General features: G+C 63.8%; 51 protein-coding genes and 3 pseudogenes. 30 read left to right on the forward strand and 24 right to left on the reverse strand.

Features of this window, described 5'->3' with window-relative positions; all coding sequences use genetic code 11:
• The first annotated feature begins 33 nt into the window (after positions 1-33).
• Positions 34-735, forward strand: coding sequence for a ribosome biogenesis GTP-binding protein YihA/YsxC (yihA, locus tag ACYCUK_RS04115; RefSeq protein WP_461593565.1), 702 nt, complete (start codon positions 34-36; stop codon positions 733-735).
• A 35-nt stretch (positions 736-770) separates the two neighbouring features.
• Here yihA and ACYCUK_RS04120 read toward each other — a convergent pair whose 3' ends face one another.
• From ACYCUK_RS04120 to groES, 4 genes are all read right to left on the reverse strand, one after another.
• The gene (locus ACYCUK_RS04120) at positions 771-3,275 is read right to left on the reverse strand and encodes a patatin-like phospholipase family protein (protein ID WP_461593566.1); all 2,505 of its coding nucleotides are present in this window, start codon (positions 3,273-3,275) and stop codon (positions 771-773) included.
• Positions 3,276-3,414: 139 nt separating this feature from the next.
• The gene (locus ACYCUK_RS04125; protein WP_461593567.1) at positions 3,415-4,605 is read right to left on the reverse strand and encodes a zinc ribbon domain-containing protein; all 1,191 of its coding nucleotides are present in this window, start codon (positions 4,603-4,605) and stop codon (positions 3,415-3,417) included.
• A gap of 363 nt (positions 4,606-4,968) precedes the next feature.
• On the reverse strand, positions 4,969-6,606 hold the full coding sequence (gene groL / locus ACYCUK_RS04130; protein WP_461593568.1) for a chaperonin GroEL: 1,638 nt from the start codon (positions 6,604-6,606) through the stop codon (positions 4,969-4,971).
• Positions 6,607-6,643: 37 nt separating this feature from the next.
• Positions 6,644-6,934 (reverse strand): co-chaperone GroES, encoded by a 291-nt coding sequence (gene groES / locus ACYCUK_RS04135; protein ID WP_112484670.1) that lies wholly within the window; start codon positions 6,932-6,934, stop codon positions 6,644-6,646.
• Between the two features lie 194 nt (positions 6,935-7,128).
• On the opposite strand from groES, the pseudogene ACYCUK_RS04140 reads away from it, so the two are divergent.
• A pseudogene (locus ACYCUK_RS04140) lies at positions 7,129-7,315 on the forward strand (IS5/IS1182 family transposase); the annotation flags it as partial.
• 145 nt (positions 7,316-7,460) lie between these two features.
• On the opposite strand, the gene ACYCUK_RS04145 reads toward ACYCUK_RS04140, so the two are convergent.
• The 3 genes from ACYCUK_RS04145 to ACYCUK_RS04155 all read right to left on the reverse strand — a co-directional run bounded on the left by ACYCUK_RS04145 (position 7,461) and on the right by ACYCUK_RS04155 (position 10,588).
• Positions 7,461-8,639 (reverse strand): MFS transporter, encoded by a 1,179-nt coding sequence (locus ACYCUK_RS04145; RefSeq protein WP_461593569.1) that lies wholly within the window; start codon positions 8,637-8,639, stop codon positions 7,461-7,463.
• A gap of 271 nt (positions 8,640-8,910) precedes the next feature.
• Positions 8,911-9,336, reverse strand: a complete 426-nt coding sequence (locus tag ACYCUK_RS04150; protein ID WP_461593570.1) for an aconitase X swivel domain-containing protein — start codon at positions 9,334-9,336, stop codon at positions 8,911-8,913.
• A 10-nt stretch (positions 9,337-9,346) separates the two neighbouring features.
• A complete protein-coding gene (locus ACYCUK_RS04155; RefSeq protein WP_461593571.1) occupies positions 9,347-10,588 on the reverse strand; it encodes an aconitase X in 1,242 nt (413 codons plus the stop codon).
• A gap of 844 nt (positions 10,589-11,432) precedes the next feature.
• Here ACYCUK_RS04155 and ACYCUK_RS04160 point away from each other — a divergent pair.
• Positions 11,433-12,248, forward strand: coding sequence for a GntR family transcriptional regulator (locus ACYCUK_RS04160; protein WP_461593572.1), 816 nt, complete (start codon positions 11,433-11,435; stop codon positions 12,246-12,248).
• A 35-nt stretch (positions 12,249-12,283) separates the two neighbouring features.
• On the opposite strand, the gene ACYCUK_RS04165 is transcribed toward ACYCUK_RS04160, so the two are convergent.
• The 3 genes from ACYCUK_RS04165 to ACYCUK_RS04175 form a co-directional block, all read right to left on the reverse strand.
• On the reverse strand, positions 12,284-12,439 hold the full coding sequence (locus ACYCUK_RS04165; RefSeq protein ID WP_461593573.1) for a hypothetical protein: 156 nt from the start codon (positions 12,437-12,439) through the stop codon (positions 12,284-12,286).
• A 52-nt stretch (positions 12,440-12,491) separates the two neighbouring features.
• Complete coding sequence (locus tag ACYCUK_RS04170; protein WP_461593574.1) at positions 12,492-12,683, reverse strand: gamma-glutamyltransferase; 192 nt, start codon at positions 12,681-12,683, stop codon at positions 12,492-12,494.
• 491 nt (positions 12,684-13,174) lie between these two features.
• A complete protein-coding gene (locus tag ACYCUK_RS04175; protein ID WP_461593575.1) occupies positions 13,175-13,927 on the reverse strand; it encodes a GntR family transcriptional regulator in 753 nt (250 codons plus the stop codon).
• A 181-nt stretch (positions 13,928-14,108) separates the two neighbouring features.
• On the opposite strand from ACYCUK_RS04175, the gene ACYCUK_RS04180 reads away from it, so the two are divergent.
• From ACYCUK_RS04180 to ACYCUK_RS04215, 8 genes are all read left to right on the forward strand, one after another.
• Complete coding sequence (locus tag ACYCUK_RS04180; protein WP_461593576.1) at positions 14,109-14,390, forward strand: flagellar biosynthesis protein FlgA; 282 nt, start codon at positions 14,109-14,111, stop codon at positions 14,388-14,390.
• A gap of 133 nt (positions 14,391-14,523) precedes the next feature.
• Complete coding sequence (locus tag ACYCUK_RS04185; RefSeq protein ID WP_461593577.1) at positions 14,524-15,699, forward strand: UxaA family hydrolase; 1,176 nt, start codon at positions 14,524-14,526, stop codon at positions 15,697-15,699.
• 168 nt (positions 15,700-15,867) lie between these two features.
• Complete coding sequence (locus tag ACYCUK_RS04190; RefSeq protein ID WP_461593578.1) at positions 15,868-16,872, forward strand: ABC transporter substrate-binding protein; 1,005 nt, start codon at positions 15,868-15,870, stop codon at positions 16,870-16,872.
• Positions 16,873-16,959: 87 nt separating this feature from the next.
• Complete coding sequence (locus ACYCUK_RS04195) at positions 16,960-17,751, forward strand: ABC transporter ATP-binding protein (RefSeq protein WP_461593613.1); 792 nt, start codon at positions 16,960-16,962, stop codon at positions 17,749-17,751.
• Positions 17,744-18,622, forward strand: a complete 879-nt coding sequence (locus ACYCUK_RS04200) for an ABC transporter permease (protein ID WP_461593579.1) — start codon at positions 17,744-17,746, stop codon at positions 18,620-18,622. The genes ACYCUK_RS04195 and ACYCUK_RS04200 overlap by 8 nt, the downstream gene beginning before the upstream one ends.
• 45 nt (positions 18,623-18,667) lie before the next feature.
• On the forward strand, positions 18,668-19,603 hold the full coding sequence (locus ACYCUK_RS04205) for a hydroxyacid dehydrogenase (protein ID WP_461593580.1): 936 nt from the start codon (positions 18,668-18,670) through the stop codon (positions 19,601-19,603).
• Positions 19,604-19,630: 27 nt separating this feature from the next.
• Positions 19,631-20,635 carry an Ldh family oxidoreductase gene (locus ACYCUK_RS04210; protein ID WP_461593581.1) on the forward strand — a complete coding sequence of 335 codons (1,005 nt, stop codon included), beginning with the start codon at positions 19,631-19,633 and terminating at the stop codon, positions 20,633-20,635.
• Positions 20,636-20,735: 100 nt separating this feature from the next.
• On the forward strand, positions 20,736-21,485 hold the full coding sequence (locus ACYCUK_RS04215; protein WP_461593582.1) for a sulfite exporter TauE/SafE family protein: 750 nt from the start codon (positions 20,736-20,738) through the stop codon (positions 21,483-21,485).
• A 271-nt stretch (positions 21,486-21,756) separates the two neighbouring features.
• Here ACYCUK_RS04215 and ACYCUK_RS04220 read toward each other — a convergent pair whose 3' ends face one another.
• Genes ACYCUK_RS04220 through ACYCUK_RS04245 form a run of 6 tightly spaced genes read right to left on the reverse strand, consistent with a single transcriptional unit; the run spans position 21,757 to position 26,463 of the window.
• Positions 21,757-23,508 carry an L-aspartate oxidase gene (locus tag ACYCUK_RS04220; RefSeq protein WP_461593583.1) on the reverse strand — a complete coding sequence of 584 codons (1,752 nt, stop codon included), beginning with the start codon at positions 23,506-23,508 and terminating at the stop codon, positions 21,757-21,759.
• A gap of 13 nt (positions 23,509-23,521) precedes the next feature.
• Positions 23,522-24,136 carry a fumarate hydratase C-terminal domain-containing protein gene (locus tag ACYCUK_RS04225; RefSeq protein ID WP_461593584.1) on the reverse strand — a complete coding sequence of 205 codons (615 nt, stop codon included), beginning with the start codon at positions 24,134-24,136 and terminating at the stop codon, positions 23,522-23,524.
• Positions 24,137-24,138: 2 nt separating this feature from the next.
• Complete coding sequence (locus ACYCUK_RS04230; RefSeq protein ID WP_461593585.1) at positions 24,139-25,014, reverse strand: fumarate hydratase; 876 nt, start codon at positions 25,012-25,014, stop codon at positions 24,139-24,141.
• Between the two features lie 32 nt (positions 25,015-25,046).
• Complete coding sequence (sdhC, locus tag ACYCUK_RS04235) at positions 25,047-25,403, reverse strand: succinate dehydrogenase, cytochrome b556 subunit (protein ID WP_461593586.1); 357 nt, start codon at positions 25,401-25,403, stop codon at positions 25,047-25,049.
• Entirely contained in the window at positions 25,403-25,741 is a 339-nt protein-coding gene (locus ACYCUK_RS04240; RefSeq protein WP_461593587.1) for a succinate dehydrogenase, read from the reverse strand. The genes sdhC and ACYCUK_RS04240 overlap by 1 nt, the downstream gene beginning before the upstream one ends.
• A complete protein-coding gene (locus ACYCUK_RS04245) occupies positions 25,738-26,463 on the reverse strand; it encodes a succinate dehydrogenase/fumarate reductase iron-sulfur subunit (protein WP_461593588.1) in 726 nt (241 codons plus the stop codon). The genes ACYCUK_RS04240 and ACYCUK_RS04245 overlap by 4 nt, the downstream gene beginning before the upstream one ends.
• A gap of 196 nt (positions 26,464-26,659) precedes the next feature.
• On the opposite strand from ACYCUK_RS04245, the gene ACYCUK_RS04250 reads away from it, so the two are divergent.
• Complete coding sequence (locus tag ACYCUK_RS04250; RefSeq protein ID WP_461593589.1) at positions 26,660-27,556, forward strand: LysR family transcriptional regulator; 897 nt, start codon at positions 26,660-26,662, stop codon at positions 27,554-27,556.
• Between the two features lie 256 nt (positions 27,557-27,812).
• Here the strand turns inward: ACYCUK_RS04250 and ACYCUK_RS04255 are convergent.
• A pseudogene (locus tag ACYCUK_RS04255) lies at positions 27,813-28,716 on the reverse strand (GlxA family transcriptional regulator).
• A 163-nt stretch (positions 28,717-28,879) separates the two neighbouring features.
• Between ACYCUK_RS04255 and ACYCUK_RS04260 the strand changes: the two are divergent.
• From ACYCUK_RS04260 to ACYCUK_RS04280, 5 genes and pseudogenes are all read left to right on the forward strand, one after another.
• Positions 28,880-29,406, forward strand: a pseudogene (locus tag ACYCUK_RS04260) (IS630 family transposase); the annotation flags it as partial.
• Positions 29,407-29,521: 115 nt separating this feature from the next.
• Positions 29,522-30,100: a ferritin-like domain-containing protein gene (locus ACYCUK_RS04265; RefSeq protein WP_461593590.1), complete on the forward strand. Its 579-nt coding sequence runs from the start codon at positions 29,522-29,524 to the stop codon at positions 30,098-30,100.
• Positions 30,101-30,156: 56 nt separating this feature from the next.
• Complete coding sequence (locus ACYCUK_RS04270; protein ID WP_461593591.1) at positions 30,157-30,897, forward strand: RNA polymerase sigma factor; 741 nt, start codon at positions 30,157-30,159, stop codon at positions 30,895-30,897.
• A complete protein-coding gene (locus tag ACYCUK_RS04275) occupies positions 30,894-31,661 on the forward strand; it encodes an anti-sigma factor (protein WP_461593592.1) in 768 nt (255 codons plus the stop codon). The genes ACYCUK_RS04270 and ACYCUK_RS04275 overlap by 4 nt, the downstream gene beginning before the upstream one ends.
• A gap of 97 nt (positions 31,662-31,758) precedes the next feature.
• A complete protein-coding gene (locus ACYCUK_RS04280; protein ID WP_461593614.1) occupies positions 31,759-32,148 on the forward strand; it encodes an HIT family protein in 390 nt (129 codons plus the stop codon).
• Positions 32,149-32,165: 17 nt separating this feature from the next.
• On the opposite strand, the gene hemN is transcribed toward ACYCUK_RS04280, so the two are convergent.
• Positions 32,166-33,563: an oxygen-independent coproporphyrinogen III oxidase gene (gene hemN, locus ACYCUK_RS04285; protein ID WP_461593593.1), complete on the reverse strand. Its 1,398-nt coding sequence runs from the start codon at positions 33,561-33,563 to the stop codon at positions 32,166-32,168.
• Between the two features lie 176 nt (positions 33,564-33,739).
• On the opposite strand from hemN, the gene ACYCUK_RS04290 reads away from it, so the two are divergent.
• The 4 genes from ACYCUK_RS04290 (at position 33,740) to ACYCUK_RS04305 (ending at position 38,622) form a co-directional block, all read left to right on the forward strand.
• Positions 33,740-35,626 carry a potassium transporter Kup gene (locus ACYCUK_RS04290; protein ID WP_461593594.1) on the forward strand — a complete coding sequence of 629 codons (1,887 nt, stop codon included), beginning with the start codon at positions 33,740-33,742 and terminating at the stop codon, positions 35,624-35,626.
• Between the two features lie 151 nt (positions 35,627-35,777).
• Positions 35,778-36,737, forward strand: coding sequence for an AAA family ATPase (locus ACYCUK_RS04295; RefSeq protein WP_461593595.1), 960 nt, complete (start codon positions 35,778-35,780; stop codon positions 36,735-36,737).
• A 187-nt stretch (positions 36,738-36,924) separates the two neighbouring features.
• Complete coding sequence (locus tag ACYCUK_RS04300) at positions 36,925-37,548, forward strand: MarC family protein (RefSeq protein WP_461593596.1); 624 nt, start codon at positions 36,925-36,927, stop codon at positions 37,546-37,548.
• Positions 37,549-37,845: 297 nt separating this feature from the next.
• Positions 37,846-38,622 (forward strand): sulfite exporter TauE/SafE family protein, encoded by a 777-nt coding sequence (locus ACYCUK_RS04305; protein WP_461593597.1) that lies wholly within the window; start codon positions 37,846-37,848, stop codon positions 38,620-38,622.
• Between the two features lie 34 nt (positions 38,623-38,656).
• Here ACYCUK_RS04305 and ACYCUK_RS04310 read toward each other — a convergent pair whose 3' ends face one another.
• Positions 38,657-39,631: an MBL fold metallo-hydrolase gene (locus ACYCUK_RS04310; protein ID WP_461593598.1), complete on the reverse strand. Its 975-nt coding sequence runs from the start codon at positions 39,629-39,631 to the stop codon at positions 38,657-38,659.
• 168 nt (positions 39,632-39,799) lie between these two features.
• Positions 39,800-40,930 carry a cytochrome-c peroxidase gene (locus ACYCUK_RS04315; protein WP_461593599.1) on the reverse strand — a complete coding sequence of 377 codons (1,131 nt, stop codon included), beginning with the start codon at positions 40,928-40,930 and terminating at the stop codon, positions 39,800-39,802.
• A 243-nt stretch (positions 40,931-41,173) separates the two neighbouring features.
• Between ACYCUK_RS04315 and mnmG the strand changes: the two genes are divergently transcribed.
• Genes mnmG through ACYCUK_RS04340 form a run of 5 tightly spaced genes read left to right on the forward strand, consistent with a single transcriptional unit; the run spans position 41,174 to position 46,244 of the window.
• Positions 41,174-43,102: a tRNA uridine-5-carboxymethylaminomethyl(34) synthesis enzyme MnmG gene (mnmG, locus tag ACYCUK_RS04320; protein WP_461593600.1), complete on the forward strand. Its 1,929-nt coding sequence runs from the start codon at positions 41,174-41,176 to the stop codon at positions 43,100-43,102.
• Positions 43,103-43,115: 13 nt separating this feature from the next.
• On the forward strand, positions 43,116-43,883 hold the full coding sequence (gene rsmG, locus ACYCUK_RS04325) for a 16S rRNA (guanine(527)-N(7))-methyltransferase RsmG (protein WP_461593601.1): 768 nt from the start codon (positions 43,116-43,118) through the stop codon (positions 43,881-43,883).
• Between the two features lie 9 nt (positions 43,884-43,892).
• Positions 43,893-44,687 carry a ParA family protein gene (locus ACYCUK_RS04330; RefSeq protein ID WP_461593602.1) on the forward strand — a complete coding sequence of 265 codons (795 nt, stop codon included), beginning with the start codon at positions 43,893-43,895 and terminating at the stop codon, positions 44,685-44,687.
• Between the two features lie 4 nt (positions 44,688-44,691).
• Positions 44,692-45,333 (forward strand): RBBP9/YdeN family alpha/beta hydrolase, encoded by a 642-nt coding sequence (locus ACYCUK_RS04335; protein WP_461593603.1) that lies wholly within the window; start codon positions 44,692-44,694, stop codon positions 45,331-45,333.
• A complete protein-coding gene (locus tag ACYCUK_RS04340; RefSeq protein WP_461593604.1) occupies positions 45,330-46,244 on the forward strand; it encodes a ParB/RepB/Spo0J family partition protein in 915 nt (304 codons plus the stop codon). The genes ACYCUK_RS04335 and ACYCUK_RS04340 overlap by 4 nt, the downstream gene beginning before the upstream one ends.
• Positions 46,245-46,614: 370 nt before the next feature.
• On the opposite strand, the gene ACYCUK_RS04345 is transcribed toward ACYCUK_RS04340, so the two are convergent.
• Complete coding sequence (locus ACYCUK_RS04345; RefSeq protein ID WP_461593605.1) at positions 46,615-47,844, reverse strand: FIST signal transduction protein; 1,230 nt, start codon at positions 47,842-47,844, stop codon at positions 46,615-46,617.
• Positions 47,845-48,103: 259 nt separating this feature from the next.
• Positions 48,104-48,955 carry a PhaM family polyhydroxyalkanoate granule multifunctional regulatory protein gene (locus tag ACYCUK_RS04350; RefSeq protein ID WP_461593606.1) on the reverse strand — a complete coding sequence of 284 codons (852 nt, stop codon included), beginning with the start codon at positions 48,953-48,955 and terminating at the stop codon, positions 48,104-48,106.
• Between the two features lie 253 nt (positions 48,956-49,208).
• Here ACYCUK_RS04350 and ACYCUK_RS04355 point away from each other — a divergent pair, with 253 nt between their 5' ends.
• A complete protein-coding gene (locus ACYCUK_RS04355; protein WP_461593607.1) occupies positions 49,209-49,448 on the forward strand; it encodes a hypothetical protein in 240 nt (79 codons plus the stop codon).
• A 40-nt stretch (positions 49,449-49,488) separates the two neighbouring features.
• Here the strand turns inward: ACYCUK_RS04355 and ACYCUK_RS04360 are convergent, their stop codons facing one another.
• A complete protein-coding gene (locus tag ACYCUK_RS04360) occupies positions 49,489-50,475 on the reverse strand; it encodes a fumarylacetoacetate hydrolase family protein (protein ID WP_461593608.1) in 987 nt (328 codons plus the stop codon).
• 203 nt (positions 50,476-50,678) lie between these two features.
• On the opposite strand from ACYCUK_RS04360, the gene ACYCUK_RS04365 reads away from it, so the two are divergent.
• A complete protein-coding gene (locus tag ACYCUK_RS04365) occupies positions 50,679-51,989 on the forward strand; it encodes a DUF3108 domain-containing protein (protein ID WP_461593609.1) in 1,311 nt (436 codons plus the stop codon).
• A 76-nt stretch (positions 51,990-52,065) separates the two neighbouring features.
• Here the strand turns inward: ACYCUK_RS04365 and ACYCUK_RS04370 are convergent, their stop codons facing one another.
• Positions 52,066-52,854 carry an EamA family transporter gene (locus tag ACYCUK_RS04370; protein ID WP_461593610.1) on the reverse strand — a complete coding sequence of 263 codons (789 nt, stop codon included), beginning with the start codon at positions 52,852-52,854 and terminating at the stop codon, positions 52,066-52,068.
• A gap of 187 nt (positions 52,855-53,041) precedes the next feature.
• Here ACYCUK_RS04370 and ACYCUK_RS04375 point away from each other — a divergent pair, with 187 nt between their 5' ends.
• Together ACYCUK_RS04375 and ACYCUK_RS04380 are read left to right on the forward strand one after the other, a co-directional pair.
• The gene (locus ACYCUK_RS04375) at positions 53,042-53,857 is read left to right on the forward strand and encodes a methyltransferase, TIGR04325 family (protein WP_461593611.1); all 816 of its coding nucleotides are present in this window, start codon (positions 53,042-53,044) and stop codon (positions 53,855-53,857) included.
• A gap of 244 nt (positions 53,858-54,101) precedes the next feature.
• Positions 54,102-55,073, forward strand: coding sequence for a cupin domain-containing protein (locus ACYCUK_RS04380; protein WP_461593612.1), 972 nt, complete (start codon positions 54,102-54,104; stop codon positions 55,071-55,073).
• Positions 55,074-55,328: the final 255 nt, after the last annotated feature.

The following is a 55,328-nucleotide window of genomic DNA, read 5'->3' on the forward strand; positions in this document are numbered from 1 at the left end:
AATAAGATGCCGCATGCTAACGACGTATAAGTCATGACGAATATAGGGAATTCCAGCACACCCGCAACCAAGGCGGCCGCCGATACCAGTCCGCTGCTGCAATCGGCCCGGTTTTTCACCACGGCCGCGCAGTTCAACCAGCTTCCCGCCGGCAACTTGCCGGAAGTGGCTTTCGTCGGCCGCTCCAACGCCGGGAAATCCACCGCCATCAACGTGCTGTGCGGTCAGCGCCGTCTGGCGTTCTCGTCGAAGACGCCCGGGCGCACCCAGCACATCAATCTGTTCACGGTCGGCCTGGGCGGCGCCTCGGCCGGGCTGCTGGCCGACCTGCCGGGCTATGGCTACGCCTCGGTGCCACTGGCCACCAAACAACGCTGGGAGCGCTTCATCGCCCAGTATCTGGCGCAACGCGCGCAGCTCGTGGGGCTGGTGTTGATTGCCGACAGCCGCCACGGTCTCACGCCGCTGGACTGGACGCTGCTGAGCTATTCCTCACCCGCCGCCCTGCCCGTGCATGTGCTGCTGACCAAGGCCGACAAGCTCACCCGCAGCGAACAGCACGCCCAGGCCCAGGCCGTGCGCGACGACCTGCAGCGCCATGCCGCGGGGGCGGGCCTGATGGCGCCCACTTCGGTGCAGATGTTCTCGGCCACCAAGCGCCAAGGCCTGCTCGAGGCCAGCCAGGTGCTGGAAGACTGGCTGCAGGCCCCTGCGGACGGGGAACCAGCGGTTTAGGGCCTGTTAACCCGCTTGCGAAGTTGCCGCCGCCGTCAGGGGCGCCCGAGCATCAGGTAGTAGTTCACCGTCTGCCCCGGCGCCTTGCCGATGCCGAAGTAAACCGGCCCGAGCGGCGTGTCGGCGCCGAGGTAGAGCGCCAGGCTGGATTGCAAATCGCTCAGGGACACTTGATTCCGGTTCGCCCAGGCATTGCCGCGCTCCAGATTCACGCCAGCGTAAGTGGCGCCGCCGAACAGCCCGGCGGTGGTGATTTCGGTGCGCAGACCCAAGCGGAAATACGCCAGGTAGTTGCCGATGATCTGGCCCTCCTGGAAGCCCGAGAGTTGGTCGAAGCCGCCGAGCGCGAAGTAGTTGTAGCCGGTGCCCGAGATGTCGCGGAAGCTGGCCAGCCGCGTCGCCGCCTCCACCGTCTGCCGACCGAAGCTCTGGTCGATCTGGCCCGACAGGTCGAGGCGCACATAGTTGGCGGCGCTGCCCAGCTTGCGGTCGGCGCTGAAGGTCTCCAGACGCGCGCGCCAGCCCTCGCGCGGGAAATAGGCATGGTCCAGCCGGTCGAACGTGGCCAGGGCGCGGATGCCGGCCTCGCGCACGCTGCCGCTCAGGTTGCTGCTGCCCAGGATGGTGTTGGCCGAAATCTGCGCCACGCTGTAGCCCAGGCGCAGCTCGCCGTAGTCGGCCACCGGCGTGCCGATGTCCAGCCCCACGCGCGAGGTGCTCAGGCGGTAGCGATCGATGGCCTGGCTGCCGGCGTAGACGTCGATCGGGCGCGCATCCAGATCGAAATACGGCGCCAGGAAAACGCGGTCGGTGTTGTCCAGCGGCTGGTACAGCTCGGACAGCCAGCGATTCTCCCAGCCCAGCTGCACGAAGTTGCGCCACTCCCCGCCCAGGTTGTTGAGCCAGGGCCGGCGCTGGGCGAGCTGCAACTCGAAGCGGGTCTGGTTGCGCAGATTGGTGTAGAGCCCCAGGCCGAAGCGCAGAAAGTTGGGCCCCCAGGGCTTGTCGGCGACGCGGTAGACCAGCGCGTCGCTGCCGTCGGGCTCGTCGTAGAGCCGGTAGTCGACGCGTGAAAAATCGCCCAGTCCGGAAAGCTGGTCGACATCGTCGTGCACGTCGCTGAAATTCAGCGGCTTTCCCGGCTTTTGGCGCAAATTGGCTTCGAGTGCGGGCGCCGGCGCCCACTTCGAGCCTTCCACCCGCACCGAATCGATGGGCAATTCGCCGAGGCTGGCCACGAGGCCTTGCGCCTGGGTGTCGACCTTGATGCGCCAGGCCCGATAGGCCTCGGGCGACAAGGCATAGCGCGACAGCTGCGGCGCCGCCGCCATGGTGGCGGCATAGCCGTCGCGCAAGGCCTGCTCGCCCCTGTTGAAATCGAGCGAGGAGATGTCGCCCAGCGCCGGCGTGACCAGCACGTCGGCCGGGGTCAGGGACTTGAGCTGGACTTCGACGTTCTGCTCCATCAGGATGTTGATCATCTGCCCCGTGAGCCCGACGATGCTGCCCAGGGCCTCGCGCGAGGACAGCGGGGTGGAGATGTTCACCGCGATCACCACTTGCGCCCCCATGGCGCGCGCGACGTCGACGGGCATGTTGTCCACCAGTCCGCCATCGCCCAACAGCTCGCCGTGGGTTTCGATCGGCGGAAAGACGCCGGGCACCGACATGCTGGCCCGCAGGGCCGTGGCCAGCGCACCGCGTTGAAGAATGACTCTGCGCCCATTCACCATATTGGTGGCCACGGCGCGAAAGGGAATCGGCAAGTCGGCGAAGTTGCGCACGGCGCGCGTCTGCAACGTGAGGTTGGTCAGCACCGTTTCGAGCGCGGTGCTGTTGATGGCCGCATCGGGCAGGCTGAGCTGGCCGCGGCCGTTGATGCCCAGCTCGATGCCGCCAGGCATGCGCGTGTCATCGGACTTGCGCTGGAAATCCAGCCCCGCGCGCGGCGGCCGACCGCGGAAGATCGCGTTCCAGTCCAGCCCCGCCACTTGCTGCCGCAGCACCGCCAGCGGCACCCCAGCGGCATACAGCCCGCCCACGATGGCCCCCATGCTGGTGCCGGCGATGCAGTCCACCGGGATGCGCAGCTCGCGCAACGCCATCAGCACGCCGATATGCGCCAGCCCCCGCGCCCCGCCGCCGGACAGGGCCAGGCAAATGCGCGGCTCGCGCGCCTGGGCCGCATCGGCATGAGCGCTTGGCATGGTTGCCGCTGGCGTCGCTGTGGCAGGCTGCGCTGCGGCAGGTGGTGTCGCAGTGGTTGGCGTTGCCTGGCCCGCTTCGGGCGGCAGTCCTCCCGCACCCTCCTGCGTGGTGGCGGCACCCTTGCGCGGCAAGCCTGCCGCGCCCGGCGTGATGTGCGCCGCAGCTTTGGGCACACCCAGCGCTGCCGGTGCCACGTCGCGCAACGGCACGGTCGGCTTGGGGGTGGAATGTCCGTCCGGGGCCGCCTCCGCCGGCGCGGGACTCGCCACGGCCACCCCCAGGGAGAGGGCGGATAAGCAGAAATAGTGGTGAAGTCTTCGGGTCGCGCGCATGGTTGTGAAGCCTAACGAACACCGCTCAAGGCGTGGCAAACCCATCGAAGGTTTTTGCAGCGATGCTGCGCAAGCACGCAAAAATCGGGCCTCGGCGGCGCTGGCGCCCTCCGAGGCCCGGGCTGCGCGCCTTACCGCCTTACCTGGAATGCAAGGGTTGCCCGCAACGGCGGCAGAAGGCATCGTCCGCCGCGACGACGGCACCGCATGCCGGACACAGCCTGGTGTCGGCGCTGGCTGGACTTGCGAGCCCCGGTTGCGCTGGAGTTTCGGCCAAGGGCCCGGAGGGTTGGATCGGGCCCGGCGTTGGCGCGCTTGCCTCGGGGGTGGCGCCCGGCGTTGCATCCTGAGTCGCTTCCGAGGGCGCAGGCGGCGCGGAGCCCGTGCCCGGCTTGTAGCCGTCCAGCTTTTGCTTGAACTGCGACAAGCGCTGGCCGACCAATTCAGCCGCTTCCGAGCCCACCCCCTCGTTGACCGCGCGATAGACGAAGATCAGGCCCAGGACGTAGATCAGGCTGACGACGGACCAGGCGAGGAAGGTCACCAGCCCGATGGAAATTCCGGCGCCGCCGAAACCGTAGCTGGTCATCTGCGCCAACAACAACTGCATCAGGCTCGAGCCATCGCCGGCCTCGAAGCCGCCCAGCCCGACCGCCGCATACATCCTGGCGATCTCGGTGCTGGCGCCGAACACCAGGCCGAAGATGAAGACTGCTGCCGGAAACACGACCAACCCCAGCACCAGAAAATGCATGAGCACTTCCAGCGGCTTCTTGATGACGATGTCAGCCGCACGCGACAGGCTGGAGATCAATCCCTCGCCATGCCAAATGGCCGCCACCATCAAGGGCGTGGCCAGCACCAGCACGGCATACGCCAGCGCGACGATCACCACCGAGGGCCCGGCGAGGAGGAAGCCAAAGACCCCGCCGACGCCGGGAATGCGCCCGAGCAGCGACAGCAGGTAGGCCGCCACCAGCACCATGGCAAAGCCCACACCGAGCAGGATGAGCGCGCCAATCACGTGGAGCGCCGCCTGCAGGCCGCCGAGAAATGCGGCGCCGAAGCCGCGCACCGGCTGGTCGTAGGCCTGATCGACCAGCATCAGGCCGCTGGCGTTGATGCCAATAATGGCAATGATGGCCCCGACCAAGCCCATCAGCATGCTCACGGCGTAGCTGCCGGAACTGGCCGTGGCAGCGGCCCCGCCCATCATGGCCAGCCCGGCCAGAATGAAGCTGCCCGCCAGCATCGCGAGCGCCTGCCAGTTGTGCAGCGCCTCGTAGCTGCGCAACAGCACGCCGAGGTTGTTGGTGGTTTTCACGGTCATCGCAATCTCCCTGTGTGGTTCATCGCGCCGCATGGCGAAAGCGGCCTGGCATCCATCCAGCCGCAAGCTCTCTGGCAAGGTGCGGCTTTGAAAACCGCCAGCGATCGATCGTACGACCACCGGACGTTTCGGCAAGACTTGGGGCGGCAGCAGCGCCCTCGACGGCAAATGGCGCGGGGCTGGCCCATGGTGTGACCTCGCAAGGCTTGCGGCAAGAGCTGGCCAAAAAAAATGGGCCCGCAAACCGCAAGGTCCGCAGGCCCATCATCGTTCCCGGCGGCCGCAAGCGGCCGCCGTCCCTTTCGGGCCGGAGCTTCATGGAGCGGCATGACGCCGCACCTGAAACCCCGCGAACTGGACGCTTTACATGTCCATGCCGCCCATGCCGCCCATGCCACCACCCATCGGCGGGGCTGCGGTGTCGTCCTTCGGTGCGTCCGCCACCATGCACTCGGTGGTCAGCAGCAGTCCGGCGACGGAAGAGGCGTTTTGCAGCGCGGTACGGGTGACCTTGGTGGGGTCCAGAATGCCCATCTCGATCATGTCGCCATACTGGCCGTTGGCGGCGTTGTAGCCGTAGTTGCCTTGGCCTTCCAGCACCTTGTTGAGCACGACGCTGGGTTCGTCGCCAGCGTTGGCGACGATCTGGCGCAGCGGCTCTTCCACGGCGCGCATCACCAGCTTGATGCCGGCTTCCTGGTCGGGGTTGGCACCCGTGACCTTGAGGTTGACGCGAGCGCGCAGCAGCGCCACGCCACCACCGGCGACGATGCCTTCTTCCACCGCAGCGCGCGTGGCGTGCAGGGCGTCTTCGACACGGGCCTTCTTCTCCTTCATTTCCACTTCGGTGGCAGCGCCAACCTTGACCACGGCCACGCCGCCGGCCAGTTTGGCCACGCGCTCTTGCAGCTTCTCGCGGTCGTAGTCGGAGGTGGCTTCCTCGATCTGGATGCGGATCTGCTTGACGCGGGCTTCGATGTCGGCAGCAACACCGGCGCCGTCGATCACGGTGGTGTTTTCCTTCGCCGCTTCCACGCGCTTGGCCTGGCCCAGGTCGGCCAGCGTCACCTTCTCCAGGTTCATGCCGGTTTCTTCCGAAACCACCTTGCCGCCGGTGAGGATGGCCAGGTCTTCCAGCATGGCCTTGCGACGATCGCCGAAGCCGGGAGCCTTGACGGCCACGGTCTTCAGGATGCCGCGAATGCTATTGACCACCAGCGTGGCCAGAGCTTCGCCGTCCACGTCTTCAGCGATGATCAGCAGCGGGCGGCCCGACTTGGCCACTTGCTCCAGAACCGGCAGCAGATCGCGAATGTTGGAGATCTTCTTGTCGTTCAGCAGCACGTACGGGTTGTCCAGCACGGCAACCTGACGATCCTGGTTGTTGATGAAGTAGGGCGACAGGTAGCCGCGGTCGAACTGCATGCCTTCGACGATGTCCAGCTCGTTGTTCAGGCTCTTGCCGTCTTCGACGGTGATCACGCCTTCCTTGCCCACCTTGTCCATCGCCTCGGCGATGATCTGGCCGACGTCCTCGTCGGAGTTGGCCGAGATGGTGCCGACCTGCGCGATTTCCTTGCTGGTGGTGCAGGGCTTGGAAATTTTCTTCAGTTCTTCGACCAGGGCGATCACAGCCTTGTCGATGCCGCGCTTGAGGTCCATCGGGTTCATCCCGGCGGCCACATACTTCATGCCTTCGCGGGCCATCGCATGCGCCAGCACGGTGGCGGTGGTGGTGCCGTCGCCGGCGTTGTCGCTGGTCTTGGACGCCACTTCCTTCACCATCTGCGCGCCCATGTTCTGCAGCTTGTCCTTCAGTTCGATTTCCTTGGCCACGGACACACCGTCCTTGGTCACGGTGGGGGCGCCGAACGAGCGCTCCAGCACCACGTTGCGGCCCTTGGGGCCCAGCGTGGCCTTCACGGCGTTGGCCAGAATGGTCACGCCGTCCATCATGCGTACGCGGGCATCCGCGCCGAACACTACTTCTTTAGCTGTCATGTGTATTTCTCCGATTGTGTAGGGGGGAGTGCTGCGCTTACTTCTCGATGACGGCCATCAGATCGTCTTCGCGCATCACCATCAGTTCGTCGCCGTCCACCTTCACGGTCTGGCCGGCGTACTTGCCGAACAGGACGCGGTCGCCGGCCTTCACGGCCATGGGCTGCAGGGTGCCCTTGTCGTCACGCTTACCCGGGCCCACGGCCAACACTTCGCCCTGGTCGGGCTTCTCGGCCGCGTTGTCGGGGATGAAAATGCCCGAAGCGGTCTTGGTTTCCTGTTCCACGCGCTTGACGATCACGCGGTCATGCAAGGGACGCAAATTCATTCGTGTTGCTCCTGTTGATGGAATTCGAGAGGTTGAAACGCACGCCACACCGCGAAGCGGCTGGCTAGGGGTGCTTGGAAGCTTGACTCGGTTGCGAGTTGGCGTTTCGCTAGCACTCACTGGATGCGAGTGCTAATTGTAGGGGCGAAGCTGCTGATTTCAAGTCTTGTCTTGCGAGAGATCGAGTTGCGCACATCCTGCACTCCGGACAGAAGCGCGGCCTGACGCGAACATTGCACGCCATGGTCAAGCGGCGCAGTACGATCGAACCCGCCATCGGCCACATGCAATCGGACGGGCGCCCTGGGCGACGCCCTGCATGCGGTGATGTGCGGCGCCGGCCACAACATCTGCCTGATCCTGAAGAAGCTGCGGCTTCTTTGCCCCCGAATCGCCCGCGCAATGCATGCGGTTGGCAGCGTATGGGGCGCCAGCTTTTATCGAAATGCCTCCGGTTGGCTGAAAACATTATTTTTCAGGATGGACTCAGTATTGACGTTACCAATTCATGGCGATTACACAAGAATCAATGCGCTACTTCAATAAGATCTGATAAGCGCATCTCAGTGTCTATCAGCCATACAAAGCCAGCGCCGATAACCATGAGGCCGCTCGCCACGATAAATGGCAAGGTCCAACTTCCGCTCCACTGCACAAGAGCGCCAAACGCGATAGGAGAAATAATTCCACCAACGTTGGCCCAAGTGTTCATCCATCCCGCGGAGGTCGATGCATACGATCCCCCCATGTCCATGGCAATAGCCCAGAAAATAGATATCGTGGCGTCAAGAAAGAAAAACGAGCAAGAAAAAAGCAGAATTGTTACAAACTGGCTTTGCGCATAGACGGCTGGCAAAAGTAGCAACACGGAACAAATCATGCCGACTGATGGAATGAGGCGCCTCCATAACTTCTTATTGCCTGTGCGCGCACATAAGTGATCGCACATTGCCCCCCCGAGGACGCTTCCCATCATTCCACCTATGAACGGAAGAAAACCATAAATACCGACCTTCAGCATCGTAAAATGGTGATCTTTGATCAAAAATGTTGGTAGCCAAGTGAGATAGATCGTCAGTGTGTAGAAGTAGCAGAAATCTGCAATACACAGGGCCCACATACTCCTGCTCTTGAGAACGGCACTCCAAAGCCTTTTTCCATGGATTAATTGATTTTTCTGAGTATGGCTTATCGATGGCGTGCGATAGACGATGAGCCATGCAAGGCCAATCGCCACGGTTGCAATACCGAATACCCAGAACGGTCCGGAGATGCCGAACGCGATGATGCTGGCAACCGAGAGTGGTACGGTGATTGCTGCGCCGAGTCGCGTCGCCGCATGCATCAATCCTTGCGACAGCGCCCGTTTGCCAGTGGGCACCCAGGGAGAAACACCGCCCGTCGCCGCAGGCATCGATGCAGCCTCCCCGGCCCCGGTGGCCGCTCGCATCCAGGCCAGTTGCCCGATGTTCAGAGCCGTAACGCCGCTAAGAATGGTGAAGACGCCATACCAAAGCACCATCAATCCTACAGAGCGCCTTGCCCCAAAAATGTCGGATAGATATGCTAGCAATGGTTGCAACAGGGTATAAGTGATCGCAAACGCGGAAAATATCCAGCCCATTGCGATTTTGCTCACATTTAGATCGGACATTAAATGCGGCGCGACAACCGACATCAATGTCTTGTCGGTGTAATTGCTCATGAAAACCATAGCTCCCATCCCCACAACGATCCAGGGATAGATCCGCCCCCGCTGATTCGCAATTAATAGCGGTGGTGCAGCGCCGTTCTCCGTTCTTGGTGTTATGCTCATTGTCGCCTCCTAGATATATTTTGGTTGGCAGGCCGTTTTCAATTCTCGGGCGCCTGCCTTTGCGCATTGCTCATAACACCCATATCAGATAGTGTGTCGCGAGCTACAGTTAAGAGCTGGTTATTGGGTTATTTATCCCCTATATTTAAGCGTGCCGTAGTTATGTGGCGCGGCGCAGAACTTCGATGATCTTGCGCACAGGATCGACACGCACCCAATCTCCCGTATGGATAATCTGAGCCGGATGTTGCGACCATCCTTCAGTGATTGTGATGTTGGCGAATATTGCGCCTTGCACCATGACAGGATTTGTGACCCCAAAGATGAAGGCGCGTGGCGCGATGCCTTTGTTTTTGATATCGTAAAAAGCCCAGCCAGCGGCAATTCCACCTTTTGCCGTCGGGAAAAAACAGATTTTGTCCTTGATATTCGTTCCTTCGAGTTTATGGCCTAGTTTTGTGATTATGCCGGTCCATCGATCGAGGTCGTACCGGGGTGAAAAACCCTCTTCGGAAATAACCGCTTCGCCTTCAACCACTGGGCCGAAGGCACGCTTGACGGTAATTGAGTCATGTTGGCCTTTCATCGTGGCGTCCTCAGACCAGTTTTCCCGTACACGCGATATCCACGCAGGCCTGTGTCTCGCGCAGAATGGTGTTGAAGCGATGTGCTCCGATGATGTTGACGATCTTTGATGAATTCGAAATCATGTTGGTCCATTGGTTTTTGATGCGCATTTCTGAGAGGTTTTCGAGGATGTAGAAGCACACACCTTCGAGCACAGTCACTCCCGCGTCTTCCAGATCTTTGAGGTAGCCCAGCTCACGAGCTGACGCTTTGACGGATGCGGCGGTCGTGACGAAGACTTGTGTCCCAGGATGGACATGGCGCCCGGCAAATCTCTGGGAGATGTCCTTCATCTCAAACAACGACAGTTGTGGCCCCGAGAAGACAACCAGATTGGCGCTTCGATCGCCCAAGCTGTAGCTTGCGTAGACGCGCGCCAAATCGCTGTCCGTGATGACCATTTCTTCGGCTGGCGCATTCGCTCCGAACGCTGCTTCCAACGTTGGGGCCTCTGGGGTTACGCCGACCATGTGGAACATTGCCATTGATCCGTAGCTGGCCAAGGCACAGCCGAGATGTTTCAGCTCGTCGGCAACGGGCGCGCGTCGCATGCCATGGAAAACAGGGACTGCGTAATAATTGGGATGTTTCTCGCCGACAATTTTTCCAATCGCCCCCCAGTCGGCAAGGTCATCGAGCTGCGCCTCTAAACGCACGCTGATCGTTCCTTTGCGATGATGTTCCAAATGAAAGCCGTATTCAGGCGTGCGGCCAGTGACTGCGGCAGCGAGCGCTGATGGCCCTCCTTCGAAATTGGTACGCGCGCCAAATACGGAATTGGCATAAATGACCGTGCCGGTGTCACCCCACGCCACATGCTCCCCGATGTGAGGTTGATAGACGGTTTGATAGTTGATGCACGTATCGCTGGTGCATACATTCATTTGGCGCAGGTACTGGATGATCTGCTTTTCCTTCACCGCCTCGGCAGGATGTTGGCCGAGCTTGTCGACGTAAGGAAAGTCCATGCACCGGGCATTGGTGGTGATTGGGACACTGCATCGTGTGTGGTGTTCGCACGCACGCTTCATGAAACCGAGACCCGCATCTCCCATCACTTCGATATCGCCCATCATGTGGGCATTTGTAATCTTGACGAACCGTTCGGCACCCCAGAATTTCCCGATCTCCAACTGGTATTCAAGGGCCTCTCGTACTGCCTCGCCGTTCTTGCCATCTAGCATGCCCTGTTCTTCAGGGGTAAGTCTCATAGTGTTCTCCATGCTTCATCAAAAATTGTTGTGATTACTTGTTGCCGCCTCACGCGGACTGCGCCGCTCGATGCAAGCGAGCCTCGAGATTTCGTCCACGCGCTGCTTGGGGGGTGGTCGGCTTCGAGGTATATGCCACACGCTGTTCAGGAATACGCTGTAATACATGAGGCCTTGTTTGGCACTCTGAGCGCGCGCAAAGACTGGCGCCACATGCGACCTGCGCCGACGACCCGGGCAAAAACGTTGCCTGCGCCATTCGTGCGCCTCCGCCGCCAGGTCAGTGGGCATCGGCGCGCGGACACGCACCCGCGGTGTGGCCTCGCCACGCCTCCCATATCGGATAAGCGCCCTGGTTTGTGTGGCACTGGGATTTGTGACGATGTCGGGCAAAACGCTTGTCTGATGGGCCGAGGCGGTATTGGCGATAGCGTCAGGTGCGCTCTTTAGCCCATGAGAGTTGACCTTGCGCCAAAGCCCAAACACACGCACGAGCGCGCCGCATCGCAGGCCTCTCGAATCCGTGCTTACGCACCCCATCGCGCGCGCGATGGGGAAAGCCAGTTCCGTGCTCGCGGACTGTCCGGCTTGGTCGTGGTTGGCGTCTCTGCAGGAGACAAGGCTGCACACGCGGGCATGTTCCCCACCGCGGCGAACCTGCTGCTCGATTGCCTGACCAGGATGAGACCGCAAGAGGCCGCGGTACGAGACAATACTTTGACTTGTTGGCAACGCCGTACCCATCCAATTTGAATTAGCTGTACTTGTATGCATACATTGACATACTTTTTATGGTGTGTCAATTGATGGTCGCACCAACGTCTTCTAGGGAGATCTCGCATTTATGCCGCACTCAACCGCCGCCGCACGCCGAGCGAAGACATCAACGACAGCGCAGGGAATCGACGTAGGCGCGCTCCAACGCGATAGCGCTCATGCGCTCTACGAGCAGATCGCCGATCGTCTTCGCGACTACATCGCATCGCATAACCAGCTAGGCATGCAGTTGCAGACCGATGACGCCCTCATGCAGCGCTATTCGGTGAGCCGTTCCACGGTACGCAAGGCGGTGCAGCGCTTGGTGGATGAAGGGGTCCTTTTCAGAAGGCGGGGCAAGGGCACCTTTGTCTCGCAGCCGGTTCCAAAAATTGTTCACTCGCTAGATCGCCTAGCCCCCTTTTTCGAGACGTTTCGTCAAGTCGGCGCCGACCTGCATACTGAAGTCATCGATTTCTTTTGGGAAGAATCACCGGACTTGCCACCTGAACTCGATGCTTGGGAAAGGCCGGTGTTCACCTTTCTGAGGCTGTACCGATCACGGGGCATTCCGCATGCGTTGACGCGAGTCAGAGTGCCATGCGAGATTGGTCGCCACCTCAGCCGCGCGGACTTCGAGTCGACGCCGATCTACGAAGTGCTTCAGTCCAAGCTTGGTTTGCAGGTGACAAAGGCAGACAATCTGGTGAGCTGCCAACAGCCATCAGCAAGTATCAGCCGGCTCTTAGGCCTGTCGCAAAGCAGCTTCCTACTCGTCCTCGACCGAATCTCGCGAGATAAGTCCGGGGCGCCCATCGAGATGACGACGCATTTTCTGCGTCCTGATGTCTACCAATTGAGCGTTTCGCTGACGACCGGCGTGCCCCATCACAAAGGCCCGTGACATTTCTAACGCATCGGCCTCTGCGGGTTCAGCACCTATTTTCTGGATGCAATATCCCACCGCTTGGCCGTCGCGGCGGGTTCGCCAAGGCTCCAGACGAACAGGCCGGAGCCGAAATCCTGGTAGCTGTCCGCCGCCGCCTGCATCTGGTGGCCCAGGTCCGCAAGCCCCTGCGGCAGCACGGACGACATCGCTGTCTCGACCTCGACGTTCAGCCCGGCGACGATGCGCCAACGCGGCGCGTCACATGCTGCCTGCGTGGTTCTGGCCCCAGGCCAGCATGCGTGCGAAGGCCTGTACATGACCTTGCGGCTGCATGCTGGCGCCCATGACCCCGAAGGCCATCACGGCCAGATCCCCCTTCGTCACAAAACCGGGGATGATGGTGTGGAACGGACGCCTGCCCGGTGCGACCACATTGGGTCCGGGCTGCAACGAAAAGGCGTGGCCGCGGTTCTGTAATGAGATCCCCCAGAGCGTCGCGACTCATGGCGCCCCCATAGGCGGCAGAGTGTCGCGCCAGCGCCTCTGCGATCTCCCCGCGATAGAAGGCTTCCCCGCGGCTCACGCCAATGGCTGCAGTGCGCGCGCCGCTGCAGGAAACCGCCAAGTTTCGCCGATCTCGGGGGCACGGCCATCGGGCATGAAGGCTGCGGCAAAGCCCGACTGTGCGGCGAGTTCATCGACCGACGCGGCCCTCTCTTTTGCGCGACCACCGACACGGCGAAATCATCCCGGGCGTAACCGACGGCAGGCTGCATCAGGTCGATGAACGGCAGCCGGCCGAAACGCTCAGACAACGCGGCCCGGCCAGCAACATGCGTAACCCGGCCGGCGCCGCCAGAGGCTGTGAGGTGGCCATCACTCTTTACGCGCGAACACCGGCTGCCGGATTGACGGATTACGGCGGCCGTTGCCGCCATGGGCTAGAGCTGGTCACCGATCAGGTCGACGGCGTATTCGTAACGATCGGTGTTGACGTAAGAGTGGCGCAATTCGACCGGTCTGTCCTTGAATGAATGGGCCACGCGCACCACCAACAGAAGCGGGTGTCCCGTTGGCACCCGCAACAGCCGCGCCTTGCCGGAATCCGCCTTGGTCGCGCGAACGCGGTCTGCGGTCCGGATCACACTGATGCCGGCCTGTTCCTGGTAGAGCTGGTAGATGGTGGAGCGACGCTCACGCAGCGTGCGCTCGGTCAGGGTCTTGAACAGCGCGGCGGGCACGATGATTTGATCCAGGATGACTGGGTCGCCCTGCAGGCTGAGCCTGTTGGTGAAGCACAGGACTTTGTCGCCGACACCGATGCCCAGGGCGGCGGCCGTTTTCGCGTCGGCCTGACGCCTGTCGAACTCAACGAGTTCGACGGTCGGGAATTCGCGATGCCCATCCTGGCGCACGATATGGAAAAACGAAAAAAAGTACCGTCCTCGACCATGCGAGGCGACAAAGGTTCCGCGCCCCTGGTGGCGGATCAGCATGTTTTCCGCGGTGAGCTCGTCGACCGCCTTGCGCACCGTGCCGATGCTCACGGAGAAGCGCTCGCCGAGCTTTTTTTCCGAGGGGATGACCTCGCCAGGCTTCCACTCCCCGGTGCGCAGCGATTCGGTGATCTTGTGCTTCACCTCTTTGTACAGGTGTGTGCCCGGAGACATTCCCGTTGAGATTTCGTCTGTCATCGCGACTCGTTCGTTTTGTGCTGGGTGGCAAGGCCGGGCACGCCATGGCCCGAAACATTTGGTTCTATTTTACCCGGGAATACATCTAGGTCATCTAGTTGACTTAGATGATATGCGTGCGTATGCTGGCATGAAGTAGTGTGGGCACGAGCCCGAGGCGCATACATCCCAAGGAGACAGAATGATTCACTTCGTACTGCACGATTCCAAGGATTCCGTTGCCGTCGTCGTCGTTGAGGGCGTCAAGGCAGGCATGGAGCTCAATGGCTGGATCATGGATGAAGACCGCATGACCAGCGTCAAGGCGACACAAGACATCCCGATCGGCCACAAGATCGCGCTCAAGGACATGGCCACGGGCGACACCGTATGGAAGTACGCCGTCGATATCGGCAAAGTTGTCGCGCCGATCCATGCCGGCGAGCACGCCCATGTTCAGAACATCAAGACCAAGCGCTGGTAAGTAGCTGCCGCGCGCGCCGTGCCGAGTCGACTTGCACGCCGACGCGGCCTAAAGGGGATAACGCTTCGATTGACACATTGTGCCAATCTCTTCGATGTTCCCGGAACTTCTGACCAGCCCTAGAGGAAACCCAATGCCAACCATTTCCAAAGACACCACGATCCTGGGTTATCGCCGTGAAAACGGCCGGGTAGGTGTACGCAACCACGTCATCATCCTTCCCCTGGACGACCTGTCCAATGCCGCCGCCGAGGCCGTGGCCCACAACATCAAGGGCACGATGGCGATTCCCCACCCATACGGCCGTTTGCAGTTCGGCGCCGACCTGGACCTGCATTTCCGCACGCTGATCGGCACAGGATGCAACCCCAACGTCGCGGCCGTGGTGGTCATCGGCATTGAGGACAGCTGGGCGAAGAAGGTGGTCGACGGTATTGCCACCACGGGCAAACCGGTGGTTGGCTTCGGCATCGAAGGCCACGGCGATCACGACACCATCAAGCGCGCCAGCCAGGCCGCGCGCGAGTATGTGCAATGGGCCAGCGAGAAACAGCGCGAGCACTGCCCATTGAGCGAACTGTGGGTGTCGACCAAATGCGGCGAAAGCGACACCACCTCGGGCTGTGGCGCCAACCCGACCGTGGGCAACGCCTTCGACAAGCTCTACGCGTTGGGCAACACTCTGGTGTTCGGCGAAACCTCCGAGATTACTGGCGGCGAGAGCATCGTGGCGGCGCGTTGCGCCAACGATCAGGTGCGCGAGCGCTTCATGTTCATGTTCAACCGTTACCAGGACATGATCAACCGGCATAAGACGAGCGATCTGTCGGATAGCCAGCCGACCAAAGGAAATATTGCCGGCGGGCTAACGACGATCGAGGAAAAGGCGCTGGGCAACATCCAGAAAATCGGCAAGCAATGCTGCGTTGACGGAGTGCTCGACAAAGCCGAGGTGCCGACCCATTCGGGGCTGTGGTTCATGGATTCATCGTCAGCCGCGGCCGAGATGGTCACACTGTGCGCCGCTTCGGGCTACGTGGCGCATTTATTCCCGACAGGCCAAGGCAACGTGATCGGCAACCCGATCCTGCCGGTGATCAAGCTATGCGCCAACCCGCGCACGGTGCGCTTGATGAACGAGCATATCGACGTCGATGTCTCCGGGCTGTTGCAGCGCGAGATCAATCTCGACCAGGCTGGCGACAAGGCGCTGGAGTGCCTTCTGCGCACGGCCAACGGACGCCTGACCGCGGCCGAGGCGCTGGGCCACCGCGAATTCGTGTTGACCCGTCTGTACGAAAGCGCATGAACGCGTCGATCATTGCCGCTGGCAATCACTAGGAGGTTGTGCCCGGCGCGGACCATTCGTCGCGCTGGGGTTTAACCAGCGCCAGCACCGGGAGACTGTGAAGGCGCGCAACGGGGAGCGATGCCCACATCGCCCAACATCATCGCCTGACATTCATGAGGAGACACCATGAAAAAGCATCTGATTGGAGCCACACTACTGGCCGCAGTCCTGCTGGCCACTTCCACTGCAGCGAGCGCCGAGGTTAACGAGATATCAGTTGCACGCGAATTCGGCATCAGCTATTTGCCGCTGATCGTCATGCAGGAGCAGAACCTAATCCAGAAGCAAGCTGCTGCTCGAGGCATCAAGGACTTGAAGGTCAAGTGGGTGCAGTTCGCTGGAGGCAACGTGATGAACACAGCGCTTCTGTCGGATAGCCTGCAGTTCGCCTCCGGCGGTGTGGCGCCGATGGTCATTGCCTGGGCTCGTACCCGCGACAACTACAGGATTAAAGGTGTAGCCGCGCTCAATTCCATGCCGTTGTACCTGAACACCTCCGATCCGAATGTCAAGTCCATCAAGGATTTCACGAGCAAGGACAAGATCGCGTTGCCGGCAGTCAAAGTCTCGATCCAGGCCGTGACACTGCAAATGGCAGCCGAGCAAATTTTTGGCCCTGGCCAGGAACACAAGCTCGACGCGCTCACAGTATCGATGAGTCACCCTGCTGCGATGGCGGCGCTGGCCAGCGGGGCAATCACTGCGCACTTTGGCGCGCCTCCGTTCCAGTACCAGGAACTGACGATGCCTGGTGTCCACACGATACTGAACTCGTACACGGTCCTCGGCGGGCCAGCGTCGTTCAACCTGGTGTGGACTACGTCCAAGTTTTACAAAGAAAACCCAAAGATCTACGCCGCGTTCTATGCCGCTCTTGAGCAAGCGATCAGTGAGATCAACCATGACAAGAAATGGGCTGCCGAGCAGTATCTGAAATCGACCCACGACACCAAGGACAAGGTCGGGTTCATCCTGAACATGCTGCAGAACCCGCAGATGGACTACACGACCACGCCCCAGCACGTGATGAAATATGTGCGATTCATGCACAAAGTCGGGACTATCAAGGCTGTTCCGCAATCGTGGAAGGATCTGTTCTTCCCGAATGTGGACAACCTTCCCGGCAGCTGAGCCGCTGCAGGGCTTGCTTTTGCTTCGACTGATTCCGGCAGCGTTTCCTGTGCCTGAGGAGTTTGTGTAGTGACCATGAATCCATCGATGAGTCCGAACCCGCAGGTGCTGCTGGACGTGCGGGGGGTGACGCTGCAATACAAGACTCAAAGCCACCTTGTAACTGCGACCTACAGGGTCGATTTCCAGGTCCACAAGTCCGATCGCTACATCGTGCTCGGGCCTTCGGGCTGCGGCAAGTCCACCCTGCTCAAGGCCATCGGGGGGTTTCTCACGCCCTCGGAGGGGGAAATCATGCTGAAGGGTGTGGCGATCTCCAAACCGGGCTACGACCGCATGATGGTTTTCCAGGAGTTTGACCAACTCCTGCCTTGGAAGACTGTCAAGCAGAACGTCATGTTTCCGCTGCTGTCATCTGGAAAATGGAAAGGGCGCGCAGCCGAAGACAAGGCGATGTTCTACCTGGAGAAGGTCGGCCTGATGAAGTTCGCCAACCACTATCCCCACATGCTGTCCGGAGGCATGAAACAGCGCGTTGCCATCGCCCGCGGCATGGCGATGGAACCCGACGTGCTGCTCATGGATGAGCCGTACGCCGCCCTGGACGCTCTGACACGGCGCAAGATGCAGGACGAACTCCTGCAGTTGTGGGACGACACCCATTTCACCGTCATTTTCGTCACCCACTCGATTCCCGAGGCGATCAAACTCGGCAACCGCATCCTGCTGCTGTCCCCACACCCGGGCCAAGTCCGCGCCGAACTCGAGGGTCGCTCGCGCGACAGCACCGACCGCGAGGAAGCAGGCTGCCTCGAAGCGAAGATCAACGACCTGCTCTTCGTGGGCGAGAACATGAACCAGGAGGTGCAGCATGCCTGATAGCGACAGTCTGCAACCGCCGCGTCCCGAGATCCATCGGGATCCCACCGATTCGGCGAGTTTCGGTGTCGTCGAAAAACCTCTGTCACGTCTCGAGGCCTGCTACAACAGCAGCACCGTGCGCAAGACCGTCATTATGATTTTTCTGGCGATCGCATGGCAGATCGGTGCGCATCTGATCAACAACAGCCTGCTGTTTCCGACTTTCTCGTCGACCATTCTCGCCTTCGTCAAGGGCATCGCCAGCGGCGAACTGTTGGTCAAGATCTGGACCTCTCTCCAGACCTTGCTCATCGGCTATACGCTAGGCGTAGCCTTCGCCGCGGCGCTGACCGCCTTGGCAGTGACCACGCGTGTGGGCGCTGATTTTCTCGAAACCTTGACGGCGATGTTCAACCCGTTGCCGGCCATCGCACTGCTGCCGATTGCGCTGATCTGGTTCGGCCTAGGGAATGGCAGTTTGATTTTCGTGCTGGTGCACTCGGTGGTCTGGGCGGTGGCGCTGAACACACAGTCAGGTTTTCTGTCGGTGTCCAACACGCTGCGCATGGTCGGGCGCAATTACGGGCTCAGGGGCTTTCCGTACATCGCCAAGATCCTGATTCCAGCGGCGTTCCCCAGCATTCTCACAGGGCTGAAAGTGGGCTGGGCCTTTGCTTGGCGCACGTTGATCGCCTCCGAGCTGGTGTTCGGCGTCAGCTCCGGCTCGGGTGGCCTGGGTTGGTATATCTACGAAAACAGTAACGTTTTGCAGATCTCTAAGGTGTTCGCCGGGCTGCTGACCATCATCATCATCGGATTGATCGTCGAAAACCTCATTTTCCGCACCATCGAGCGCCACACTGTCCGCAAGTGGGGCATGCAGGCGTGAACAGCGCGCGACCGTTGGTCCTGTCCTGACCGAGAAACAAGCCCGATGAGAATCGTCGTCAGCGAATTCATGGATCAGCAGGCCGTTGCGAAGCTGCGTACCCGCTTCGGGGTCGCCTACGCGCCGCAGCTGGTCGACGACCGCGCCGCGCTGTTGTCGCAGTTGCACTCGGCCGACGCTTTGATCGTACGCAATCGCACTCGGGTCGATGCCGAACTGCTGGCGGCGGCGCCGCAGTTGCGCGTGGTCGGCCGGCTCGGCGTCGGTCTGGACAACATCGATCTGACGGCCTGCGCCGCGCGCGACATCCAGGTCATTCCCGCCTCCGGCGCCAATGCGCAGGCGGTGGCCGAATACGTGATTGCTACGGCCATGCTGCTGCTGCGCGGCGCCTATCTGTCCAGCGCCGAGGTGGCCGCCGGCGCCTGGCCGCGCGCGCACCTGTCCGAAGGACGCGAAATCGCCGGCAAGACCCTTGGTCTGGTCGGCTTCGGCGACATCGGGCGCTGCACGGCGCGCCTGGCCGTTGCGCTGGGCATGCGTGTGCTGGCCCACGACCCGATGGTCGAGCTCCATTCCCCGATGTGGGCGCAGACCGGCGCAGCGCGGCGCGAACTCGACGCGCTGCTGGCCGAATCCGACGTCGTCAGCCTGCACGTTCCGCTGACCCCGCAGACCCACAACCTGATCGACGCCGGAAAACTGGCGCTGATGCGCTCCGGGGCGGTGCTGGTGAACACCGCGCGTGGCGGCGTGATCGACGAACAGGCCCTGGCCGCGGCACTGCGCAGCGGCCAGCTCGGCGGCGCCGCGCTCGACGTGTTCGAGCACGAGCCGCTGGCCGCAGGCTCGCCACTGGCCGGCCTTCGCAACCTGATTCTCACGCCGCACGTGGCCGGTGTCACGCGCGAATCCAACGCCCGCGTCAGCACGATGATCGCCGAAAAGGTCGGCGATTTCCTGCAGGCCCTCGCCACTTGAGCGGCCGTCATCTCAAACCTCCCACCCATGCCTCATATCGCGCTGTCCGCCCTGACCGATCTCGTCGCCACGGCATTGCGCCGGGCCGGGGCCTCGCCAGCCATGGCGCAGTCCACCGCCCAGGCGCTGGTTGCGGCCGAGTCCCAGGGGCTGCCGTCGCACGGTCTATCGCGCGTGGCGCAGTACACCGCGCATCTGCGCAACGGCCGCGTCAACGGCATCGCCGTGCCGAAGGTGATCCATGCCAAGAGCGCAGCCTGCCTTGTCGACGCCGACGACGGCCTGGCGTTTCCCGCCTGTGCGCTGGCGGTGCGGGAAGCCATCGCCCGCGCGCGGGTCTGCGGCGCGGCTTTCGCCGGGGTCGCGCGCAGCCACCACTTCGGCGTCGCCGCCGAACACCTGGGCCCGGTCAGCAGCGCCGGCATGGTCGGGCTGGCCTTCGGCAACTCACCAGCGGCGATGCCAGCCTGGGGCGGCCGGCGTGCGCTGTTCGGCACCAACCCGATCGCCGCCGTGTTTCCGCGCCGCAAGGCGGCGCCGCTGGTCATCGACCTGTCACTGTCCGAGGTCGCTCGCGGCAAACTGATGGTGGCGGCCAAGGATGGGCGCAGCATTCCGCTGGGCTGGGCCGTGGACCGCGAAGGTCGGCCAACCACCGACCCGAAGGCCGGACTCGAGGGCTCGATGCTGCCGGCCGGCGGGGTCAAGGGAGCGATGCTGGCGCTGATCGTCGAGCTGCTGTGTTGCGCACTGACCGGCGCGTCGTTCGGCTTCGAGGCCGATTCGTTTTTCACCGACGCCGGCAACCGGCCGCGCATCGGCCAGGCCTTCATCGTCATCGACCCGGGCGCGCTCGCCGGCAACGACGTGTTCGACGAACGGCTGGAAACCCTGGTCGCAGCGATGTGCCAGGACCCCGAGGTCAGGCTACCGGGGCAGCGCCGTTTCGAACTGGCCGAGAAGGCACGGGCGGACGGCATCGAGGTCGCCGTGCCCCTGTACGAGCAGCTGCAGGCGCTGGCACGCGGGTGAAGCAACCGCTGCCCATGCCCGCAAGGCGAAGGGCCATGCCCCGGCGGCACCGCAACGAGAGCCCGGCCAAGCGCGGCTTGCCGCCCACGGCAGCACGCGCATGGTGATCGACCTGCCGTTTCCGTGGGTTACGCTGCTCAGCGCGACCCTGATCATCGCGCTGGCCTACGCCATCTACGGGCTGACCGGCTTCGGCTCGTCGATCACTGCGGTACCGCTGCTGACGCATTTTCTGCCGCTGCGATCGGTGGTGCCGATGATGTTGATCTTCGACCTCAGCGCCGGCATCGTGCTGGGACTGCGCAACCACAGCGCCGTGGCGCGCGACGAGCTGCTGCGCATCATTCCGTTCATGGTCGCCGGCATGCTGATCGGCGTCACGCTGCTTGTGCGCGCGCCGCAAAGACCGCTGCTCATCACGCTGGGCTGCTTCATTCTGGCCTACGCGGCGTGGAGCCTGGTGTTCCGGGTGCGGCAGCGGCCAATTTCGGTGGCGTGGGCAGCACCATTGGCCTTGCTCGGCGGGTTGTTCACGGCGCTGTTCGGAACGGGCGGCCCCATCTACGTTGCCTACCTGGCGCGCCGCCTGCCCGACGTGCGCGCGCTGCGTGCAACGATCAGCGCCCTGATTTTCTTCAGCGGCCTCGCGCGACTCGTCCTTTTCACATCGGTGGGACTGTACAAGCAACCGCATGTGCTGCAACTTGCGCTCGTCCTGCTGCCCGTCGTGATGGGCGGTCTGTACCTGGGCAGCCACCTGAGCCGCAAGCTGCCGGCACATCGGATCGTGCAGGCGGTATGGGCGATCCTGATCGCCGGCGGCACGAGTCTGATCTGGCACAACCTCTAGCGAAGCCAATCCCGGCAAGCATGTCTGCACGCCGTGCTCAAGGACGTTGCAGCGGCACAGTCGGGCGATCGCCGGCGCCAGGGCTGCGGCACAGGCCATCAACCCGCGCGCGCCGAGCAGGCCGGGCGCGTCGCCAAGCACGTCAACGCAGCTGCCGGTCTCCAACACCAGCAGCGCGCCTGCGGCGAACGATCTCCGCAGCATGGCGCGGCGTCGATCGCGCAACCCAGAAAGTCCAGTGCCTGCATCATGGCGTCCCGGGTTGCCGAGATCACGCCGCGGCCAACTTCGCCTGCACCGGGCCGATGTCAACCAGGATGGTCTGCCCGGGGTGGACGCGGGAGAACACCACGGGGTCGTGCGACACGGCAACCCGCTCGCCATCCTGGCGCGCGACGCTGTAGGCCGACGTGGCGAGTTCGCCGGCATCCGGAAAGTCCTCGCGAAAATGCGCGCCGCGCGAATTCTCCCGGCTGGCTGCCGCCGCAGCAATCACGCGGCTGACCGCGATCAGGTTGCGCAGGTTCAGCCAGTCGTGCCAGCTCAGGTTGTAGGCACGCTCACCGTCCGCCACGCCGACCGCGGCCAGTTCGCCTTCCAGTTCGGCCAGCCGGGCCTGGGCCCGCGCCAGTCCGTTCGCGTCGCGCAGAATGCCGACGTCTTCCCACATGCAGCCGTATAGCGCCTCGCGAATCGCATTGAGGTCACCTGGCTTTTGCGTAAACGGGGCTTCGTGCGCGGCGATGCTGCGCTGGATCGCCCCCAGATCCGGCTCGCGGCGGCCCGGGTTGCCCCGGACCCACAGCGCCATGGTTTCGCCGGCAATGCCGCCGAAGACTGTCGAATTGGCCACGCCGTTGCCGCCCAGGCGGTTGGCGCCATGCACCCCGCCGGTGTCCTCGCCGGCGGCGAATAGCCCGTGCAGTTCGGTGGTGCAGTCCGGGCGGAACACCACGCCACCCATCATGTAGTGCGCGGTGGGCACGACCTCGACCTTGCCGCCGGCCAAGTCGAACCCGCAGTCGGCACAGCGCTCGACCATGCCCTTGAACTGCTGCCTGACCTGGTCCGCGCCGAGGTGGGACATCTGGATGTACACGCCGCCATTGGGCGAGGTGCGCCCGGCACGCATCTCGGCGAAGATGCCGCGCGACACGATGTCGCGCGTGGCGCGCTCGCCGCGCGGGTCGTAGTTGTGCATGAAGCGCTCACCCCGGCCGTTGAGCAGCCAGCCTCCCGCGCCGCGCAGCCCCTCCTCGAGCACGGTACCCGTCATGCGCGTGTGCGCGCCCGCCAGCAGTCCGGTGGGGTGAAACTGCACCATTTCCATGTCGCGCAGCGCCAGCCCGGCGCGTAGCGCCATGGCCAGACCGTCGCAGCTCTTGTCACCCGACGGCGTGTTGAACTTGTACATGGTCGGCCCGCCGCCGGTTGCCAGCAGCACCGCGCCGGCGCGCACGAACACGAACCCGCCGCTGCGCATGTCGATCATCAGCACGCCGGCCAGCGCCCTGCCGTCGGGCGTGCGCACGAGTTCGATGGCGCGGTGCTCCTCGAGCCGGCCGATGCCGCGCGCCCAGACCTGCTCGGCCAGGCGATTGATGATCTCGATCCCGGTCAGGTCGCCCTTGTGCACCGTGCGGTCGAAGGTCTGCCCGGCAAAGGCCTTCTGGTGCACGGTGCCGTCCGGGTTGCGGTCGAAAAAGCAGCCGAGTTCGTTTTCAAGCTCGTGGATGCGCTCCACCGCCTTGGTCACCAGGGTCCAGGCCAGATCCTGGTTGGACAGCCACTTGCCTCCCTCGATGGTGTCCATGAAGTGCCGCTCGACCGAGTCGCCCTCGGCGAGCGCAACGTTGTAGCCGCCCTGCACCATGCGCGTGCAGCCACACTTGCCCAGCAGGCCCTTGACCGCGATCGTGATCGACAGTCGAGGGTCGGCTTGGTGCGCATGCAGCGCTGCGAACAGCCCGGCACCACCCGAGCCGAGGATCAGGATATCGGTGTCGATCCGCTTCAAGTCCATGTGCGCGTTGGCCTCACGCCGTTCTCACGCCAAGCCCGGCCAGCACGCGAGCGCGGCGTTCCTGCACGTCGCGCTTCACGTCGTCGTACAGGCTGTTGCCGTGGCTGTCCATCGCCACGAGCAGCGGCCCGAAATCGCGGATGCGGAACTTCCACAACGATTCCGGGTTCAGGTCGTCGAGGTCGACGTCCTCGATCTGCTCGATCCAGGTGCTCTCCAGCGCCGCCGCACCGCCGACGATGGCCAGATACACGCCACCGAGTTTGGCGAAGGCCTCGAGCGAGTCGGTGCGCAGCCCGCCTTTGCCGACGATCATGCGCACGCCATACTGCCGCATCAGCGGCCAGGTGAAGCGTTCCATGCGGTCCGAGGTCGTCGTGCCAACGCACACCGGCGCGTAACCCGCCGGGAACTCGGGGCTCGTCGCGACCCGGCGCACGTTCGGCGCGGTGTGGATCACGGCGTGCCCACGCAGATCGAAGCGGGTCGTGCGCCCGCGGTCGAACATGTGGATCTGGGTCGCATCGCGGATGCCGAACAGCGTGGACTGCAGGGTCACCGTGTCGCCCGCGAGCAGCGCGCGTACCTGCGCCTCGCTGACCGGGGTGTTCAGTGCGTGGTGGGCCATGGTCAGAATCCGTAGTGAACGCCAGTCGGGGTGAAGCTGGCCCGGGCGCGGCGTGCGGAATGGCACTGCATGTTCACGGCGATCGGGTTCATCGTGATGTGCGTGGCCGCCAGTTCGATGTGCACGGCAAAGGCGGTCGAATCGCCCCCGAGTCCCTGCGGCCCAACCCCGAGCTGGTTGACCGCATGCGACAGCTCATCCTCGAGGAGAGCGCCGTCGGGGTCGTCGCAGCGGGTACCCAGCGGCCGCGTGGCAGCGCGTTTGGCCAGCGCAACGCACAGATCCGACGTGCCGCCCAGACCGACGCCAACGATGGTCGGCGGACAGGTCTTGCCACCGGCGGCGATCACGCAGTCGACGACGAAGGTCTTGATGGCGTCGATGCCCTCGGCGGGGATCGCCATTTTCAGAAATGAGTTGTTTTCCGAGCCGCTCCCCTTCGGGATCATCTCGATGTCAAGAAAGTCCGTCGTATCGACGAAATCGATGTGGATCACCGGCACCTCAATGCCGCAGGAGGTGTGCTCGTTGCGGCGTGTCAGCGGGTGCACCACCGACGAACGCAACGGGTACTCGCGCGTGGCGCGCTCGCAGCCGCGCCGGATCGCCGCCTTCAGCGCATGGCCATCGAACTCGACGCCGCTGCCGATGCGCAGGTTGTAGATCGGCACCCCTGTGTCCTGGCACAGCAAGTTGTCGGTGCGCTCAGCGACCTCGATGTTCGTCACCATGGTCCTGAGCACGCCTTGCGCGCGCGGCACGCTTTCGCTGCCGACGAGTCGCTCAAAGCCTTGTTTGATGTCGGGCGGCAGCACCTTGAGCGCGCGTATGTAAAGCTCGCGCGCCGCGTCCTCGATGGCTTGCAGGTCGATGTTCATGCGGGATTCCTCGATAGGTCTGCTCGACGCGCTCAGCCGAGCAGGGCCAGCGCGAAGGCCACGCCCACGGCAGCAGCCGCACCCAGCGCCACCGCGATCCAGTCCTGACGCAGGCCGGACCAAGGGGCGAACTCGATGAGCAACAAGCGGATGCCGCCGGTCATGTGCAGCGCCAGCAGCATCACCAGACCCCACTCGGCGAAGCGGAACAACGGCTGGTCGGCCAGGCTCAGGAAGCCCTGCAGCACCGCCGCGCCGTGCAGCGCCTGGCCCAGGGCCCAGAAATGCAGCGGCAGGAACAACGCCAGCAGCAGGCCCGAGACCCGGTGCAGCCAGAAGGCCCAGTACGCCGGGTGGTTGCGGGCCCGAAAGTCGTTGCGGCGCTTCATTACAGCACCACACCATAGACCGCGCGCAGCCCTGCCACCAGGACCAGCAGGCCGAAGGCCCCGCCCAGCAGCATGGCCTTCGCGCCGCGCCACGCCAGCCATTCCTCGGCGATGCGGGCCATGCCGACGGGCACGTGCGCCGCGCAGGCCAGCACGAACAGCGCGTAGAAGCCGCCGAACCACGCGTTGTCGTGCAGGCGCCCGAGGATGGCGGCCGCGCTCAGACCCGCGTGTACCGCGTAGATGATGGTGCCCAGGTGGATCAGCACCAGCGGCCCCAGCACCGCGGCGCTGACGCGCTGCCACAGCCACAGCCGCACCTGCATGCGCGTGTTCATCGCCGGCCCAGGGAGCTGCTGCCCAGCGCAAGGCGCTTGAGCCCGGCGATACCGGCGGTCGGCGCGATCGATTTCGGGCAGCGCTGGGTGCAAGAGCCCTGGGTGTGGCAAGCGTGGCAGCCGCTGTCGCCCGAGGTCGCCTGCACCCGCTCGTCACGCAGTACGTCGCGCACGTCGTTCACGAGGGTCCAGGCACGGTTCAGCGCCGCCGGCCCCAGGAACTCGGGTCGCCAGCTGACCACGTCGCACGATGCGTAGCACACGCCGCAGCCGATGCACTCGATGCCGGCATCGGCGGCGCGGCGCTCGCGACTGGCAGGATCGACGCGAGCGAACGCGTCGGAGCGAGTCCTGCTGCCCTGGAAGCGGCCCATCGCGCGCGCCCACTTGTCGAAAAATTCCCGCATGTCGGTGACCAGATCCTTGATCACCGGCAGGTTCGACAACGGGGCGATCTCCAGTTCCCCGCCGCGCTCGACCTTGGCCACATGTGTGCGGCAGGTCCAGCGCGCCACGCCGTTGACGGTCATTGCGCACGAGCCGCACATGCCCACGCGGCAGGCGTAGCGATAGCTCAAGCTGGGGTCGAGCTGGCGCTGAATATAGGTGACGACGTCGAGCACCGTTTGGCTTTCCAGCCTCGGGACGTCGTAGCTGGCGAAACTGCCGTGTTCCTTGCCACGCCAGATCGATACATGAAGGTGGGAATTTTTGTCCGCCATGAGTTTCAAGCGATGGGTCGACAGCGTCTCAATGTGTGCCTATTGTGGCCAGTCGCTTTAAAAAAGAAAAGCGAACCTTTGTTTCGTCGAGGACAAGAAAAACTTTAATATTGCGGATGGATGCTCGTGAAAGCCGCTTCTGCCGCCAAAGCCATGGCAACTGCGCAACGTCAAATCAATCCGAAGCAACCGCCCTATGTCCTCGATCCGCAGCTTCAAGACTTTTCTGGCCGTCGTTCGGCATGGCAGCTTTACCGCGGCAGGAAGGGAAGTCGGCCTGACCTCGGCCGCGGTCGGATTGCAGATGCGAGCGCTTGAGCAAAGCCTTGAGCAGGTGCTGTTTGACCGCGGTCCGCGCTCGGTCGTGCTGAACACGGCGGGCCGGTCCATGGCGCCGCAAATCGAACAACTGGTGTTGCTCTACGACTCCCTGGTGGCCGAGGCCGACCAAGATGCGTTGTCGGGCACTGTCGTCGTCGGCGCGTTGATCTCGGCGCTGATGGGAGCGTTCGCTGATGCGCTGCGCGCGGTCAGGCGGCAGCATCCTCGGTTGAAGGTCAAGATCTTGGCCGGCCTTTCCAGCGATTTTGCAGATCGCGTCGAACGCGGCGAACTCGACGCCGCAGTGGTGACGAAGCCACCCCGTCCGCTGGCTTCCAGCCTACGCTGGACACCTCTGTACACCGAGGCCATGGTGCTGATCGTTCCACGCCGCGCGCAGTTCAAATTGCCAGACGAACCGCTGGACATGCTTCGCCAAGCACCCTTCATTCGCTTCGACCGACACACGTGGACCGGCCATCTGGTGAACGAGGTCTTGCACCGCTGCGACGTATCGACGTCGGACGAGATGGAGTTGAATTCGGTCGAGGCGATGATTGAAATCGTGCGCCAAGGCTTCGGGGTCTCGATCGTTCCGCGCCTGGCCAACGTCAACTGGGCAACCGACCGCTCGTTGCGTGTGATCACGTTGCCGGGGGTCAACGTTCAACGCCATGTAGGTCTGATCGAGCGTGCCAGCCACACCCGCATGCGCTTTACCGACGCCATCAAGCAACACCATTACACAGCAGTTGATGCCAGGAAAACATGAGACCTTGACCAAATTTGCCAGCGACAGGGCGGTATAGCGCCCGACATTCGCTAAAAATTCAATATTCGGTGAACGGCCATGCCGAAAATTCAGAATTGAATGAAGCGCCAGTTCAAAATTGCAACGATCGACATTCGATAAGTCACTGATCAGTGTGCTCAGAGCGAGTTCAAAGTTGGATGAAACCCGACAATCGCGTTGCGCACGCTCCCGGCTCCTTCGCGCACTGGGCTTTCAGAAGCCTCTCCGCTTGATTTCAGGACAACTGGCCAAAACGTCCGCGGCAGTCCTGCGACGCCGCGGCCAGCAGGCGCAGGAAGCTGCGCCACAGTGTTTCCTTCGAGCCGAACCCGCATCGCTGCGCGATCCGCTTGATCGGCAGATTCGACTCCGACAGCAGCCGCCGCGCTTCCTCCACCCGCAGCCGCTCCACGGCTCGGGCGGGCGTCAACCCAATGGCATCGTGATAGTGCCGGCTGAAGCTGCGCGCGCTCATCGCGGCCTGATCGGCCAGGACCGGCAGCGAGAGGTCACGGTCCAGATGCGCGCTGATCCACGCGTGCAGTGCGCCGAACTTGTCATCCGCCACCTGCAGTGACAGCGCCGTACTGAACTGCGCCTGCCCTCCCGGTCGCTTCAGAAACACCACCAGGTAACGCGCCACGGCCAGCGCCACGTCACGGCCGAGATCCTCTTCCACCAGAGCGAGCGCGAGATCGATGCTGGCGGTCACGCCAGCCGAGGCCCAGACCGCGCCATCGCGCACGAAGATCGGATCGGGCTCGACGCGCACGCTGGGGAAGCGCCGCGCCAGCTCGGCGCAGAACGACCCGTGGGTCGTCGCGCGGCGGCCGTCCAGCGCGCCGGAAGCCGCGAGCAGGAATGCCCCGGTGCAGACGGAGGCCACGCGCCCTCGCACCCAATCCACCAGCACCGTGTCCGCGGCGGCTGCATCGACTCCTGGACCACCGGCGATCACCAGCGTGTCGAGCGGCGACAGCGCATCCGTCGCGAGTTCGAGCCCGCTCGAGGCGGTGACGCACGCCCCATTCCTGGCCACGACCCGGAGCGCGTAGGGCGGCGCTCGCCCCGCCTGGACGAAGGTCGTTGGCCGTCGCGAAGACCTGCATGGGCCCCGTGAGATCGAGCAGGCGCGGCAATCGAGCGCCGGCATCACGGAGCGGCGTGAGGAGACGGCCGCCGCATCGCGGCCTGGCTCGGTGTCGTGGTGTCGACGACACCATGATGGTGAAGGTCTGGGTCCAGACGCGATCAGCGCCGGAACGCGACGACGGAAGCCCTTGCGGCGGCAAAAAAACGCCCATCTTCTGGGACGAGTCGGGCTTTCGTGCCGACACGGTGCATGGCAAGACCTGGGGGCTGCGCGGCCACACCCCCATCGTGCAGCGCCCCGGACAGCGCCAGTCCATCAGTGCCGCCTCGGCAGTCAACGCCAACGGGGCCTTCTGGTTCTGTACCGATGAGGGCGCACTCACCGCCGCGCTCTTCGTCGATCTGCTCCAAAGCATGATGCAGGATCGGCACAGGCCGGTGCATCTGGTGGTGGATGGCTTGCCGGCGCACAAGACGGCGCTGGTGAAGCCGTACGTCGCCTCCACCGAAGGCCGCCTGACCCTCTGCAGGTTTTGCCCGGCTATGCGCCGGACTTGAACCCCGACGAGCTGGTCTGGAGCCATGTCAAGCGCACGGGCACGGCACGGCGCCCTTTGCGCCAGGGCGAAAAACTCCGCGACAAGATCGAGGAGCAACTCGCCAAGCTGCAGCAGATGCCCCACTTGATCCGCGCATTCTTCAGGGCTCCTTCTGTCGCCTCTATTCTCGACGGCTGAGTAAGCGCTGCCGATGGGGCAGCATGAATCCAAGTTCCGTATCTCGGCGTAGTGGTTTGCAAGGTCGCGCATCGGCACGGCCTGTTCGTTCAACCACTTTGCCAAGGACATGATCATGGATACCAACGCCCGTATGGATTCACCCGCACTCGACCGCCGCACCTGGTTCAAGAAAGGCGGCCTGTTCGTCGCCGGCCTCACCGCTGCCAGCGGCCTGGCGTTGCCGGCCCGCAGCTTCGCCGCGTCGATGTCCAACGAAGATGACATCAAAATGCTGAACGTCGCTCTGGGCCTGGAATACCAGGCGATCGCCGCCTATCAGGTGGGCGCCGAATCGGGCCTGCTGCAAAAGCCGGTTTTGGCTGTGGCGGTGGAATTCCAGGGCCAGCACAAGGCGCACGCCGGCGTGCTGGAAAGCACGATCAACAAGCTCGGCGGCACGCCGGTGATGTCGATGAAACCAGCGGCTTACAACTTTCCGACCGACAAGCTGAAGAACCAGGCCGACGTGTTGCGCTTTGCCGCCGGACTGGAAAAGGGCGCTGCCAGCGCCTATCTCGGCACGGTTCCGCAGTTCCACAACCGCGACCTGGCCAAGGCTGCCGCCAGCATCATGGGTGACGAAACCATGCACTGGGCCATCCTGCTCAACGCCCTGGGCGAGAACCCGGTTCCGGCGGCGTTCATCGCCTGATGGAACGCTGGACTGACGCCGGTCAATCGCAAGCCCACGCTTTCACTGGATTCGTCATGACTGGTTTCAGTCCGGCTGCGCAAGCGCAAGCCCTCCCATTAAGATGCGGTAACGCCCCCGCGCCGGGGCGGCTGCCGCGGCCATCGGGCCTGTTGCAGCTGCGGCTTGAGGCGCGGTGGCGGATGCGCTTGTTCCGCTCTGGTGTGCTGCGCCAGCCGCACACCGCCCGACCTTCTCCGATGCCCGATCTGGAAAAACTCCTGGCCTACACCGCGCTGGCCGACCAGCAGGCTTTCGCCGCGCTGTACGAAGCCACACGCCGCCGCGGCTGGGCCATCTGCCTGCGCCTGTTGCGCGATCCGGCGCAAGCCGAGGACGCCATGCAGGAAGCTTATGTGAAGATCTGGCATCAAGCCGCCAGCTACCGCCCGACGCAAGGTGCGGCCGAAGTCTGGCTGGCCACCGTGGTGCGCAACACCTGCCTCGACAAGCTGCGCGCCAAAGGGCGCGAACCCGTGGAGAGCCTCGACGCCATGGAAGTGCCGCTGGACCCGGCCGACACCGCGCCCGGGCCGGAGCAGTTGCTGGAGCGCAGCATGTCGCATGGCTCGCTCCAGCGTTGCTTCGATGAACTCAAACCGCAGCAGCGCGAATTGTTGACCCACTCGTATGTGATGGGCATGTCGCATGGCGAACTTGCCAAGCTCAGCGGCATGGCCCTGGGCACCGTCAAGACCATCATTCGCCGCGCCATCCTCGCCCTGCGCGCATGCCTCGGGGAGGGTGCCGGGTCATGACGCGCTACCACCAACCCGAACTCTGCAACCGGCTGGCGAGCGATTACCTCACCGGCGGCATGAGCCCGGCCGCGCGGCGGCGCTTCGAGGCGCTGCTGCAAACCGAACCCACGCTCGCGCAAGCCCTGCAGACTTGGCGCCAGCGGCTCGACGACGGCCTGCTCCGCCAGGAACCGCCGGCACGTGCCTGGGACGGCATACTTGCCCGCGTTCAACCTGGCACCGGCACACCAGTGCCGCAGCGGTTGGAAAAGGGCTGGGCCAAACGCACCTGGATGGGCCTGACGCTGGGCTTCGGCGTGCTGACGGCATCGCTCATGGTGTCGCTGGTCATGCTGCTGCAGCAACCCGGCCCGGGAGCACCATCGGCGGCGCAAATGGCCGCCGTGCTCAAGGGCCCCGAGGGTCACAGCGCCGTGCTCACCGTGCACGGCAGCCGCCTCGTGCTCACGGCGGTGGGTCCGGTGGCCACGCCCGGCAACAAGTCGTTCGAACTGTGGATGCTGCCCAAGCAAGGCAAGCCTCAAGCCGTGGGCCTGGTGCAGCTCCGCTCCTCCGACACGCTGCAACTACCCGCACCCGCGCTGCTGGCCCTGTCCCAGGCCAAGGGCTTCGCCATCAGCGTCGAGCCTGCCGGTGGCTCGCCCACCGGGCAACCCACCGGACCCATCACCTATGTGGGCGATGTCGTGGCGATGACCCGGCTGCAACCCGGCCAGGTGCATCTGGCCCCGGGCCAGGGCGGCGGTGATTTCTACGAATAAGCCGACCGTGGCGCAGGGGCCGGTCGCAGACGCATTGACGCCGGGGTGCCCGCTTTGCACCGAGCCCGGCGGCTTGCTGGTGTGGAGCGGCGACTGGATGCGGCTGATCCGCGCTGACGATGCGCTGCATCCGGCTTTTTACCGTCTGGTCTGGCAACACCATGCCCGCGAATTCACCGACCTGACCCCCTTGCAGCGCAGCACCTGCATGGACGCGCTGGCGCTGGTGGAGCAGGGTCTGCGCACGCATCTGGCGCCCGACAAGATCAACCTCGCCAGCCTGGGCAACGTCGTGCCGCACCTGCACTGGCATGTGATCGCCCGCTGGGGCTGGGACGCGCATTGGCCGCAGCCGGTGTGGGCCGCAGCCCAGCGCACGCCGGCGGATGAGCGCTTGGCCGCCGTGCGAACCCACCTGCCGGCCCTGGATGCGAGCCTGCGCGCGGCATTGCACGCACGCTTCGGCTCGCGCGCGCAGGCGGCTTGACCGGCGGCGCGACGGCGTCAAATCACCCGCGAATAGCGTGGTGCCTGCAGCAGGGCCGCAGCGTCGTGCAGGTGATGATCGAACTGCATGGCGATGATGCGCACCAGCAGCCGGCCTTGCGGCGTGACCCGCAGCTTGAGCCCCTCGCGCTGGAGCAAGCCGGCTTGCTCCAGCGGCTGCAGGCGCCGCAGGTCGGCAGAGAAATAGCTCGCGGCATCGTCCACGCCGTGGCGCTGCGCCAAGGCCTGCAGGTCGAGGGCGAAATCGCACATCAGGCGCTGGATGGCGTCGCGGCGCAACAGGTCGTCGGCGCTCAAGCTGAGGCCGCGCTCCACCGGCAGCTCGCCGACGGCGAGCGCCGCGCCATAGGCCTCCAAGGTCTTGACGCTTTGGATGTACTGACGCCCGAGTTTGGAGATGCCCGAGACGCCAAAGGCCAGCAAGTCCAGATCGGCCTGGGTGGAATAGCCCTGGAAATTGCGCTGGAGCTTGCTCTGCTCCTGCGCGCGGGCGAGTTCGTCGTCGGGCAGGGCGAAATGGTCCATGCCGATATAGACGTAACCGGCATGCGCCAGACGGCGGATGGCCAGGCCCAGCAGCACGAGCTTGGCTTGCGGCTCGGGCAGGTCGGCGGCGTGGATGCGGCGCTGCGGGGTGAAGCGCTGGGGCAGATGGGCATAGCTGTAGAGCGCGACGCGGTCGGGCCGCAACGTGATGACTTGCTCCAGCGTGGCGGCGAAGTTGAAGGCGTTCTGCCTGGGCAAGCCGTAGATCAGGTCGACGCTGATGGACGCAAAACCGTTGGCGCGCGCGGCGACGATGACGTCCCGGGTTTCCTCGAAACTCTGAATGCGGTTGACCGCCTGTTGCACGGCGGGGTCGAAGTCCTGGATGCCCACGCTCATGCGGTTGAAGCCCAGCGCCGCGAGATGCGCCACGCGCGCGGCACTGACCTTGCGCGGATCGATTTCGATGGAGTATTCGCCGCCGGGTTGCAGGTCGAAGTGGCGCCGCGTCATGTCCATCAGGCGCTCGGCCTCGGCGTCCGACAAGAAGGTGGGCGTGCCGCCCCCCCAGTGCAATTGCGTCACGGGCAAACGCGCGCCCAGCAGGCCGGCCACCAAGCCCATTTCCTGCTCGACCTGGTCGAGGTAGGGGCTGCTGCGCGCATGGTTTTTGGTGGGAATCTTGTTGCAGCCGCAGTAGTAGCACAGGGTTTCGCAAAACGGGATGTGCACGTAGAGCGACAGCGGCGTGACCGTATCGCAGCCGCGTTCGCGCAGCGAGGCGGCGTAGCCGGCTGCGCTGAAATCCGGGCGAAAACGGTCGGCCGTGGGGTAGGAGGTGTAGCGCGGACCGGCCACGTCGAAGCGGCGGATCAACTCGGGCTGGAAATCGAGATTGGCGGGCATCATGAGTCGGATGATGGCGGCACGCCGACGGCGTGGTTTTGATGTGGCGCAAAAAAGAGTGTGGGTGGCGCCCTGGCAACAGGGGGAATGCGAGCGATGCTGCAGCGCAAAACAGCCCTAAGATGGCAGTCCCTTCATTCGGGCCCGCAGTGCGAGCAGTCGCCTGCGGCGCGCAAACCATGCAAAACACCGAAACACAACACAAGGGATCGATGACCGCCCTCAGTCTGGGCGCCCTGGGGGTGGTGTATGGCGACATCGGCACGAGTCCGCTGTACGCCTTCAAAGAAGCCTTCAACCCAGCGCACGACCTGGGCTACAGCATCCCCAACATCTACGGCGTGTTGTCGCTCATTTTCTGGGCGCTGACCATCATCGTCACCGTCAAGTACGTCATGCTGGCGCTGCGCGCCGACAACAACGGCGAAGGTGGCATCCTGGCGCTGATGGCCCTGGTCATGCGGCGCTACGCGCCGCGCACCCGTGGCCGCACCATCGCCGTGGCGCTGGGCCTGATCGGCGCGTCGATGTTCTATGGCGACAGCATCATCACCCCGGCCATCTCGGTGCTCTCGGCCATCGAGGGCACGGCAGTGGCCACGCCGCTGCTGCAGGATGCCGTGGTGCCCATCACCGTGCTCATTCTCATCGGCCTGTTCCTGGTGCAAAAGCGCGGCACCGCGCTGGTGGGCTCCTACTTCGGACCGGTCATGGTGGTGTGGTTCGGCGTGCTGGGCGTGCTGGGCTTGCTTCAAATCGTGCAAAACCCCGCCGTGCTGCTGGCGCTCAACCCCTGGTGGGGCATGGATATGTTCATCCGCGAACCGGGGCTGGCATTGTTCCTGCTGGGCGCGGTGTTCCTCACTCTGACCGGCGGCGAGGCGCTGTACGCCGACATGGGCCATTTTGGCCGCGAACCCATCCGCTGGGCCTGGCTGGGCGTGGTGATGCCAGGCTTGTTGCTGAACTACTTCGGTCAGGGCGCGCTGGTGCTGGCACGGCCCGAAACGGTGAAGAACCCGTTCTTCTACCTGGCGCCCGACTGGGCGTTGTGGCCGCTGGTCATCCTGGCGGCCATGGCCACGGTCATTGCCTCGCAGGCGGTGATCTCGGGCGCCTATTCCATGACCACGCAGGCCATCAAACTCGGCTATCTGCCGCGCATGAAAGTGCTGTTCACCAACGCGAGCAACCAGGGGCAAATCTATGTGCCCTTCATCAACTGGATGATGCTCATCTTCGTGGTGATTCTGGTGCTGACCTTCCGCAGCTCCGACAACCTGGCGGCCGCCTACGGCATCGCCGTGAACATCACCATGCTCACCACCACCGTGTTCCTGTGGATGGTGGCGCCCAAGCGCTGGGCGTGGAGCTCTCGGCGCGCCAATGTCGTGTTCGTTCCGCTGGCGCTGGTGGAGTTGCTGTTCCTGGCTTCCAACTCACTGAAAATCGACCACGGCGGCTGGTTCCCGCTGGTGTTCGGCGCCTCGGTTTACGTCATGCTGTCCACCTGGAAGCGCGGCCGCACCTTGCTCAAGCGGCAGTTGCAGGAACATGCGCTGAACCTGAAGGACTTCGTCCACAGCCTGTCCACCTACCCGCCCACGCGGGTGGAAGGCACGGCCATCTATCTCACGCCCGATGTCAACACCGTGCCGCATGCGCTGCTGCACAACCTCAAGCACAACAAGGTGCTGCATGAGCGCGTGTTCTTCCTGTCGGCGCAGGTCGCCGATGTGCCGCATGTGCTGCCCGAGCAAGCCATTCAGCTCACGCCGATGGAGGAGGGCATCTACCTGCTGCATGTGGACTTCGGCTTCAAGGACGAGCCTGACATTCAGCGCCTGCTGAAAAACTGCGAACGCCTCTTCGGGCTGGAATTCCACCTGATGGAAACCTCGTTCTTCCTCGCGCGCCAGACCATCGTTCCGTCCAAGATTCCAGGCATGGCGCCGTGGCGCGAGGTGCTGTTCTCGTGGATGAGCCGCAACGCGCAGGATGCATCCGACTATTTCCGCATCCCCCCCAACCGGGTTGTCGAACTCGGCACGCAGATCGAGATCTAGGGCCAGCCCCGCACCCATGTTTGGGCCAAAGTGTGCAAAAGTTCACGCCATTGGCCCTCAGCCACGGCGAGCAGACTTGCTTGGCGGTCTCGGTCTGGCATGATTGGTGCATGGCCTTGCATGGGCTCTGTGTTTGCCGAGGAGGTGCATCATGATTGCCGTGGCTGCCTACAAGTCGGTTTATGCGGTGGACGAGGTCGAGCGCAAGCTCAAAGGCCTGCCGCCCGAGGCGCATGAACAGTTGCGCCACACCTATGCGCGCATGATCGAAGCTGGCGGCCAGCGCCTGGCGATCAAGCCGGCCGAGCTGCCCGACATGGACACGCTGCATCACGAACTGCCCAACTTCACCGAGCCGCTGGAAGACATCCGCCGCTCCGTCGCGCTCGCAGCCGACAGCCGCGACGCCATCGAGGTCACGCCCATGCTGCTGCTGGGCGAACCGGGCATCGGCAAAACCCATTTCGCGCGCCGCGTCGCCCAGCTGCTGGGCACCACCTGGGCACTCGCGCCCATGAATGCGCTCACCGCCGGGTGGATCCTGTCGGGCTCGTCCTCGCAGTGGAAAGGCGCGCGCCCCGGCAAGGTGTTCGAGACCCTGGTGCAGGGCGATTTCGCCAACCCGGTGGTGGTCATCGACGAGATCGACAAGGCCGCGGGCGGGGCGCAGTACGACCCGCTAGGTGCGCTCTACAGCCTGCTGGAATTCGACACGGCGCAGCACTTCACCGACGAATTCGCCGAAGTGCCGATCGACTGCAGCGCCGTGGTCTGGGTGGCCACCGCCAATGACGCCGCCGGCATTCCCGAGCCCCTGCTCAACCGGCTCAATGTCTATGAAATCGACCCGCCTGACGAAGCCGGGCTGCGCAGCATCGCCGAGCGCCTGTACAGCAGCATCCGCAACAGCCATGACTGGGGCGCCGCCTTCCCGGAAACCCTGAGTCCTGACGCGCTCGACTTGCTGACGCAATGCAAGCCACGCGAAATGCGTCGCCTCATCACCGGCGCCTTCGGCGCCGCCAAGCTCGCCGGGCGTCGCGAGGTGCTGGCGCAGGATTTGACGCCGCACCAGGCCAGCAAGCGAGGACGCATCGGCTTCGTGCAGTGACGTCGACTTGACCATGCCCTATTGTGGCGTGGCGCGTCTTTGCCTCCACTCCAAGGTCGCAAGGTCGCTCCGCAGGCGCCGCGCGTGCGCGGTGTCGGGCCATGGCCTTGTCGGGCAACTTCGGCCAGGCACTTCCTGCAGCGCCCGCCAGGCACTACGCTTGTGGCTGCGCATCCACACCCACGCCATGAATCTCATCAAACCTTTGGTGGCGCTGCTGGCCATCGTCAACCCTCTGGGCGTGATTCCATTTTTCATCGCCTTCACTGAAAACTTCACGCCGGCGCAGCGCCAGCGTACCATTCTCATCAGCGCGTTCTCCGCTTTTATGGTCATTGCCGTCAGCGCACTCATCGGCATCGATCTGCTGCATTTCTTCGGCATCTCGCTGGCATCTTTTCAAGTTGGCGGTGGCATGCTGCTGCTGGTCTCGGCATTCAGCATGCTCAATGCCCATCCGGGCGCCGTCAAATCCACGCCGGAAGAGGTGGATGAAGCCGTTGCCAGCGACAGCGTCGCCGTCGTGCCGCTGACCATCCCCCTGCTCACCGGCCCGGCCACCATCAGCACGGTCATCATCTATGCCAATAAGGCGCATCACTGGACCGACCAGTTCGTGCTGGTGGCCTACGGCGTGATCATCGCCCTGGCTTGCGCGCTGGCGTTTCGTGCGGCCCAACCCATTGCCAGGGCACTGGGCAAGACCGGAATCAACGTGATGACGCGACTCATGGGCTTGATTCTGGCAGCGCTCTCGGTGGAAATGATGAGCGACGGCTTGCTCAAGCTATTCCCCGGCCTGGGACATTGAGCCGAACGGTAGCCCAATTTTGCTGCAATGCACCAAAATAGCTCGGGTTTTCCCGCGTGCGCCTTTGCTTGTATGCCTCAATAATCTTGCGTGTTCGCAATGCTCACGCGTCAAATGACACAAGGGGAGCACTGAGGAGACAGCCCATAGGGGTTGCGGTCCACCGCAAAATCCCCAAGCCATCAGCGGCCATATGCTGAAACGGGCGCCCGAACCAGCGGTTCAGGCGCCTTTTCTTTTTCGCACCACGGCGGCGCGTCCTCATGCACCCGTCATGCAATCCTCCATCTCCCGCCTATGGACTATGGCCTGTTGACCCTGGCCCTTGCCGCGCTGGCCGCCGGCTTTGTGGATTCCATTGTGGGCGGCGGCGGGCTGATCCTGGTCCCGGCGCTGTTTTCGGCTTTCCCCACCACGCCACCGGCAACCTTGTTCGGCACCAACAAGGGCGGTGCCATCTGGGGGACTTCCGCGGCCATGCTGTCTTTCCTGCGGCGGGTTCGTATCCCCTGGAGCACGGTTTTGCCGGCCGCCCTGGCTGCCTTCGTCGGGTCCTTCTTCGGCGCGCTCGCCATATCGCATATTGAATCGGGCGATTTTCGCAAGGCATTGCCTTTCATTCTCACCATCGTCCTGGTCTACACCCTCTGGCGCAAGGATCTGGGGCATCATCACAAACCGCACCTGACAGGGCGTACCGAGACGGTTCTTGCGGCGATTGGCGGCGGCGTCATTGGTTTTTATGATGGGTTTTTCGGGCCGGGAACGGGGAATTTTCTGGTGTTCCTGTTCGTGCGTGGTTTTGGCTATGACTTTCTTCACGCCACCGCCAGCGCCAAAGTTGTCAACGTCGCCTGCAACTTGGCCGCGCTCATCCTGTTCGCGGCCAAGGGCCATGTGATGTGGCCTTACGCGGCACTCATTGCCGTGAGCAATATCACTGGCAGTGTTTTGGGTACGCGCTTGGCGATGCGCCGTGGCACGCACTTCGTCCGCTGGATGTTTTTGGCCATCGTTGCGCTGCTCATTGCCAAGACCGCCTGGGACGCCTTTTTCGGCGCGGCTGCCCGCTGAGATTGCATGGGCAGCGGCCGCGTTGGGTCGTGGCCTATTTCTTCAGCGTCTCCTGCTGCATCTCCAGGTAAGCGGTGTAGGCATTCAGCCGGTTGGCAGCGTCGAAGGCCGGCATGGACTTCCAGCGTCCCCAGTCGACGCGGTCATAGGCCTCATCAAAGGAGAGCATGTCGTCCGCGCCCCGGCCCATTTGCGCCATGAGAAACTGCAAGTAGTCCCGCGTCATGGTGATGCCCGGCATCGGGTCCTTCGAGGGCTGGCCATGCCCAGGCACCACCCAGGCTGCATCCAGCGTCGTCATCTTGTCCATCGACGCCAGCCAGCCGCGCAGATTGGCTCCAACGACATAAGGCACCCGCCCCTGGAAGAACAAGTCGCCAGCGAAGAGCACCCGGGGCTCCTGCGCCCAGAGCAGAATGTCCTCGGCCGTATGCGCCGGGCCGGCATAGATGATCTTGAAGTGGGTGCCGCCCATCTCGAAATGGGTGTCGCCATTCAGCCAGCGATCGGCGGGGACGATTTTTTGGTTTTCGTCCACGTCGGGAAACAAGTCACGCTGACGTTGCTGGAGACGCTGCTTGAAAAGGTCCGTGCCCAACTCATGTCTTGCTTTCACGTCCGCCCAAATTTCAGCCCCCTGATCCTTGAAGGCCTGCAGGCCATAGAAATGGTCCGCGTGGTAATGGCTCACGATCACGAGTTTGATGGGTTGATCCGTGACGGTCTTGATGGCCCGCACCAGGGCTTCGCCCAGCACCGGCGTGCCCAGGGTATCGAAGACCACAACCCCAGCCTTGGTGATGACGAACCCGGCATTGGAGTTGAATCCCCGATTGGCAGAACTGGCGGGACCTGCCTCGCCCACGGCGACATAGACTTGTTCGCTTAGTTTTTTCAGCTCAATGGTCATCGCCGGAGGCGCAGCATGGGCGGACGCCAGGCCCATCAGAAGCAGGGCGATGGCCCAGGACCAACGGGTGAACTGACGCAACGGGGCTGTGTATTTCATGGCTTGCTCGCTCTTCGGTTGAGCTTGTTGTAACCGAGTGTAGCCGCCTTTGGGCTCGCTTCCAGCGAGCCGCACAAAACGATGGGGCTGTTCCACGTGGAACAGCCCCAGAACGTACTGACCGCACTGGCTAGAAACCAGACACTTATGACAGTTGCGTCGCAAACCTCATTGCGCCTTGGTTTCCTCCGCCGTTTTCTCCAACTTTGCAACGTGCATCATGATGGTCGTGCCAGGCGTTTGCGGCTCACGTGGCAAAGTTTCTTTCGGGAACTTGCCTGTCAAACTGTTCATGAAGGCCGAAATAGACTGAACCTGTCCGTCTGTCAGCGACTTGTTCAACTCGCAAACCGCCATGATCCGTATGGCATCGGACAGTTTTTGGACCGATCCGTTATGGAAGTAAGGCGCTTCAAGCGCAACATTTCTCCAGCTTGGGACCTTGAACTTATGCTCATCCGAAACTTTGTGAGTCACGTCAAATCGGCCCGGGTCCTTCATGAGATCATATTTCTCCATATCACTCGAGCAAGCTGGATTCTTCGCGTAAACCGGAAACTTCTGGTACCAACCGGTGCCCATGGGCGTGCCAGGATTGTCAAACATGGCCCCACTATGGCACATCACACACCCTTCGGACTTCACAAGACGCATGCCCTGAACTGCGCTCGTGCTCATCGCCGACTTATCACCCTTGACATAACGGTCATACGCGCTGTCTGGTGTCACCAACGTGCGTTCATAGGTTGAAATGGCTTGCACAACATGTTCGAACGTCATCGGGTCTTTGACCCCAAAAACCTGGACAAACTCTTTGCTATAACCCTTAATTTCCTCCAAGCGATGGACCACAGCCGCCCCATTCGGCATACCCATTTCAATCGGATTCAGCAAAGGCCCTTTGGCCTGGCCTTCGAGGCTTTTCGCACGACCATCCCAGAACTGAACCGTGTTGAAGGCAGCATTGAAAACTGTCGGGGCATGGCGTGACACATCCACCCGGCCCAGGACACCAAACGAAAGCGGCAGGCTATCACTTCCATTACTGGTGACCCTATGGCATGAATCACAGGAGACATTGCCACTCAATGAAATCCTTGGGTCGAAATACAGCTGTTTGCCAAGGGCGATCTTCTGTGGCGTCATGGGATTGTCAGCTGGAACAGGAACCTTGCTCGGGAACTCCCCGAAAGCAAAAGCGGAACCCAGTCCTGCGAGCGTGACCCCTGCGGCAAGGGCGGCACGAAAGAATGTCGCCTTGATGACGGGGCGAAAGGAAAGACAGAGGGGGGCATTCATGTCAATCGACTCCATCAATAAGAAATGAAGCATGACCTTATTTCAGCTCACTTACATGAAACTTAAATCCATTTTGCACGGCATTTAGACGAATCATTGCCAGTTGCTAATGGAATTTTTTCGCATTTAGCACCGCGGGACTACAACCTGCGCACCCAAGCACTGGAATGTTCCACGTGGAACATTCCAGTGCTGAAACGAAGCTCGACCTACAATGAGAACGTTGCAAGGGATACGTCACGTATGGATTACCCAAAAAATTTCGATGTCATTGTCGTCGGCGGTGGCCATGCCGGCACCGAAGCAGCGCTGGCGGCTGCGCGCGTGGGCGCGGCGACTTTGCTGCTGACGCACAACATTGAAACCCTGGGTCAGATGTCGTGCAATCCGTCCATCGGTGGCATCGGCAAGGGCCACCTGGTGAAAGAAATCGACGCGCTCGGCGGGGCCATGGCAGCAGCCACCGACGAAGCTGGCATCCAGTTTCGCGTCCTCAACGGCAGCAAAGGCCCGGCGGTCCGAGCGACTCGCGCCCAGGCAGACCGACTGCTATACAAAGCCGACATCCGCAAACGGCTCGAAAATCAGACCCAGCTCTGGCTATTCCAGCAGGCCGTCGATGATCTGATGATCGAATCCACCGGGCAGGGCGATCGCGTCAACGGCGCCATCACGCAAAGCGGGATCCGCTTCCGTGCGCGCAGCGTGGTGCTCACGGCCGGCACCTTCCTCGACGGCAAAATCCACATCGGCCTGGACCATTACGCCGCAGGCCGCGCTGGCGACCCTCCCGCCATTTCGCTCGCGCAGCGCCTTCGCGAACTGAAGCTGCCGCAAGGGCGTCTCAAAACGGGTACGCCGCCGCGTATCGATGGTCGCAGCATCGACTTTTCCAAGATGGAAGAGCAGCCCGGCGACCTCCATCCCGTTCCCGTCTTCAGCTTCCTCGGTCGTGCCGAACAGCATCCAACACAGGTCCCCTGCTGGATCACGCATACCAACTCGCGCACCCACGACATCATCCGCGGCGGCCTCGACCGCAGCCCGATGTACACTGGCGTGATCGAAGGTGTCGGACCGCGCTACTGCCCCAGCATCGAAGACAAGATTCACCGCTTTGCCAGCAAGGACGCCCACCAGATCTTCCTCGAGCCGGAGGGTCTGAGCACCCACGAGTTCTATCCCAACGGTATTTCCACCAGCCTGCCATTCGACGTGCAACTCGAACTGGTGCACAGCATTCCGGGTTTGGAGCAGGCGCACCTGCTGCGCCCAGGATACGCCATCGAGTACGACTACTTCGACCCGCGGGCGTTGAAAACATCGCTGGAAACACGGGCCATCGGCGGCTTGTTCTTCGCCGGGCAAATCAACGGCACCACGGGCTACGAGGAGGCTGCGGCGCAGGGTCTACTGGCTGGGACCAACGCCGCGCTGCAGGCGCAGGGGCGCGAGCCTTGGTGCCCGGCGCGCGACCAAGCCTATCTCGGCGTGCTGGTCGACGACCTCATCACCAAGGGTGTGAGCGAGCCCTACCGCATGTTCACCAGCCGCGCCGAATACCGCCTGAGCCTGCGCGAAGACAACGCCGACCTGCGCCTGACCGAGGCCGGTCGCAAACTCGGCCTGGTAGACGACGCCCGCTGGGACGCCTTCTGCCGCAAGCGCGACGCCATCGAGCGCGAGCGCCAGCGTCTGCGCTCCACCTGGGTGCAGCCCGAGACCTTGCCGCCTGCGGAGGCGCTGCAACTCGTCGGCCAGACGATCGAGCGCGAATACCGGCTCGAAGACCTGCTGCGCCGGCCGGAAGTCGAATACAACCGCCTGGTCAATGCGCTCGAGGGCCGCTTCGCCCCGCCGGAGGCCCTGCAGCCTGAAGAGGCCGAGCAGGTGCAAATTGGCGTGAAGTACGCCGGCTACATCGACCGGCAGCAGCAAGACGTGCTGCGCGCGGCCGAGTACGAGCATCTATCCCTGCCGGCCGATCTCGACTACGACGCCGTTTCCGGCCTGTCCATCGAGGTGCGGCAAAAACTGGGGCGCGCACGGCCGCAAACCCTGGGCCTAGCCTCACGCCTTTCTGGCGTGACGCCGGCTGCGATCTCGCTCTTGCTGGTGCATTTGCGCAAACGCCGGTTGCGCCCCGCGGCCGCACCGTCACAAGCCGCCTGATTCGCCATTGCCGATGCAACGTCTCCCCGCAAGCCGTGCCAAAGAACATGCCTCGGCCGTCCATGGCCAGGCCAACGTCATCAGCCCCACCAGCCGGCGGCAACACCCTGCCGAGAACGCGAGCGCATCCGAGCGCCTCGACCGTCTGCTGCTCGCGCTGCAATTGCCAGCCACCCCCACGCAGCGCGCGCAGCTCCTGGCCTATCTCGAGCTGCTCGAACGCTGGAATCGGGTCTACAACCTCACCGCGGTGCGCGCGCCGCAGCAGATGTTCACCCTGCATCTGGCGGATTGCCTCGCCCTCGTGCCGAGCCTGGCCGCACGGGCGCCGCGGCGCTTGCTGGATGTCGGCTCCGGCGGCGGCTTGCCCGGGCTGGTGCTGGCCATCATGCTGCCCGAGATGCCGATCGTGTTGAATGACGCAGTGCAAAAAAAGTGCGCGTTCATGCAACAAGCGGCGGCCGAATTGCGCTTGCCCCAGGTCCAGGTGGCGCATGGCCGGGTGGAGCGCCTGACGCAGCCCAGTTTCGACTGCATCACCAGCCGGGCGTTCAGCGACCTCGGCACCCTGATCCAGCTCACGACGCCTTTGCTGGGCGAGGGCGGCTGCTGGGCCGCGATGAAGGGCCATGCGCCGCAAGCCGAATTGGCCGCTTTACCGGTCGAGATCGACGCCCATGTGGAGGCACTGACCGTGCCCGATCTGGATGCGCAACGCTGCGTGGTATGGATGCTGCGGCGCAGCAATTCAACGCCGCCCAACCCCGTGCAAGGTCAGTAAGGGAACCCCATGGCATCGGTCTTTTGCATCGCCAATCAGAAAGGCGGGGTCGGCAAGACCACCACCTGCGTCAACCTTGCCGCCGGGCTGGCCCAGGTCGGCCAGCGCGTGCTGCTGGTCGACCTCGACCCGCAGGGCAATGCCACCATGGGCTCGGGCATCGACAAGCGCGGCCTCGCGCCCAGCGTCTACCAGGTGCTGCTGGGCATGGCTGGCGTGGCCGAAGTCCGCCGCCACAGTGACAGGGCCGGCTACGACGTGCTCGGCGCCAACCGCGAACTGGCCGGCGCCGAAGTCGAGCTGGTGGACCTGGAGCGGCGCGAACACCGGCTGAAAGACGTGCTCAAGCCGATCGCGCCGGACTACGACTTCATCCTCATCGACACGCCACCTTCGCTCGGTCTGCTCACCCTCAACGGCCTGTGCGCCGCGCATGGCGTGATCGTGCCCATGCAATGCGAGTATTTCGCCCTCGAAGGCCTGTCGGACCTGGTCAACACCGTGCGCCAGGTCCATGCCAAGTTCAACCCCGAACTCGTGCTCATCGGCCTGCTGCGGGTGATGTTCGACCCGCGCATCACCCTGCAGCAGCAGGTCAGCGAACAGCTCAAGACCCATTTCGGCGCCAAGGTGTTCGAGAGCGTCATTCCGCGCAACGTGCGCCTGGCCGAGGCGCCGAGCTACGGCCAGCCCGGTGTGGTGTTCGACAAATCCAGCCGGGGCGCGGTCGCCTATATCGAGTTCGCCCAGGAAATGGTGCGCCGCGTCCGCAGTCCGGCTACGGCCTCCGTGGCTGCCGCCTGAAGCCATGATCGCCGCTCCCACCGTTCTGCTGCTGCCCGGCTGGCAAGGCTCGGGGCCCGAGCACTGGCAAAGCCGCTGGGAAGCGCTGCATGGCGACCTGCGTGTGCAGCAACACGATTGGGACGCCCCACTGCGCGGCGACTGGATCTGCCAGCTCGAAGAAGCCGTCAACCAGGCCCCTGGGCCCGTGCTGCTGGCCGCGCACAGCCTGGGCTGCCATCTCGTCGCAGGCTGGGTCGCGGCCAGTCCGAACTTCAGCCCGTCCAGCAACAACCGCGCCGGGCGGGTGCTAGCAGCCTTGCTGGTGGCGCCGCCCGACTTGACCCGCGCCGACTTGCCGCCCGCCCTGCACAGCTGGACTAGCCACCCGCTGCAGCGCCTGCCATTTCCGGCGCATCTGCTGAGCAGCAGCGACGACCCGTTTTGCAGCACCCAGGCCGCGGCACGCATGGCCGCAACCTGGGGCGCCCGCCACACGGATGTCGGCGCGCTCGGGCATATCAACAGCGCCAGCGGCCTGGGCGACTGGCCGCAGGGCCGCGCCTGGCTGCAGGAACTGGCTGCGGCTGCCGTGGCGGCGAACCCCGCCGGTTCGGTGGCACCGCCAGCAGCAGCATCCCCATTCCATTCATCGAACCTCCCATGAGCGCCAATCCCTCCACTCCGCCGCCGGCTTCCGGCAAAAAACGCAAAGGCCTGGGTCTGGGCCTCGAAGCCCTGCTCGGCGCGCAAGGGGCCGATATCGCCCCGGCCGGCAGCCCCTCCAGCCTGCCGCTGGAAGTCCTGGTGCCCGGCAAATACCAGCCGCGCACCCGCATGGACGAGGGGGCGCTGTACGAGCTGGCCGAGAGCATCAAGGCCCAGGGCGTGATGCAGCCCATCCTGGTGCGCCCGCTGGGCGAAGGCCGCTACGAGATCATCGCCGGCGAACGCCGCACCCGGGCCGCCCGGCTGGCCGGGCTGGACGTGGTGCCGGTGCTGGTGCGCGAGGTGCCCGACCAGGCCGCGCTGGCGATGGCGCTGATCGAGAACATCCAGCGTGAAGACTTGAACCCGCTGGAGGAGGCCCAGGGCATTCAGCGCCTCATCGCCGAGTTCCGCTTCACCCACGAACAGGCGGCGCAGGCGGTGGGGCGCTCGCGCACCGCGGTGAGCAATCTGCTGCGCCTCATCAACCTTGCCCAGCCGGTACAGGCCATGTTGCTGGCCGGCGACCTGGACATGGGCCACGCCCGCGCCCTGCTGGCGCTGGACGGCGCCGCCCAGGTGCAAGTGGCGCAACAAGTGCATGCCAAGCGCCTGTCGGTGCGCGAAACCGAGCGCCTGTGCGCCCGCGCCGCGCAAGACGGCAGCGCCAAGCCACGCGCCGCTGCAGCGCCGGACCGCGATGCGCGCGAGCTGCAACGCATCGAAACCGAGCTGGCCGAGCATCTGGCCGCGCCGGTGCACATTCGCGTCAAGGGCAGCGGGGCCGCCTTGCGCGGCGAAATCAGCCTGGGCTTTCACTCGCTCGACGAGCTCAACGGCCTCATCGCCCTGCTGCGCCCAGCGGCCTGAGCCGCGCCCAAAAGTCCGCCAGCCGGCTTTGCCTCCTGCAGGGGTGAAGGGAGTCCGGTTGCAAAAACCGCATGCCCTTGGCAGCCCAGCACTGCGCCCCGACACTGCAACTCCACCCGCTTGATTTGCCTTGGGGTCTTACCGTGGAGCGCGCGCCATCATGGGGCTTTGGTCATCGCCATCGGGCCGCAGGGCCGGCAGGCCTCTGATCTGGCCGCTGGTTGTTCTGCTCGGGCTTGGCGCATGGCTGCCGGCTGCATTGCTGGCGCAACCGCCTCCCTCTGCGCCTTCTGCTCCATTGGCGCCGGCCGCAGCGCCGGCTTGGCTGCTCGCGAGCCTAGCCAGGCTTGGCCGCAAGCTAAGCGAGCACTTACATTGCCGGGTCTTCGCTGAAGACGGTCAACACCCCGGTGTAGCCGTAAAGGCGGTCACCGGCAATTTCCCCGGCGGCGAAAAAGCCGATCAGCGGCATGTCGCCCAGATGCTGGCGGACCAACGCCAGCTCAGCCGAAGGTCCGCCGAAATGCGCCCCGCCACGGCCGGTGCATGACACGTAGACCGCCCCACGCGCCGGCACCGAAGCCCGGGACGCACCAGCGCTGGCGGCGGCATGCGGCAACGTGGTGGCCATGCGCGCCTCGCGGCGCTGCTCCAGTTCCTCGCGCACTTCGGCACACAGGCGGATCAGGTCACGCCGCGCCGCGTGCACATCGCGCCGGCAAAAGCGCAACAGCATGCCCGGCTCGGGAGAGCCGGCAATGGCCACGCCGCGCCCGGATGGGTCCACGCCGATGAGATGGCGCATGGAGGTTTCCGCGCCTATGTGGCGCGGCATGGGCCGCGCCTCGGCAACGCCCGGCGACAGTCCCGCCAGGGTGGCACGCAGCCGCGGCGCCAGACGGGGAAGTTCCAGCACCTCCTCGCCCAGGTCCCGCAGCAGCAAGCCCAGCGCCGGTTCGCCGTCGAGGGCGTAAATCACGTTCTGCGTGCAGCGGGTGATGGCACGCGGCGGCCCCACCGGCTCGCAACCCTGGGTGAGCCCGCCGGCCAAGGCCACCCGCGCGGAAAACGCCACGCCCGAAATGCCACCTCGGAACACGCCGTCGGCAATCTGCACCGCCGCCTGGCGCGACGACACCAGGCCGCCCCAGACCCGGTTCGACGCCGTGCGCCCAGCCATGTCGCGCACCAGGTCATCCATGTCCGGCGTCGCCGGGTCGCCATGCACCAGCGCGGTCTCGGCGCCGCGCCAACCCGTGGATGCCGGTGCCAGCGGCTTGAGTCCGGAGAACACGCGGAAGTCGCGCAAGGGAATTTGCAGCAACATCAAAGCCAGCGCGGGCTGGTCGAAATACTCCTGCCCATCGGCCGCGATGCCCACGCCCACGCCGCCGACCCAGTGGGCCACCCCGGTGCGGGCGCGTAACGCCGCCAGCAGCGCCTCGGCAGCGGGGGCGAAAGCCTCGGTGAAGTAGACGATGCCCAGATTCGGCCGCGCAATCGTGTCGGGCTGCGCTCGCGCGCGCGCCACTTGGCCCAGCGCCTGCTCCAACGCGGCGGTCCAGTGGGTGTGGCTTGAGTGGGCAGTGATGAAGCGCATGAAGAATGGTGAAACGAAGGGCTTGGATCGAACGGGCCGGACGACACCGGGCCGACTCCACAAGGGCACGATGCTAGGGCTTGTCGACGCTATTTTCACGCCACGGCTGCGGCCAGGTGCGGATGGCTGCCAAGAGCCGGACGCCGACAAGGGTCACGCTCAAGCGCTGAGCCAGAGTCTTGTCCAACCTTCGGCAAGCCACGTCAGCAGCAAACCCGTCGCTTGCAGCCTTTGCTCTGCGCCTGCACGCTGCAGCGTGTTATTTGCGCCGCGTCTTGCTTGCTGCCGAGCGCGGCGCACCGGCGGCCTTGCGCACGGAGCTCGGGGCGCCCTGGGTTGGGGCTTGGGTCGAGACTTTGGCGGCGGCTTTGGCTGGGGATTTGGCCGCGGCTTTGGACGCCGCCCGACCACCGGAGCCGCGCACGGCGGATTTGGGCTTGCGCGCCACGGGCTTGCTGGCGGATCGACGCGCAGGCGAAGGCGGCGATTCGGATGCACCGGCAACGCCAGCCGCAGCACCACCCGGCGGCATGGGCCAGGGGCTTTCGCGCAACGCCTGCGTCGCCACCTGGGAGAACTGCTGGCTCACCGCATTCCACCACTGCATCGGGTCCATCACGCCTGGCAGGGCTGATGCAGCGCCTGACGACTCGGCCGTGGCGTGCTGCGCTGCCGCCCCGGACTCCGATTCAGGCTCTGGTTCTTCGTCCCAAACCGCTTCGGGCTCAGGCTCATCCTCCGCTTGGGATTCCTCCGCGTTCGTCGCGCCACCGGCCGACGGCGCGGCCGCAGCGCCCATGGTCTGGGCGCCGGCCTGCATGGCCTCGGTCATGCGACTGGCCAGATCGCCCAGATCGACATTCATGGTCTTCAGCGCCGACAAGGTCATGCGCTGCACCTCCAGGGTCTGAATCGTGGCCTGGGTCAGGCGCGCGTTGGCCTCCAGCCATTGCAGCACCGCTTTCAAGTCGGTGATCTTCTGCTCCAGCTCCTTCGGGTCCATGGTCGGCGCCATCCAGCTGGCAAAACCCGTGGGCATGCCCGAGCCCTTGAGCAGCGACTGGAAAAACTCCATGCCGGGCATGGCTTGACCTTGGGTGTAGGGGTTCATGGCGGGCCTCGCAAGCGATGCGGCCAGCATAGCGCCGCCTGCAGGGCTTGGAAACATGGCTTGGCTGCGCGTGGTGACAAGCGCTTACATCGACAGGCCGCAGGCTGTCGCAATGCGGCGCGCCGCAACGTTACAGAGCCAAGCCCAAACCGCCAAATGGCGTGAACGGCGAAACGCAAACCCGCAACCATCGCCCGCAGGCAAAGCCAACCAACAACCTGTCGCCCGCAGGCCCATCTCAAGGAGTTATTGCATGCAAAAAATCATCGCCACCATCGCCCTGGGCAGCGCGCTCATCGCCGGCCTGCCGCTGGCCAGCGCCGCGCCGCAGCCGCATATGCATGAAGCCCTGCGTGCGCTGGTGGCCGCGCGCCAACAGCTGCAAGTCGCCATCCCCAACAAGGGCGGATGGCGGGTGCATGCCATCGCCCAGATCGACCAGGCCATCGCCTCGGTCAAGGCCGGCATCCGCTACGGCAACCAGCATCCCTGACCACGGCGGCGCCTGACACCGGCCTGATGCCGGCGCAGCATCACGCTGCGCCGGCCTGCACCACCTTCTGCTCGATGGCGCCGAACACGCTCTTGCCCTGCGCGTCGAGCATGTCGATGCGCACGCTGTCGCCGAAATGCATGAAGGCGGTGCGCGCCTCGCCATGCTCGATCATCTCCAGCGCACGCAGCTCGGCGATGCAGGAGTAGCCGCGCGCGCGGTCCTGGCTCGACACCGTGCCGGAGCCGACGATGCTGCCCGCCGCCAGCACCCGCGTCTTGGCCACATGGGCGATGAGCTGGCCGAAGTGAAAGCGCATCTCCGGCCCGGCGTTGGCCGAGCCCACCAATTGACCGTTCCAGTGCACCCGCATGTCCAGGTGCAGACGCCCGCCTTTCCACGCCGTGCCGAGCTCATCGGGCGTGACCGCCACCGGGCTGAAACCGCTGGCGGGCTTGCTCTGGAAAAAGCCGAAGCCCTTGGCCAGTTCGGGGGGAATGAGATGACGCAAGCTCACGTCGTTGGCCAGCATCACCAGGCGAATGTGCTCCAGCGCCGCATCGGCCGTCGTGCCCATCGGCACATCGCCGGTGACCACCGCCACCTCGGCCTCGAAGTCGATGCCCCAGTCTTCGCTGGCGGCCTCGATGGCATCGCGCGCACCCAGCATGTGGTCGCTCGCGCCCTGATACATCAGCGGGTCGGTGAAAAAACTCTGCGGTATGTCGGCACCGCGCGCCTTGCGCACCAGCTCCACGTGGTTGAGATAGGCCGAGCCGTCGGCCCACTGGTAGGCGCGCGGCAGCGGCGCCATGCATTGCGCCGGGTCGAAGGCGAAAGCCTGCGCCGCGCGCCCGGCGTTGAGCGCGTCCGACAAGTCCTGCAATTGCGGTGCGGCGAAATCCCAGTCGTCCAGCGCCTGCTGCAATCGGGTGATGCCTTGCGTGAACACGGCATGTTTGAGATCGCGCGACACCACGGCGAGCTGGCCGTCGCGCGATCCGTCTTTGAGGCTTGCGAGTTTCATGGAATGGGGGCCTGCTGGCCGCGATGCTGAAGGATCCGGACGATTCTAGGAGCGCGTCGGACTCGGGGTGTGCAGGCAAAAGCCGCGAGCTTGCACTCCGGCGGCGACACACGACAGACCAAGCGCGCACCGCATGCGACCACATGCCCGTCCCGCCGATTCGCCTCGGGCGCGAGCGTCGAGCCGCGCGGCACAATGCGCACATGCCGCGACCACATCCGCCAACACGCGCCCGACCCCCAAGCCCAGGAGGCGGGCCGGGTTGGCGCCTGATGGGGGTCTGGCTGGCACTGGTGCTCGTGCTGCATGCCCTGGCGCTGCACGCGCTGGGCGATGCCTTCGCCCCGATCGAGCCCGGGCGCCTGCCCGAGCCCATCTTCGCGCGCCTGCTCATGCCCAGCGCCCGTCCGGCCCCAAGTGCCACGCCCGCACCCACCACGGCCGCCGCGCCACATGCCGCCGAGCCTGCGCGCGGCTTGCAACTGAGACCGGCTTCCCCCCAGGCGGCAGCGTCCCGGCCCGAGATCGCGGCCTCGCAAACCCAGACCGGCATGGGGCCGCCGCCGGTGGAGTCCGCGCCGCCCGTGGCGCGCTCCCTGGGTGGGGGGGATGCGTCCGGCCAGGTGGCGGTTTCGCGTCCGCCCGCGATGGCGCCATCGGCACCGCCATTCCCCGCCCCGGCTGCGACGCCAACCCCGCCGGCGGTCGCGTCGAGTGCGCCGTCCACAAAGCCCGGCATGCAGACCGGGACGGCGCCAGGCGGCGCCTCCCAAGCGGCGAAGCCAGCCAGTGCCGCCGGGACCATCCAGCCCGCCGCGACAACAACAGCAGAGGTAGCCAGTTCCACCGCATCGGCGCCGGCTTCGACACCCGCCACAACCGACGCCTTCGGCTGGCCGCCATCGACCGAATTGCGCTATGAACTCAGTGGCAACTACCGCGGCCCTCTGCATGGCGACGGCGCGCTGCTGTGGGTGCGCGACGGCAACAGCTACCGGCTTGAAATCTCCGGCGCCGCGCTGGTCAGTTTTTCCTACACCAGCACCGGGCGCATCGACGGCAACTGGCTGGCGCCCGACCGCTATGTCGAGCGCATCTTCACGCGGCGCAAGGCGGTGAATTTCAACCGCGACAAGGGCACGCTCAGCTTCTCCGCCATCAGCACCGTCATGCCGCTGTCGCAACACCTGCAGGACAGCGCCAGCATCTTCATGCAGCTCGCCCACCAGCTCAGCACCCAGCCGCAGGATTTCCGCGTCGGCCAACATCTGGCCTTCGAAGTGGCCCGGCCCAGCGGCACCACCACCTGGGACTTCACCATCCTCGGGCAGGACACGCTGCAAACCGGCGTCGGCCCGCTCGTCACCTGGCACCTCGCGCACCCGGCCGACTCCCACGGCCTCGGCGCCGAGGTCTGGCTGGCTCCCGCGCTGCAAAACCTGCCGGTGCAAATCCGGCTGCAACAATCCGCCGACAACTACCTGCTGTTCAGCTTGCGCGAAGCGCGCCAGTAGTGGTTGCGACTGAGACAACAGGGTTGGTGCGCCCCTCCCAACCATCGATTTCCGCCACACCGAACGGGTGGGGCACTCAACCCAGGCGCGCGCCGGCGGGCGCTCGCGCAACACCAGGCGGGCCAGCACCACGCCAAACAGCATCGGACGTTTCGCGCAATGCCGCCACCGGCGCCACCGGGGCAATGGTCATGGCCCACAGCGCCAGCGCATAAGACACCAAGCTGCTTGCACCACCACCCAAGCCGCGCTGCAGATCGGTCCAGCGCAAACTCTCCAGCAAGCGTCGGGGCGCCATCGAAGCCCACCTGCCGCGCAGCAGCCACGCCAAGGTCGGCAGCGCGGTGAGCGGGAAGATCCACAAGGCATAAGCCCCCAATGCGCTGCAGAGGCGGGCGCCGGCGGCACCGTTCAGGGTGTAGGCGGCGATGACCACGGCATTGGCCAGGGCGGGGATGCTGGCCTCGGCTTCGCCGGGCCGCCAGCGGCTGCGCATCAGCAGCACCCCGGCGCAGATAGCCATGACGCCGATCCAGGCCACGGGGGTCAGCGGCTCGGCGAACCACCACACCGCCGCCAGCAACACCAGCTGGGGCGCCACGGCCACACCGGCACGCGCATACGCCGCAGCCGGCAGACCGAAGTAAGCCACATGCAGCAAGGCCGAGAACAACAGATGCGGCCATGCCGCCGGTGCTGGCTGGCGCAAAAAGGGCAATGCCGACAGGGCCAGCACCGCGCCTCCCGCCACCACCAGCGCGGTTTCCAGATGCCGGTCCCGGCGCGCTGCCACGTTCCAGCACGCGTGCAGCATGGCCCCGGCCAGCACGGCGACAAAGGCTTGCGGCGGGGTGGTGGCGTCCATGCGGATAAAAGTCGCCACTTCAAAGTGATTTGACAAACGATCCCCCGCTAAAACGGGGTGCACAACAGCCATTCTCAGCCTAAGCTAGAACGATAGACCATTCCACTCCAAGCCTCTGCTCGCAAGTGGGTGGGGATGTGTGATCAGGGAACACTTCGACTTCTTTCATCTGTTTTTCATTCACATTATGACAAGAATAAAAAGTCTTCTGAAATCTGTAACGCCAACATTCGTCCTTGACGCACGCGCACAGCGAAATTTTTTTGCGAAGCCTGGTTGGTACGCCACACATCTAGGTGCATTTAATTCATTCGGAGAAGCGAACGAGTATATTAAAAAATATAGTATTCCCGCTGGTTTCAAGCTCAATCACGACGAGTGGCTGAAGGAACGAATGAAGTTAAGTTCCCATGACTATCCAGTATTGTTTTGGCTTTACAACATACTTAATTCAAAGAATCTCACGACTATATTTGATTTTGGCGGCTCTGTCGGCGTTAGCTATTATGCATTTTCAAAATATTTTACTTTCTCCTCTAATTTGCTATGGACTGTATGCGAGCTACCCGAAGTCGTAGATTCCGGCAATCGAATAAAAGAACACCTGGACGGTGAACACCTATTTTTTACAACTGACCAGCAACTGATGCAAAAAGCCGATATTTTTTATACCTCCGGAGCCATTCATTACATAGAAGAGAAATTACATGAGCTTTTAGAAAAATACAACGCAAGGCCCGAATACATCATTGTCAACAAAATTCCATTGTCGCCGGCAAGCGAATTTGTAACGATTGAGAGTGGCGGTGGTAGTGGATATTATCCATGCAAGATTGAGCGAGAAAGTTCATTCATCGCCTCCATGAAGAAAATTGGGTACGATGAACAAGACCGATGGAAATGTGTGGAGCATAAGATGAATGTAATTTTGCATCCAGAACTCTCGTTTACTTCATTCAGAGGGTTTGTTTTCAAAAAAGTAACCGTTGCCAAGCACGATTGAACCGAGAACCGCCCCTTTCCCGCCAAACTGCAGGACACCAAGCGGCGCGGCGGCGAACGCTTGCGGAGGGGTGGTGGCGTTCATGCAGATCAAAAGTCGCAATTTCAGACTGATTCGACAAATGACCCCCCGCTAAAACGGGATGCCCTAAAGCCCTTCTCAGCCTAGGCTACGGACGATAAACCGCTCCGCCCCGAGCCTCTGCTCGCAAGTGGGCGCGCATGAATGATCAAGGGGAGAAGCTATGAGCTTGGTGCAAACATCGGATGTCTGTGGGTCGGGTTTGGACCGCCCAAAAGACGCTTTGCTCGCGCAGGCGCAAGGGCACCTTCACGCTGTCGATCCGGCCCAGTTTTCCAGCCACCGCATCAGCCCCATCCGGCACGATTTCGACCGCCACCCGCTGATGCAACTGCCCCGTCTGGCCCAGCTGGCGCACGACCTCATGCCCAGCCGGCAGTGCCGCTTCATTCGCCCCGGCAGCTCGCAAACCTCGGAGTTCTTTCACACCCCCAAGACGCCTGACGGCCAAGACATCGACGCGGTGTTCGCCCGCATCGAGGAGCCCGGCTCGTGGGTGGCGCTGTACAACGTGCAGACCGACCCGCATTACGCCGCCTTTCTCGACGAAGTCATGGCCAGCGCCCGGCCGCTGATCGAGCCGTCGCAGCCGGGGCTGTTTCGCGTCGCCGGCTTCATCTTCATTTCCGCACCACCTTCGGTGACGCCCTTCCACATCGACCGCGAGAACAACTTCTGGCTGCAGATTCGCGGCCGCAAGATCATGACCGTGTTCGACCACCGCGACCGCGCCGTGGTGTCCGCGCGCGAGGTGGAGGAATTCATCGTGCACGGCTCGCTGGCCAAGGTCCGGCTCGATCCCGCCTTGCGCGATCACGGGCGCGATTTCGACGTCGGTCCGGGCGACGGCGTCTACTTCCCCGCCACCTCGCCGCACATGACCCGCACCACCACCGATTGGGTGCGCCCGGGTGATGGGGTGTCCATCTCCATCGGCGTCGTGTTCTACACCGCCGTCACCCGCCACCTGGCGCGGGTGCACCAGTGCAACCGCGTGCTGCGCCAACTCGGGCTGCAACCCAGCTTCCCCGGTGCCAGCGCCTGGCGGGATGCGCTCAAGGCGCCGCTGGGGCGGGTCATCGCGGCTTCGCGCGTGCACTGGCGCAACCATGTCGCGCCACCCGGGGCGTACTGAACACCCGGCGCCCCACAAACGGCGCCCACCCCGGGCCCGCACAGGCCCCGGACATGAAAAAGGCCCGGAACCGCAACGTTCCGGGCCTTTTGGGTTTGGCGATTCGCCGCAGCTTACTTGCCAGGCAGCGCCGGGATCATCCAGGATAGCCAGTGTTGTTGGGCGAAGACGAGCAAGCCCAGCAGCAGGGTGAGCAGCACACTGTGCCCGAAGGTGCGGGCGAACACCACGCCCTCGTGGCCCTTCAGGTCCGTC

This window comes from Thiomonas sp., assembly GCF_054608695.1.

Coding starts and splice junctions, on each gene's coding strand:
- yihA (WP_461593565.1), top strand. CDS start 34: ATGACGAATATAGGGAATTCCAGCACACCCGCAACCAAGGCGGCCGCC.
- ACYCUK_RS04120 (WP_461593566.1), bottom strand. CDS start 3,275: ATGCGCGCGACCCGAAGACTTCACCACTATTTCTGCTTATCCGCCCTC.
- ACYCUK_RS04125 (WP_461593567.1), bottom strand. CDS start 4,605: ATGACCGTGAAAACCACCAACAACCTCGGCGTGCTGTTGCGCAGCTAC.
- groL (WP_461593568.1), bottom strand. CDS start 6,606: ATGACAGCTAAAGAAGTAGTGTTCGGCGCGGATGCCCGCGTACGCATG.
- groES (WP_112484670.1), bottom strand. CDS start 6,934: ATGAATTTGCGTCCCTTGCATGACCGCGTGATCGTCAAGCGCGTGGAA.
- ACYCUK_RS04145 (WP_461593569.1), bottom strand. CDS start 8,639: ATGAGCAATTACACCGACAAGACATTGATGTCGGTTGTCGCGCCGCAT.
- ACYCUK_RS04150 (WP_461593570.1), bottom strand. CDS start 9,336: ATGAAAGGCCAACATGACTCAATTACCGTCAAGCGTGCCTTCGGCCCA.
- ACYCUK_RS04155 (WP_461593571.1), bottom strand. CDS start 10,588: ATGAGACTTACCCCTGAAGAACAGGGCATGCTAGATGGCAAGAACGGC.
- ACYCUK_RS04160 (WP_461593572.1), top strand. CDS start 11,433: ATGCCGCACTCAACCGCCGCCGCACGCCGAGCGAAGACATCAACGACA.
- ACYCUK_RS04165 (WP_461593573.1), bottom strand. CDS start 12,439: ATGTCGTCCGTGCTGCCGCAGGGGCTTGCGGACCTGGGCCACCAGATG.
- ACYCUK_RS04175 (WP_461593575.1), bottom strand. CDS start 13,927: ATGACAGACGAAATCTCAACGGGAATGTCTCCGGGCACACACCTGTAC.
- ACYCUK_RS04180 (WP_461593576.1), top strand. CDS start 14,109: ATGATTCACTTCGTACTGCACGATTCCAAGGATTCCGTTGCCGTCGTC.
- ACYCUK_RS04185 (WP_461593577.1), top strand. CDS start 14,524: ATGCCAACCATTTCCAAAGACACCACGATCCTGGGTTATCGCCGTGAA.
- ACYCUK_RS04190 (WP_461593578.1), top strand. CDS start 15,868: ATGAAAAAGCATCTGATTGGAGCCACACTACTGGCCGCAGTCCTGCTG.
- ACYCUK_RS04195 (WP_461593613.1), top strand. CDS start 16,960: ATGAGTCCGAACCCGCAGGTGCTGCTGGACGTGCGGGGGGTGACGCTG.
- ACYCUK_RS04200 (WP_461593579.1), top strand. CDS start 17,744: ATGCCTGATAGCGACAGTCTGCAACCGCCGCGTCCCGAGATCCATCGG.
- ACYCUK_RS04205 (WP_461593580.1), top strand. CDS start 18,668: ATGAGAATCGTCGTCAGCGAATTCATGGATCAGCAGGCCGTTGCGAAG.
- ACYCUK_RS04210 (WP_461593581.1), top strand. CDS start 19,631: ATGCCTCATATCGCGCTGTCCGCCCTGACCGATCTCGTCGCCACGGCA.
- ACYCUK_RS04215 (WP_461593582.1), top strand. CDS start 20,736: ATGGTGATCGACCTGCCGTTTCCGTGGGTTACGCTGCTCAGCGCGACC.
- ACYCUK_RS04220 (WP_461593583.1), bottom strand. CDS start 23,508: ATGGACTTGAAGCGGATCGACACCGATATCCTGATCCTCGGCTCGGGT.
- ACYCUK_RS04225 (WP_461593584.1), bottom strand. CDS start 24,136: ATGGCCCACCACGCACTGAACACCCCGGTCAGCGAGGCGCAGGTACGC.
- ACYCUK_RS04230 (WP_461593585.1), bottom strand. CDS start 25,014: ATGAACATCGACCTGCAAGCCATCGAGGACGCGGCGCGCGAGCTTTAC.
- sdhC (WP_461593586.1), bottom strand. CDS start 25,403: ATGAAGCGCCGCAACGACTTTCGGGCCCGCAACCACCCGGCGTACTGG.
- ACYCUK_RS04240 (WP_461593587.1), bottom strand. CDS start 25,741: ATGAACACGCGCATGCAGGTGCGGCTGTGGCTGTGGCAGCGCGTCAGC.
- ACYCUK_RS04245 (WP_461593588.1), bottom strand. CDS start 26,463: ATGGCGGACAAAAATTCCCACCTTCATGTATCGATCTGGCGTGGCAAG.
- ACYCUK_RS04250 (WP_461593589.1), top strand. CDS start 26,660: ATGTCCTCGATCCGCAGCTTCAAGACTTTTCTGGCCGTCGTTCGGCAT.
- ACYCUK_RS04265 (WP_461593590.1), top strand. CDS start 29,522: ATGGATACCAACGCCCGTATGGATTCACCCGCACTCGACCGCCGCACC.
- ACYCUK_RS04270 (WP_461593591.1), top strand. CDS start 30,157: ATGACTGGTTTCAGTCCGGCTGCGCAAGCGCAAGCCCTCCCATTAAGA.
- ACYCUK_RS04275 (WP_461593592.1), top strand. CDS start 30,894: ATGACGCGCTACCACCAACCCGAACTCTGCAACCGGCTGGCGAGCGAT.
- ACYCUK_RS04280 (WP_461593614.1), top strand. CDS start 31,759: ATGCGGCTGATCCGCGCTGACGATGCGCTGCATCCGGCTTTTTACCGT.
- hemN (WP_461593593.1), bottom strand. CDS start 33,563: ATGATGCCCGCCAATCTCGATTTCCAGCCCGAGTTGATCCGCCGCTTC.
- ACYCUK_RS04290 (WP_461593594.1), top strand. CDS start 33,740: ATGCAAAACACCGAAACACAACACAAGGGATCGATGACCGCCCTCAGT.
- ACYCUK_RS04295 (WP_461593595.1), top strand. CDS start 35,778: ATGATTGCCGTGGCTGCCTACAAGTCGGTTTATGCGGTGGACGAGGTC.
- ACYCUK_RS04300 (WP_461593596.1), top strand. CDS start 36,925: ATGAATCTCATCAAACCTTTGGTGGCGCTGCTGGCCATCGTCAACCCT.
- ACYCUK_RS04305 (WP_461593597.1), top strand. CDS start 37,846: ATGGACTATGGCCTGTTGACCCTGGCCCTTGCCGCGCTGGCCGCCGGC.
- ACYCUK_RS04310 (WP_461593598.1), bottom strand. CDS start 39,631: ATGAAATACACAGCCCCGTTGCGTCAGTTCACCCGTTGGTCCTGGGCC.
- ACYCUK_RS04315 (WP_461593599.1), bottom strand. CDS start 40,930: ATGAATGCCCCCCTCTGTCTTTCCTTTCGCCCCGTCATCAAGGCGACA.
- mnmG (WP_461593600.1), top strand. CDS start 41,174: ATGGATTACCCAAAAAATTTCGATGTCATTGTCGTCGGCGGTGGCCAT.
- rsmG (WP_461593601.1), top strand. CDS start 43,116: ATGCAACGTCTCCCCGCAAGCCGTGCCAAAGAACATGCCTCGGCCGTC.
- ACYCUK_RS04330 (WP_461593602.1), top strand. CDS start 43,893: ATGGCATCGGTCTTTTGCATCGCCAATCAGAAAGGCGGGGTCGGCAAG.
- ACYCUK_RS04335 (WP_461593603.1), top strand. CDS start 44,692: ATGATCGCCGCTCCCACCGTTCTGCTGCTGCCCGGCTGGCAAGGCTCG.
- ACYCUK_RS04340 (WP_461593604.1), top strand. CDS start 45,330: ATGAGCGCCAATCCCTCCACTCCGCCGCCGGCTTCCGGCAAAAAACGC.
- ACYCUK_RS04345 (WP_461593605.1), bottom strand. CDS start 47,844: ATGCGCTTCATCACTGCCCACTCAAGCCACACCCACTGGACCGCCGCG.
- ACYCUK_RS04350 (WP_461593606.1), bottom strand. CDS start 48,955: ATGAACCCCTACACCCAAGGTCAAGCCATGCCCGGCATGGAGTTTTTC.
- ACYCUK_RS04355 (WP_461593607.1), top strand. CDS start 49,209: ATGCAAAAAATCATCGCCACCATCGCCCTGGGCAGCGCGCTCATCGCC.
- ACYCUK_RS04360 (WP_461593608.1), bottom strand. CDS start 50,475: ATGAAACTCGCAAGCCTCAAAGACGGATCGCGCGACGGCCAGCTCGCC.
- ACYCUK_RS04365 (WP_461593609.1), top strand. CDS start 50,679: ATGCCGCGACCACATCCGCCAACACGCGCCCGACCCCCAAGCCCAGGA.
- ACYCUK_RS04370 (WP_461593610.1), bottom strand. CDS start 52,854: ATGGACGCCACCACCCCGCCGCAAGCCTTTGTCGCCGTGCTGGCCGGG.
- ACYCUK_RS04375 (WP_461593611.1), top strand. CDS start 53,042: ATGACAAGAATAAAAAGTCTTCTGAAATCTGTAACGCCAACATTCGTC.
- ACYCUK_RS04380 (WP_461593612.1), top strand. CDS start 54,102: ATGAGCTTGGTGCAAACATCGGATGTCTGTGGGTCGGGTTTGGACCGC.